The organism is Streptomyces sp. NPDC054975 (genome assembly GCF_053609105.1).
Map to the genome: position 1 here is coordinate 1 of NZ_JBSGWV010000048.1, position 48,577 is coordinate 48,577.

Annotated in this window: 42 protein-coding genes and 1 riboswitch; of the genes, 15 read left to right on the forward strand and 27 right to left on the reverse strand. The window is 73.4% G+C overall.

All coding sequences use genetic code 11. The annotated features are described in order from the left end of the window. Positions 1 to 102: 102 nt before the first annotated feature. Positions 103 to 1,941, reverse strand: coding sequence for an endonuclease/exonuclease/phosphatase family protein (locus ACWF79_RS28735; protein ID WP_453731072.1), 1,839 nt, complete (start codon positions 1,939 to 1,941; stop codon positions 103 to 105). A 279-nt stretch (positions 1,942 to 2,220) separates the two neighbouring features. Here ACWF79_RS28735 and ACWF79_RS28740 point away from each other — a divergent pair, with 279 nt between their 5' ends. Next, the gene (locus ACWF79_RS28740) at positions 2,221 to 3,684 is read left to right on the forward strand and encodes a hypothetical protein (RefSeq protein WP_453731073.1); all 1,464 of its coding nucleotides are present in this window, start codon (positions 2,221 to 2,223) and stop codon (positions 3,682 to 3,684) included. A gap of 72 nt (positions 3,685 to 3,756) precedes the next feature. Here ACWF79_RS28740 and ACWF79_RS28745 read toward each other — a convergent pair whose 3' ends face one another. Next, the gene (locus ACWF79_RS28745) at positions 3,757 to 4,524 is read right to left on the reverse strand and encodes an SDR family NAD(P)-dependent oxidoreductase (protein ID WP_453731074.1); all 768 of its coding nucleotides are present in this window, start codon (positions 4,522 to 4,524) and stop codon (positions 3,757 to 3,759) included. 88 nt (positions 4,525 to 4,612) lie between these two features. Between ACWF79_RS28745 and ACWF79_RS28750 the strand changes: the two genes are divergently transcribed. Together ACWF79_RS28750 and ACWF79_RS28755 are read left to right on the forward strand one after the other, a co-directional pair. Further along, positions 4,613 to 6,040 carry an alkaline phosphatase PhoX gene (locus ACWF79_RS28750; protein WP_453731075.1) on the forward strand — a complete coding sequence of 476 codons (1,428 nt, stop codon included), beginning with the start codon at positions 4,613 to 4,615 and terminating at the stop codon, positions 6,038 to 6,040. A 343-nt stretch (positions 6,041 to 6,383) separates the two neighbouring features. Then, entirely contained in the window at positions 6,384 to 7,961 is a 1,578-nt protein-coding gene (locus ACWF79_RS28755) for a TROVE domain-containing protein (RefSeq protein ID WP_453731076.1), read from the forward strand. Positions 7,962 to 8,009: 48 nt separating this feature from the next. On the opposite strand, the gene ACWF79_RS28760 is transcribed toward ACWF79_RS28755, so the two are convergent. Further along, positions 8,010 to 9,239, reverse strand: a complete 1,230-nt coding sequence (locus tag ACWF79_RS28760; RefSeq protein ID WP_453731077.1) for a TerD family protein — start codon at positions 9,237 to 9,239, stop codon at positions 8,010 to 8,012. A 36-nt stretch (positions 9,240 to 9,275) separates the two neighbouring features. Further along, positions 9,276 to 9,515, reverse strand: a complete 240-nt coding sequence (locus ACWF79_RS28765) for a hypothetical protein (RefSeq protein ID WP_453731078.1) — start codon at positions 9,513 to 9,515, stop codon at positions 9,276 to 9,278. Positions 9,516 to 9,615: 100 nt separating this feature from the next. On the opposite strand from ACWF79_RS28765, the gene ACWF79_RS28770 reads away from it, so the two are divergent. Continuing rightward, positions 9,616 to 10,557: an AraC family transcriptional regulator gene (locus tag ACWF79_RS28770; RefSeq protein WP_453731079.1), complete on the forward strand. Its 942-nt coding sequence runs from the start codon at positions 9,616 to 9,618 to the stop codon at positions 10,555 to 10,557. A 163-nt stretch (positions 10,558 to 10,720) separates the two neighbouring features. Here the strand turns inward: ACWF79_RS28770 and ACWF79_RS28775 are convergent, their stop codons facing one another. Further along, positions 10,721 to 11,530 (reverse strand): NAD-dependent epimerase/dehydratase family protein, encoded by an 810-nt coding sequence (locus tag ACWF79_RS28775; protein ID WP_453731080.1) that lies wholly within the window; start codon positions 11,528 to 11,530, stop codon positions 10,721 to 10,723. 222 nt (positions 11,531 to 11,752) lie between these two features. Here ACWF79_RS28775 and ACWF79_RS28780 point away from each other — a divergent pair, with 222 nt between their 5' ends. After that, positions 11,753 to 12,682 carry a 5-dehydro-4-deoxyglucarate dehydratase gene (locus tag ACWF79_RS28780; protein ID WP_453731081.1) on the forward strand — a complete coding sequence of 310 codons (930 nt, stop codon included), beginning with the start codon at positions 11,753 to 11,755 and terminating at the stop codon, positions 12,680 to 12,682. Next, positions 12,679 to 13,809, forward strand: a complete 1,131-nt coding sequence (locus tag ACWF79_RS28785) for a hypothetical protein (RefSeq protein WP_453731082.1) — start codon at positions 12,679 to 12,681, stop codon at positions 13,807 to 13,809. Before ACWF79_RS28780 ends, ACWF79_RS28785 begins: the two co-directional genes overlap by 4 nt. An 89-nt stretch (positions 13,810 to 13,898) precedes the next feature. Here the strand turns inward: ACWF79_RS28785 and ACWF79_RS28790 are convergent, their stop codons facing one another. The 7 genes from ACWF79_RS28790 to ACWF79_RS28820 form a co-directional block, all read right to left on the reverse strand. Then, complete coding sequence (locus tag ACWF79_RS28790) at positions 13,899 to 15,092, reverse strand: MFS transporter (protein ID WP_453731083.1); 1,194 nt, start codon at positions 15,090 to 15,092, stop codon at positions 13,899 to 13,901. Positions 15,093 to 15,171: 79 nt separating this feature from the next. Continuing rightward, on the reverse strand, positions 15,172 to 15,570 hold the full coding sequence (locus tag ACWF79_RS28795) for a hypothetical protein (RefSeq protein ID WP_453731110.1): 399 nt from the start codon (positions 15,568 to 15,570) through the stop codon (positions 15,172 to 15,174). 93 nt (positions 15,571 to 15,663) lie between these two features. Further along, positions 15,664 to 17,112 carry a peptidoglycan D,D-transpeptidase FtsI family protein gene (locus ACWF79_RS28800; protein ID WP_453731084.1) on the reverse strand — a complete coding sequence of 483 codons (1,449 nt, stop codon included), beginning with the start codon at positions 17,110 to 17,112 and terminating at the stop codon, positions 15,664 to 15,666. 129 nt (positions 17,113 to 17,241) lie between these two features. Continuing rightward, complete coding sequence (locus tag ACWF79_RS28805; RefSeq protein WP_453731111.1) at positions 17,242 to 17,889, reverse strand: response regulator; 648 nt, start codon at positions 17,887 to 17,889, stop codon at positions 17,242 to 17,244. Next, positions 17,889 to 19,082 (reverse strand): sensor histidine kinase, encoded by a 1,194-nt coding sequence (locus ACWF79_RS28810; RefSeq protein WP_453731085.1) that lies wholly within the window; start codon positions 19,080 to 19,082, stop codon positions 17,889 to 17,891. The genes ACWF79_RS28805 and ACWF79_RS28810 overlap by 1 nt, the downstream gene beginning before the upstream one ends. Before the next feature lie 47 nt (positions 19,083 to 19,129). After that, the gene (locus ACWF79_RS28815) at positions 19,130 to 20,122 is read right to left on the reverse strand and encodes a hypothetical protein (protein ID WP_453731086.1); all 993 of its coding nucleotides are present in this window, start codon (positions 20,120 to 20,122) and stop codon (positions 19,130 to 19,132) included. Between the two features lie 108 nt (positions 20,123 to 20,230). Continuing rightward, positions 20,231 to 21,001, reverse strand: a complete 771-nt coding sequence (locus ACWF79_RS28820) for an IclR family transcriptional regulator (RefSeq protein WP_453731087.1) — start codon at positions 20,999 to 21,001, stop codon at positions 20,231 to 20,233. Positions 21,002 to 21,113: 112 nt separating this feature from the next. Between ACWF79_RS28820 and ACWF79_RS28825 the strand changes: the two genes are divergently transcribed. Further along, positions 21,114 to 22,613, forward strand: coding sequence for an aldehyde dehydrogenase (NADP(+)) (locus tag ACWF79_RS28825; protein ID WP_453731088.1), 1,500 nt, complete (start codon positions 21,114 to 21,116; stop codon positions 22,611 to 22,613). Between the two features lie 13 nt (positions 22,614 to 22,626). On the opposite strand, the gene ACWF79_RS28830 is transcribed toward ACWF79_RS28825, so the two are convergent. Further along, a complete protein-coding gene (locus ACWF79_RS28830; RefSeq protein ID WP_453731089.1) occupies positions 22,627 to 23,622 on the reverse strand; it encodes a zinc-dependent alcohol dehydrogenase family protein in 996 nt (331 codons plus the stop codon). A gap of 108 nt (positions 23,623 to 23,730) precedes the next feature. Between ACWF79_RS28830 and ACWF79_RS28835 the strand changes: the two genes are divergently transcribed. The 4 genes from ACWF79_RS28835 to ACWF79_RS28850 all read left to right on the forward strand — a co-directional run bounded on the left by ACWF79_RS28835 (position 23,731) and on the right by ACWF79_RS28850 (position 27,168). Further along, positions 23,731 to 24,654 carry an AraC family transcriptional regulator gene (locus ACWF79_RS28835; protein WP_453731090.1) on the forward strand — a complete coding sequence of 308 codons (924 nt, stop codon included), beginning with the start codon at positions 23,731 to 23,733 and terminating at the stop codon, positions 24,652 to 24,654. 64 nt (positions 24,655 to 24,718) lie between these two features. Continuing rightward, complete coding sequence (locus ACWF79_RS28840) at positions 24,719 to 25,204, forward strand: N-acetyltransferase family protein (protein WP_453731091.1); 486 nt, start codon at positions 24,719 to 24,721, stop codon at positions 25,202 to 25,204. 64 nt (positions 25,205 to 25,268) lie between these two features. Beyond that, entirely contained in the window at positions 25,269 to 25,979 is a 711-nt protein-coding gene (locus ACWF79_RS28845) for a DsbA family oxidoreductase (RefSeq protein ID WP_453731092.1), read from the forward strand. Between the two features lie 142 nt (positions 25,980 to 26,121). Further along, positions 26,122 to 27,168: an aminotransferase class V-fold PLP-dependent enzyme gene (locus ACWF79_RS28850; protein WP_453731112.1), complete on the forward strand. Its 1,047-nt coding sequence runs from the start codon at positions 26,122 to 26,124 to the stop codon at positions 27,166 to 27,168. A gap of 96 nt (positions 27,169 to 27,264) precedes the next feature. Here the strand turns inward: ACWF79_RS28850 and thpD are convergent, their stop codons facing one another. From thpD to ACWF79_RS28875, 5 genes are all read right to left on the reverse strand, one after another. Further along, a complete protein-coding gene (gene thpD, locus ACWF79_RS28855) occupies positions 27,265 to 28,131 on the reverse strand; it encodes an ectoine hydroxylase (protein ID WP_453731093.1) in 867 nt (288 codons plus the stop codon). A 2-nt stretch (positions 28,132 to 28,133) separates the two neighbouring features. Continuing rightward, positions 28,134 to 28,532: an ectoine synthase gene (locus ACWF79_RS28860; RefSeq protein ID WP_453731094.1), complete on the reverse strand. Its 399-nt coding sequence runs from the start codon at positions 28,530 to 28,532 to the stop codon at positions 28,134 to 28,136. A 47-nt stretch (positions 28,533 to 28,579) separates the two neighbouring features. Further along, positions 28,580 to 29,848 (reverse strand): diaminobutyrate--2-oxoglutarate transaminase, encoded by a 1,269-nt coding sequence (ectB, locus tag ACWF79_RS28865; protein WP_453731095.1) that lies wholly within the window; start codon positions 29,846 to 29,848, stop codon positions 28,580 to 28,582. Then, positions 29,845 to 30,363, reverse strand: coding sequence for a diaminobutyrate acetyltransferase (gene ectA / locus ACWF79_RS28870; RefSeq protein ID WP_453731096.1), 519 nt, complete (start codon positions 30,361 to 30,363; stop codon positions 29,845 to 29,847). The genes ectB and ectA overlap by 4 nt, the downstream gene beginning before the upstream one ends. A 437-nt stretch (positions 30,364 to 30,800) precedes the next feature. Then, positions 30,801 to 31,901 (reverse strand): pyridoxal-phosphate-dependent aminotransferase family protein, encoded by a 1,101-nt coding sequence (locus ACWF79_RS28875; RefSeq protein WP_453731113.1) that lies wholly within the window; start codon positions 31,899 to 31,901, stop codon positions 30,801 to 30,803. Positions 31,902 to 32,009: 108 nt separating this feature from the next. Here ACWF79_RS28875 and ACWF79_RS28880 point away from each other — a divergent pair, with 108 nt between their 5' ends. After that, positions 32,010 to 33,095 (forward strand): amidohydrolase family protein, encoded by a 1,086-nt coding sequence (locus ACWF79_RS28880; RefSeq protein WP_453731097.1) that lies wholly within the window; start codon positions 32,010 to 32,012, stop codon positions 33,093 to 33,095. Positions 33,096 to 33,150: 55 nt separating this feature from the next. Here ACWF79_RS28880 and ACWF79_RS28885 read toward each other — a convergent pair whose 3' ends face one another. Both ACWF79_RS28885 and ACWF79_RS28890 read right to left on the reverse strand, forming a co-directional pair. After that, positions 33,151 to 33,735: a GNAT family N-acetyltransferase gene (locus tag ACWF79_RS28885; protein ID WP_453731098.1), complete on the reverse strand. Its 585-nt coding sequence runs from the start codon at positions 33,733 to 33,735 to the stop codon at positions 33,151 to 33,153. Continuing rightward, positions 33,722 to 36,121: a penicillin acylase family protein gene (locus tag ACWF79_RS28890; protein ID WP_453731099.1), complete on the reverse strand. Its 2,400-nt coding sequence runs from the start codon at positions 36,119 to 36,121 to the stop codon at positions 33,722 to 33,724. Before ACWF79_RS28890 ends, ACWF79_RS28885 begins: the two co-directional genes overlap by 14 nt. A 59-nt stretch (positions 36,122 to 36,180) precedes the next feature. On the opposite strand from ACWF79_RS28890, the gene ACWF79_RS28895 reads away from it, so the two are divergent. Beyond that, a complete protein-coding gene (locus ACWF79_RS28895; protein WP_453731100.1) occupies positions 36,181 to 36,918 on the forward strand; it encodes a siderophore-interacting protein in 738 nt (245 codons plus the stop codon). Positions 36,919 to 37,232: 314 nt separating this feature from the next. Beyond that, complete coding sequence (locus ACWF79_RS28900) at positions 37,233 to 38,204, forward strand: SCO1860 family LAETG-anchored protein (protein WP_453731101.1); 972 nt, start codon at positions 37,233 to 37,235, stop codon at positions 38,202 to 38,204. 96 nt (positions 38,205 to 38,300) lie between these two features. Here ACWF79_RS28900 and cobC read toward each other — a convergent pair whose 3' ends face one another. Then, entirely contained in the window at positions 38,301 to 39,848 is a 1,548-nt protein-coding gene (gene cobC / locus ACWF79_RS28905; protein WP_453731102.1) for an Rv2231c family pyridoxal phosphate-dependent protein CobC, read from the reverse strand. A gap of 26 nt (positions 39,849 to 39,874) precedes the next feature. Further along, positions 39,875 to 40,807, reverse strand: a complete 933-nt coding sequence (locus ACWF79_RS28910; protein WP_453731103.1) for a bifunctional cobalt-precorrin-7 (C(5))-methyltransferase/cobalt-precorrin-6B (C(15))-methyltransferase — start codon at positions 40,805 to 40,807, stop codon at positions 39,875 to 39,877. A gap of 6 nt (positions 40,808 to 40,813) precedes the next feature. Here ACWF79_RS28910 and ACWF79_RS28915 point away from each other — a divergent pair, with 6 nt between their 5' ends. Beyond that, on the forward strand, positions 40,814 to 41,542 hold the full coding sequence (locus tag ACWF79_RS28915; protein WP_453731104.1) for a ZIP family metal transporter: 729 nt from the start codon (positions 40,814 to 40,816) through the stop codon (positions 41,540 to 41,542). A 2-nt stretch (positions 41,543 to 41,544) separates the two neighbouring features. Here ACWF79_RS28915 and ACWF79_RS28920 read toward each other — a convergent pair whose 3' ends face one another. The 5 genes from ACWF79_RS28920 to ACWF79_RS28940 all read right to left on the reverse strand — a co-directional run bounded on the left by ACWF79_RS28920 (position 41,545) and on the right by ACWF79_RS28940 (position 48,295). Further along, positions 41,545 to 42,978 carry a cobyrinate a,c-diamide synthase gene (locus ACWF79_RS28920; protein ID WP_453731105.1) on the reverse strand — a complete coding sequence of 478 codons (1,434 nt, stop codon included), beginning with the start codon at positions 42,976 to 42,978 and terminating at the stop codon, positions 41,545 to 41,547. Next, entirely contained in the window at positions 42,972 to 43,580 is a 609-nt protein-coding gene (gene cobO / locus ACWF79_RS28925) for a cob(I)yrinic acid a,c-diamide adenosyltransferase (RefSeq protein WP_453731106.1), read from the reverse strand. Before cobO ends, ACWF79_RS28920 begins: the two co-directional genes overlap by 7 nt. Then, positions 43,580 to 45,604: a putative cobaltochelatase gene (locus tag ACWF79_RS28930; protein WP_453731107.1), complete on the reverse strand. Its 2,025-nt coding sequence runs from the start codon at positions 45,602 to 45,604 to the stop codon at positions 43,580 to 43,582. The genes cobO and ACWF79_RS28930 overlap by 1 nt, the downstream gene beginning before the upstream one ends. A gap of 184 nt (positions 45,605 to 45,788) precedes the next feature. Further along, positions 45,789 to 47,330 (reverse strand): cobyric acid synthase, encoded by a 1,542-nt coding sequence (locus ACWF79_RS28935; RefSeq protein ID WP_453731108.1) that lies wholly within the window; start codon positions 47,328 to 47,330, stop codon positions 45,789 to 45,791. Continuing rightward, positions 47,327 to 48,295: a cobalamin biosynthesis protein gene (locus ACWF79_RS28940; RefSeq protein WP_453731109.1), complete on the reverse strand. Its 969-nt coding sequence runs from the start codon at positions 48,293 to 48,295 to the stop codon at positions 47,327 to 47,329. Before ACWF79_RS28940 ends, ACWF79_RS28935 begins: the two co-directional genes overlap by 4 nt. A 35-nt stretch (positions 48,296 to 48,330) precedes the next feature. After that, positions 48,331 to 48,471: riboswitch (cobalamin riboswitch) on the reverse strand. Positions 48,472 to 48,577: the final 106 nt, after the last annotated feature.

Here is a 48,577-nt window from a genome sequence, read left to right on the forward strand (position 1 = left end):
CGGCTGGGGGCTATGTTCGAGCGCTCCGGGGGGGCCGCGGGGGGCTGGGTTACGCGCCACCCGCCCGCGCGCCCCCTCCGCGGGGGCGTGTAGCGCACGCCCTTACGGGCGGAAGCGCAGCACCTGCGGGTCGTGGTCGCTGTTCTGGTCCGCGAACTCCGCGTTGATGTGGACGCTGTCGTACTCGAAGTGGCCGACACCCGGGCTGGTCAGGATCTGGTCGAGAACCTGGCTGTTGCCCTGGAAGACGTACGAGTACCGCTCGGAGCGCGGCAGCGACTTCACCGCCGGGTAGAGCGCCCCGCCCTCCGTCAGCGCGTTCGTCGTCCCGGAGAACTCGAAGTCGTTGATGTCACCGACGACGAGGACGTCGGCGTCCTTCCGGATCGCGAGGACGTCCTTGACGAAGGCGTTCACGGACTGCGCCTGGAGCAGGCGCTTCGCCTCGGAGGAGCGGACCGGCGGCTGGTGGTGCGAGGTCAGCGACTCGTCGCCGCCCTTGGAGCCGAAGTGGTTGGCGATCACGAAGACCGTGCGGCCACGGAAGGTGAACTCGCCCGCCAGCGGCTTGCGGCTGTTCTCCCAGGCCGTGTCGGCCGGGTCGATCCGGCCGGGGGAGAGCGTCAGCTCCGGACGCCCGCTCTCGCCGCGCACCACGTCCGTCGCGGCCGCCGCGTTGCCGCCCGTGCGGTCGGTGAACGCGACCCGCTCGGGGTTGAAGAGGAAGACCTGGCGGATGTTGCCGCCGGGCTCGCCGCCGTCCTTGTTGTTCTCGGGGTCGATCGAGCGCCACTCGTACGCCGGGCCGCCCGCCGCCGCGATGGCGTCGGTGAACTTCTTCAGCGTCTGGTCGGCGGCGACCGTGCCGTCGTTCTTCGCGCCGTTGTTGTCCTGGATCTCCTCCAGGGCGAGGATGTCGGGGGAGGCCAGGTTGTCGACGACGGCCGCCGCCAGCGCGTCGAACTTCTCCTGCGGGTCCGACGGGTCGAGGTTCTCGACGTTGTACGTCGCGACCGCGAGCTCGTTCTTGTGCTGCTTGTCCGTGGTCTCGCGCTCCAGACCGCGGTCCACGACCGTGCCCAGGGTGCGGGCCGTCAGCGTGTAGCCGCCGAACTGGTTGAAGTCCAGCGGGCCCTCGGTGGTGCCGGAGAGCACGTCACCGACGTTCGCCTTGGGGAAGGGCTTCTCGGCGATCGGGGTCAGCGACTGGATCTGGAGCCGGCCGGTGTTCTGCGAGGTGTACGAGCCGTAGACCGTGCCGCCGCGCACGTTGCGGTTCTCCCAGGGCTTCACCGTCACCCAGAGCTCGGAGTACGGGTCGGTCGCGCCCACCACGCGGGAGGTGCCGACGCGGACGTTGGTGCCCTCCAGGGACTCGTAGTAGTCCAGGGCGTACGTGTCCGGGCGCAGCGTGAGCCCGTTGATGGAGCCGGCGGCGGCCGGGTCGCCCTCGGGGGCGTAGGCGCTCGGGACCGACGAGGCGGAGATCGTCACGGGGGCCGGGAGCGGGTTCCCGGAGGAGACCACGGTGACGGTCGGCTTGGAGATCTGCGTCATCGACTGGTTGCCCGAGTTCAGACCGCCCGGGACGTACTCGCCGACCAGGCCGTTCACGCTGACGGCGTCGCCGACGGCGACCTTCGGCACGGAGCTGGTGAAGACGAACAGGCCCTCGCTGGTGGCCGGGTTGTCGTCGGCCTGCGGGTCCTGGATCCAGAAGCCGCGCGATCCGTAGGTCCGTACGCCGGTCACGATGCCCGTGACGCCGGTCACCTGGGTGCCGACGAGGGGCGAGACGCGGGTGGTGCCCTGGATGTCGTGGATACGGACGGCGGCGGTGTCCTCGGCCACGGCGCTGCCGGAGGCGGCGAGCAGGCCGGCGGCGAGCGCGGCGGACACGACGGCGGCCACGGCCGCGGATCTCGGTATGGAGGAAGGCATCAGGGTACTCCGGAGGCGCTTGGATGTTCGGTCGGTACATCTACGCGCGTCAATCTCTTGGCTCGACGGGGCACTTGTCAAGGGTCGACGGGTGTACGAAGGCTGACAGCTCCGTGAACCGGAGGGAGGGGTGGGAATTGCGTCTACGCTGAGGCGCGTTCAGCCCGTACGTTCAGCTCGTACGTTCCGACCGTACGTCCAGCCCGTCCGGCCCGTCCCGGCCCTTGCGCCGACCGCGCGGCCGCCCAGGCTCACACGCCCTTCGAGGAGAAATCGCAGATGGCACCGGACCGCCCCACCCTGCCCCCCGTTCAGTTGCACTCGGACGCGGAGCTGGCGCGGGAAGCCCTGGCCACGCCCCTCCTGTCCCGCGCGGCGAGGCTCGCCCGCTGGGCCGGACCCGAGACCCGGGTCGGTGCGGGCGGCGAACTCGTCGAGGAGCAACTGCCGGCAGCGGCCGAGGTGTTGGGCCTCGCGGAGGACGAGGACGGCGAGGCGTACGCGAGCGAGGCGTGGCGCCTCGCGGTCGACACCGGGCTCGTGGACGTCGAGGACGGCGACGACGACACCCCGGGCGTGGCGACCGCGGGCGACAACCTCGCGCTCCTCACGGGCGGGGCGCCGCGCGACGTCCTCGCGATCTGGCTCGACGGCCTGGACGTCGTCTTCGCCGACGCCACCGCGCCCCTTCTGGACGACATCGCGGACGTCATCGGCGAGGACGGCGAGATCGACTTCGAGCGGCTCGACTGGAACCCGGAGGAGGAGGCCGAGTTCCTGGAGGGTGTGCTCGGCAACCTCTACCTGCTGACCGTCGGCGAGAGCGGGCCGGGCGACGGTCCGGTGCCGCTGCCGGCGCTTGCCGCGTCGATGATCGTCCCGGACGACATGGGCGAGCCGACGGACGACGTGCTGGAGCAGGTCTCGGAGGCGATGATGCGCCTCGACGACCAGTTCCGGCTGCTGGAGCCCCTCGGGCTCGTCGAGTACCAGCCCGTCGACGAGGCGCTGATGGTCGAGGAGGGCGAGGAGGAGCCGGCCTCCCAGCCCGAAGGGACCGACGAGCTCGACGAGGAGGACGTGAGCCGGTACGGCATGGTCCGGCTGACGCCGCTGGGGCTGTACGGCGTGCGGGCCCGGATGATGGAGGCGGGCGTGGACGCGCCGGCCGTCGGCGAACTGGCGGACAAGGGCGCGGACGTGCTCCTGGACGGGCTCGCGTCCTACCCCGAGAGGGCGGCGCGCGCCGAGACCGTGGGCTGGCTGGAGGGCCGTGACGCGGTGGGCGCGGCACGCGAGCTGCTCGGCGCGGCGCGGGGCGCGGACGCCGGCTCCCCGCTGCGGCGGCTCCACTGCCAGCAGGCGCTCTCGCTGGTGGGCCCGGAGGCGGAGCCTGCGGTACGGGAGGTGCTCGACGACCCGGAGCTGGGCGGGCTCGCCCGGGTCTGGCTGGCGGAGCGCGGGGCGGCGGACGTGCCGGCGCCGTCCGAGGCGATGATCTTCTGGCTGGCGATCGACACGATCGCGGCGCAGCTGGACGCGCGGGGGGAGCTGGACGAGCTCCGGGAGCTGATCGAGGGCCTGACGGGCCGGCACAGCGGCTTCTTCGAAGCGGCGTGGCGCGTCGAGCACCCGGCGACGGCGGACGTCCTGGAGGCGATGGGCCGCCTCCACCCGGACAAGACCGCGGCGAAGGAGGCCCGTAAGGCGGCCTTCAAGGCGAGGTCGCGCGGGGGCGCGTGACGTGTGGCCGGGGCCGGGGCCGGGGCGCACGCGCGTGGGCCCCGCCCCCCGGCCTGGGCCGTCCTGGAGGCGTTACGTCCGGAGGTGGGAGGCGCCGTTGAGGTCCAGGATGGTGCCCGAGGACCATTCGGCCTGCGGGGAAGCCAGCCAGAGGACCGCGTGGGCGATCTCGTGCGGGGTGGCCACCCGGCCGAAGGGGCTCTGGGCGCGGATGGCCTCGCCCTCCGCGCCCGTGAGGCGGGGGCTGACGCGTTCGGTGCTGAAGAAGCCGGGGGCCACCGAGGCCACGGCGATGCCGTGCGGGGCCAGGGAGACCGCCAGGGACTGGCCGAGCGCGTGGACGGCGGCCTTCGTCGCACCGTAGGCCGGGTGGTCGGGCTCTCCCCGGAACGCGCCCCGGGAGCCGATGTTGACGATCCGGCCGCCACCGCCCTGGTCGATCATGCGGCGGGCCGCCAGATGACTGAGGTTCGCCGTGGCGAGGAGGTTCACCGCCACGTGCCGCTGCCAGACCGCCACCCACTCCTCGTACGGCGTCTCCGGCAGAGGGTGCCGTTCGTTGACCGCCGCGTTGTTCACCAGGACGTCGATCCCGCCCAGCGCCTCCGCCGCCGCGTCCGCCACCGCCGCCGCGCCCTGCGGGTCCGCCAGGTCGCCGCCGACGAGCGCGTGGCCCGTGCCCGGGAGGGAGGACAGTGTCGCGCGGGCCTCTTCCGCGCGCGAGCCGTAGTGCACCGCCACCCGGTCGCCGTTCCCGGCGAAGGCCTGGGCCACCGCTCGGCCCAGTCCCCGGGAGGCGCCGCTCACCAGGACACGCCGACCGGTGTCGGGCAGGTTCATGGAAGGCCGCCTCTCTGTTCAACTGTCGTTTATACGCGGGCGGGAGCGTGTGCCCGACACCGGGTGACGACAGGGAGACGACCACGCCATGCCTCTCAACCGCCGAGAGTTCGCCAAGCAGTCCACCGCCGCCGGAGCGGGCCTCGTCCTGACCGGTACCGTCGCGGCCCTCGCGACCGCCCCCGAGGCGCTCGCCACGCCCGACGACCGGATCGAGGAGCAGGCGTCGCACGGCGACCGGCACCGGCTCGGCTACGGCCCCCTCGTCGAGGACCCCAAGGGCGTGCTCGCGCTGCCCGCCGGGTTCTCGTACCGCGTCCTCACCCACAGCGGCGTCACCACGCTGGAGTCTGGTGAGTTCACCCCGCAGAAGCACGACGGCACCGCCACGTTCGCCGGCCCCCGTGGCACGACGCTGCTGGTCAACAACCACGAGCTCAAGGGCCCCCGCTCCAAGTGGGCGCACCCGGTCCCGCTCACCGAGGGCCTCGTCTACGACCCCGCCGCGGCCGGCGGCTGCACGGTCGTCGAGGTGCACCGCGACGGCACCGTCGCCGAGTGGGTCGGCATCGCCGGCACCTCCACCAACTGCGCCGGTGGCCGCACCTCCTGGGGCACCTGGCTCACCTGCGAGGAGAACTCCGACCGGGCCGGCGAGAACGGCATGACCAAGGACCACGGCTACGTCTTCGAGGTCGACCCGCGCGACCGCCGCGCCAACCGCGACCCCAAGCCCATCAAGGCCTTCGGCCGCTACGACCACGAGGCGGTCGTCATCGACCCCAAGCGCGGTCACGCCTACCTCACCGAGGACGCCGACGAGCCCAACGGCCTCTTCTTCCGCTGGGTGCCGCCGCAGGGCTTCGAGCACGGCCGGGGCAAGCTCCGTACCCTCGCCGACGACGCCGGTGTCCTCCAGGCGCCCCGCTGCATCGACTCGGGCGGCCGCTTCGTCGACGACCTCTCCCGCGCCACCCGGATCGGCACGGTCTACGGGGTGGACTGGCTGGACGTCCCCGACCGCGACGGCCGCGAGGTCGAGGTCCGCCGGCAGTTCGGCCCCGACGAGGTCACCCGCGCCCGCAAGCTGGAGGGCATGTGGTGGGCCGACGGCGGTGCCTACATCGTCTCCTCGTACGCCCGTGACGAGAGCCCCGGCGCCGCGCACGACGGCCAGGTCTGGTTCTACGACCCCAAGCGCCGCACGCTGACCCTCCAGGTCCTGCTCGGCGTCAACGCCGACCCGGACAAGGACGGCGCCTACGACGGCCCGGACAACATCACCGTCTCCCCCTACGGCGGTCTCGTCATCGCCGAGGACGGCGAGGGCGTGCAGCACCTCTTCGGCGCCACCGAGCGGGGCCGTACGTACCCCATCGCCCGCAACGACCTGAACGACAGCGAGTTCACCGGCGTCGTCTTCTCGCCCGACGGCGACACCCTCTACGCCAACATCCAGGACCCGGGCATCATGGTCGCCATCACCGGCCCCTGGCGCCGCCAGCCGCGTCGCTGAACCCTCCCGGAAAAACCCTTGGCGGGTGGGCGTGCCACCCGCCTAAGGTCATCCCCATGCACCTCCCGGTGCGCCGGCAGCGGCTCCTTCTTCCACGAAATCACGCCGCCGCCTCTTTGATCTCGGGAGGCACAGCATGGACACGAGGGTGCCCGGTGCGCAGGCGACGGATACTTCCTTGGATCAGCAGGTTGCGGGTTCGAGTCCCGTCACGCCCCTCGGGGTGTGTAGCTCAATCGGGTAGAGCAGCCGACTAGCACCGTCGCCGACTCCTGATCTCGGGCACCCTCGTCGTCCTCGCGCCCTGTGCCGTCCCCGCACGCATGAATTCGGGGGAATTCACATGGCACGCTTCAACCTGCGTACCACCCGCGCCCGCACCACCTCGCCCGTGGTCTCCACCGGTCGCGCCGGCACCCATCAGGGCGGCGCCGGTCACCTGCGCGAGCCCAGGTCCGAGCTCTTCCTGCTCGCGGTCGCCAACTTCGTCACGCAGCGGACCTTCTACGAGAGCGGCGAGGAGCGCGACGACCGTTTCGCCGCCCTCGTGCGGAAGCTCGCCGTCGAGGACCCGGAGTGGACCGCCGGACTGCTCGGCTGGCTGCGGCGCGACGCCCACATGCGCACCGCCTCCCTCGTCGGCGCCGCCGAGTACGTCAAGGCGCGCCTCGACGCGGGCGTGGAGACCGGCCCCTCCAACCGGCGCGTCGTCGACTCCGTCCTGCTCCGCGCGGACGAGCCCGGCGAACTGCTCGGCTACTGGACCTCCCTGTACGGACGGAACATCCCGAAGCCCGTCAAGCGTGGCGTCGCCGACGCCGTACGCCGGCTGTACTCCGCGAAGTCCCTGCTGAAGTACGACACCGACTCCAAGGGCTACCGCTTCGCCGACGTCCTCAACCTGGTGCACGCGAGCCCCGACCCCGCGAAGGCGTGGCAGGGCGAGCTCTTCCGGTACGCGCTCGACCGGCGCCACCACCCCGAGACCGCCCTCCCGCCGGCGTCCAGCCGTACCCTCACCGCGCACCGGGCCCTCATGGCGCTGCCGGTGGAGGAGCGGCGCGCCGTGGTCGTCGGACCCGACGGGGCGCGGCGGCTGGCCGAGGCCGGGATGACCTGGGAGGCGCTGGCGGGCTGGTTGCAGGGGCCGATGGACGCGGCGGCCTGGGAGGCCGTCATCCCGTCCATGGGCGCCATGGCGCTCGTGCGCAACCTGCGCAACTTCGACCAGGCCGGGGTCTCCGACGAGGTCGCCGCCCAGGTGGCGGCGAGAATCGCGGACCCCGAGGTCGTCGCGGCCTCGCGCCAGTTCCCGTTCCGCTATCTCGCCGCGTACCGGCACGCGCCGTCCCTGCGCTGGGCGTACCCGCTGGAGCAGGCGCTCGGCCACTCGCTGGCGAACGTGCCCGCGCTGCCCGGTCGGACGCTGGTCCTGGTCGACCGCTCGGGTTCCATGTGGTCGCCGCTCTCGGACCGCTCCGAGCTCAACCGGGCCGACGCGGCCGCCGTGTTCGGCACGGCCGTGGCGATGCGGGCGGCCGACGCGGACCTGGTGGAGTTCGGTACGCGCAGCGCCCCGGTCACGTACCAGGCGGGCGAGTCCGTGCTGAAGGTCCTCGGCCGCTTCGGCGACCTCGGCGGCACCAACACCGCCGAGGCCGTGCGCACGCACTACAAGGGGCACGACCGGGTCCTGATCGTCACCGACGAGCAGACGTCCTACAGCCGGCGCGGGGAGCCGACCGCGCAGGTGCCGGAGCACGTCCCGGTCTACACCTGGAACCTGGCGGGCTACCGGGTCGGCCACGGGCCGTCGGGGACCGGTCGGCGCCACACCTTCGCGGGGCTGACCGACGCCGCGTTCCGGATGGTTCCGCTGCTGGAAGCGGGGCGCTCGGCCGACTGGCCGTGGGTGGAGTGACGAAGGGCCCGCCGGTCCAAGACCGGCGGGCCCCTTCCGTAGCAGCGGTCAGAGCGCCTGCGCGGCGGGCTTCACCATGCCGCGGACCGTCCGCGACTTCACGAACTCGCCCATCGCCGTCATCTCCCACTCGCCGGAGAACTGCTTGATGAGCTTGGCCATCATCACGCCCGTCTGCGGCTCGGCCGTCGTCAGGTCGAAGCGGACCAGCTCCTCGCCGGTCGCCGCGTCCATCAGACGGCAGTACGCCTTGGCGACCTCGGTGAACTTCTGGCCGGAGAACGAGTTCACCGTGAAGACCAGGCCCGTGGTGTCGGCCGGGAGACGGCCGAGGTCGACGACGATGACCTCGTCGTCGCCCGCGCCCTCGCCCGTGAGGTTGTCACCGGAGTGCTTGATCGCGCCGTTCAGGATGGAGAGCTTGCCGAAGTAGCAGCTGTCCTGGTGGTTGCGCTGCGGGCCGTACGCGATGACGGAGGCGTCGAGGTCGATGTCCTTGCCGCGGTACGCGGGCTCCCAGCCGAGGCCCATCTTGACCTGGGAGAGCAGCGGACGGCCGCCCTTGACCAGGGAGACCGTCTGGTTCTTCTGGAGGCTGACCCGGCCCTTGTCCAGGTTGATCTTGCCCGTGGAGACGGGAGCGGCCGGGGCGGCCGGGGGAGCGGAGGGCGGCGGAGGCGTCGGGGCGGCGATCCGCGGGTCCACGGGAGCCGACACGGGCGGAGCGGGCGGGGCGGGCGGTGCCACCGGGGCGGCGGCGGGCGCCGCGGCCGGCTCCTCGTCCACCGAGACGCCGAAGTCGGTGGCGATGCCCGCGAGGCCGTTGGCGTACCCCTGGCCCACCGCGCGCGCCTTCCAGGCGCCGTTGCGGAGGTAGATCTCGACGACGACCAGCGCCGTCTCCGTGCCGAGCTGCGGCGGGGTGAAGGTGGCGAGGACGCTGCCGTCGTCCGCGTTGCGAATCGTCGCCGTGGGCTCGACGCCCTGGAAGGTCTGGCCCGCGGCGTCGGGGCTCGCGGTGACGACGATCTTCTCGATGCCCGGCGGCACCGCGCCGGTGTCCACGACGATCGCGTCCGGAGCCGTGCCGCCGCCGGAGCGGTAGGTCACACCGGGGCCGGTCGGCTGGTTGTAGAAGATGAAGTCGTCGTCGGAGCGCACCTTGCCGTTGGCGCTGAGCAGCAGGCCCGAGACGTCGAGCCGTACCGGAGCGGCGACGTCCACCGCCACGCGCGCGGCGGAGAGCGGGATGTTCGAGCCGGGGGTCATAGCGGTCATGCCTGGGGTAACGAGCGAGACAGCTTTGCCGTTCCCTTACCTTCCCTCCCTTCGGCCACTTCGGTTACGCGGGTGGTTCCGGGCCGCCCGCTCGTTGCCGAACTTGTACGCGCCCGTCCAGCGCGCCATGACCAGCTGCGCGTCCCCCGACCCCACCTCCGCCAGGAACTTCTCCGCACGGGCCCCGCGCAGGGTGCCCGCCGCGCGGCCCCGGTGGGTGATGACGACGGTGCCGTCGCCGCGCTGTTCGTAGCTGAATCCGGAAGGTTGTGGCATGGCGGGCATCGTGCCCTTCGGTGGGGAGGTCCGTCATGCGAATTTCCCGAAGATCGTATTCTTTCCGCTCGTGGGTGGGAGCTCTTTCAGGACACGGGACGTGGACGAGGCGCGCCAGGAGATCGACGCGCGCTACTACGCCAACTTCATGGACGTCATCGAGCGGCGGGAACGTCCCTTCGCGGCCACGTTCGACACCGTTGAGCTGGGGCCGCTGGTGATCGGCGACCTGTCCTGCGGGGCCGACGTCCGGATGCGTTTCGGGGAGCTCGGGGCCTTCCATGTCAACGCCCCGCTCGGCGGGACGATGGAGCTGCGCCAGGGCGGGGCCGCGCCCGTGGTCGCGACGGCGACCGAGGCCGTGGTGCTCGACCCCTACGGGGACACGGTCCTGGAGCGCTGGAGCGGGGACTGCCGCACGCTCTCCGTCAAGATCGACGCGGTCGCGCTGGGTGAGCGGCTCGAACGGCTCATCGGCCGCCCGCCGCGCGGCCGGCTCGCCTTCGCGCCCTACCTGGACCTCACCGGCGGCCCCGGTCTCGACTGGGCGCGCCTCGCGCTCCAGGTGGCGCGGGAGGCGCTCGCGGGGGACGGGCTGGCCCAGCACGCACTGGTCGCCGCTCCCCTCCAGGAGGCCCTGCTCAACGGGCTGTTGCTGGCCGCCGACCACCCCTGGCGGGACGAGCTGGCCCATCCGGGCGGCCGGCTCCGGCCCGTGCCCGTCAAACGTGCGATGGACGCCGTACGGGCCCGTCCCGAGCACCCGTTCACCACGACCGAACTCGCCGAACTCGCCGGGGTGGGGGTGCGCCGGCTCCAGGAGTCGTTCCGGGAGTGCGTGGGTATGTCGCCGATGGCGTACGTCCGTGACGTCCGGCTGGAACGGGTCCACGAGGAGCTGCGGGGCGCGGGGCCGGGGGAGCTGAGCGTGAGCGAGGTGGCCTGGCGCTGGGGCTTCACCCATCACGGGAGGTTCGCCGCGCAGTACCGGGCCCGGTTCGGACAGCCGCCGTCCCGGACGCTGCGTTCGGCGACGCGCTGACCGGCGGACCTGCCGCGTTTCGCGGACGGTCGCCGCGCTGAGCGGATCGCGGACGCCCGCGCCGCCGCCGTAACGTTCCCTCCGTCGCCTGTGCCAGCGCATGGAGTGACCCGGGCCCGGCCGGCGCCCCCGCATAAGTCCGGCCGGGCCCTGAGTTCCCGCTTCAGTGCGGCCAGCGCGGCGGCTCCGTGCAGAAGTGGCCGCCGAGGTGCGCGTCCGCCGGGTCGTCCTCCTTCGGCAGCCCCTGTTCGGCGATGATCCGTTCCGCGTAGCGCTCCGAGTCGTCCCGCGGCTCGTAACCGAGCGCCCGCGCCGAGGAAAGGTCCCACCACAGCCGGGTGTTGGCCGAGGAGCCGTACACCACGGTGTGCCCCACGCCCTCGGCCGTCAGCGTCGCGTGCAGCAGGCGGGCGCAGTCGGCCGGGCTCAGCCACATCGACAGCATGCGCACCGACGTCGGCTCGGGGAAGCAGGAGCCGATCCGGACGGAGACGGTCTCCAGGCCGTGCTTGTCCCAGTAGAACTGCGCCAGGTCCTCGCCGAAGCACTTGGACAGGCCGTAGAAGGTGTCCGGGCGGTGCGGGGTGTCCACGGGGATCACCGGGTCGTCGCCCCGCGGCCGTGGGGTGAAGCCGACGGCGTGGTTGCTGGAGGCGAGGACGATCCGGCCCACCCCCTCCTCGCGGGCGGCCTCGTATACGTGGTGCAGGCCGGTGATGTTGGCGGCCACGATCTTCTCGAAGTCGGCCTCCAGGGAGATCCCGGCGAGATGGACGATCGCGTCGACGCCCCGGACGGCCTCGCGCAGCGCCTCGCGGTCGGCGAGGTCGGCGACGATCGCGTCCGGCGCGCCCTCGACGGGCGCGATGTCGAGCAGCCGGAGCTCGTATCCGTACGCGGGCAGCAGCTCGCGCATCAGCGTGCCGACGCCGCCGGCGGCGCCGGTGAGCAGGACGGTACGGGGTGTGGGCATCGGGAGTCTCCGTCCGTGGATCGCATTCACAACCGTGGACACGGTAGGGAGGGTGATCGTCGAGCGTCAAGGGTGCGCACGGACCGTCAAGACCGCATGAGGGAGATGGGTTTGCGCCTTGACCGGCGCTTCGCGGCTGCTCTAGCGTGAAGGCGTTCAAGAATATGGACAACAATCATAACTGTGCACGACGGTGCACGACGGACTTCTCTGGGAGCGCCCGTGACCACAGCCCCGCTCGCCGAACGGCTCGACGGCCTGCTGTTCTTTCCCGTCACCGCCTTCGCCCCGGACGGCACCGTCGACCTCGACCTCTTCCGTGTCCATGTGCGCGGGGGCATCGAGGCAGGCGCCGCCGCGGTCTTCGCCTGTTGCGGAACGGGCGAGTTCCACGCCCTGACCCCCGAGGAGTTCCGCGACTGCGTCGCCGCCGCCGTCGAGGAGTCCGCAGGCCGCGTCCCCGTCGTCGCCGGCGCCGGCTACGGCACGGCGCTCGCGATCCAGTACGCGCGGCTCGCCGAGGAGGCCGGCGCGGACGGGCTCCTCGCCATGCCCCCGTACCTCGTCGTCCCCGACCAGGCGGGGCTCCTGCGGCACTACACCGAACTCGCCGCCGCCACCTCGCTCGACGTCGTCGTCTACCAGCGCGACAACGCCGTCCTCAACCCCGCGACCGCCGTCGCCCTCGCCCGCGTCGACGGCGTCGTCGGCCTCAAGGACGGCCTCGGCGACCTCGACCTGATGCAGCGGATCGTCAGCGCCGTCCGTGCCGAGGGACTCGACCTGCTCTACTTCAACGGCCTGCCGACCGCCGAACTCACCGGACTCGCCTACCGGGGCATCGGCGTCACGCTCTACTCCTCCGCCGTCTTCTGCTTCGCCCCCGACATCGCCCTCGCCTACCACCGCGCCCTCACGACCGGCGACGACACGACCGTGGAGAAGCTCATCGACGGCTTCTACCGGCCCCTCGTCGAACTGCGCGCCAAGGGGCGCGGCTACGCGGTCTCGCTGGTCAAGGCGGCGGTACGGATGGGCGGCCTGGACGTCGGCGAGGTCCGCCCGCCGCTCAGCGAGCCGGCCCCCGAGCACCTGAAGGAGCTCGCCACGATCATCGAGCGCGGCCGCGCACTGCTGGGAGGCGACGCGTGAGGGCCGGAGCGTTCGTCTACCCCTGGGACGTCGCCGGCGACCCGGCGGCGCCCCGCCTCCTCGCGGACCTCGGCCTCACGAGCGTCACCCTCGCCTCCGCGTACCACTCCACCCGCGCCCTGACACCCCGCCACCCCCGGCACCGGATCGTCACCGCCGAGCACGCGGCCGTCCTCTACCCGCCGGACCCGGCCCGCTGGTCGGGCCGCGCGCTGCGGCCGTACGAGGCCGGGGAGTGGGCGCCCGGCGACGCGTACGGCGAGGCGGGGCGGGCGCTCGCGGTCGCGGGCCTGGAGGTCCACTCCTGGGTCGTCCTCGCCCACAACTCCCGTCTGGGCGCCGAGCGTCCCGAGACCTCGGTCGTCAACGCCTACGGCGACCGCTACCCCTGGGCGCCGTGCATCGCGCAGCCCGATGTCCGCGCCTACCTCGTGGACCTCGCGGCCGAGGCGGCGGTACGGCCCGGGGCGGCCGGCACGGAGCTGGAGTCCTGCGGCTGGTACGGCCTCGCCCACCTCCACGCCCATGACAAGACCGCCGGGGTCCCGCTCGGGGACCGCGAGCAGTACCTGATGTCCCTCTGCTTCTGCGCCTCCTGCCGGCAGGGGTACGAGGACGGGGGCGTCGACCCCGACGCGCTGGCGGCGGCGGTGCGCGCGGCGCTGGAGCCGGTGTGGGCGGGCGGGCCCGCGGGCGGGCTCGGCGCCTTCGATGAGCCCGTGCTCGCGTGGCGCACGCGGACCGCCCGCGCGCTCCAGGAGTCCGCCGTGGCCGCCGTCCGCGCGGCCGCCCCGCCCGGTTTCCGGGTCCTGCTCCACGCCGACCCCGTGCCGTACCGCTGCGGCGCCAACGTCGGGACCGACCCGGAGCACGTGCTCGCGGTCGCGGACGGCGTCGTCACCCCGGCGGCCTCCGTGGGCCCCTTCGGCCGCGCGGCCCGTCCGGAGACCGTCGTCGCGGCCAACTTCGGTGTGGTGACCGGGATGGGTGGTTCCCCCGGCACGCTCGCCGAGGACGCCAAGCGGGCGGCGGCGGACGGCGCGACCCAACTCCGCCTGTACCACGCGGGTTTGGCCTCCGACGCCGACCTGGCCGCCGTCGCGGAGGCCCTGCGGACGCTGGGCTGAGGCGACGGACGCCCGGGCGGGGCCGTGCGGGGCCGGCCCGGGGCGGGGGGCGGGCCCGGGCGCGGCCGGGCTCGACGGGGCGGGCGTCTTCAGGCGTCCGCCCCGACCCGCGTCCCGGCCCCGGCGGAGTCCCTGCGGGTCGCCAGGACGACCGCCCCGGCCAGTCCCGCCGCCGTCAGCAGCGGGAGCAGGACCCGGACGTCGACGAGGGCGACCAGGGCCGAGCCCGCCGCCAGGGCGAGGGCGTTCGGCACGAAGAGGAGGGTGTGCGCCGTCGCGGCCGCGCGGCCGACGGCGTCCGCCGGGGACTCCCGCTGCACCGCCGTCGTCGCGGCGACCAGGACGAGCGGCAGGCCCACCCCGATCAGAGCGCTCGCCCCCAGCGCCACGCCGTCGTGCGGGACGGCGCGGGCGCCCGCCGCCAGGGCGAAGAGGGCGAGGCCGGTGGCGGCCACCGTCCGTCCCGTCACCCGGCGCAACAGGGGCCCCGCCGCCAGGCCCGCGACGACCGAGCCGGCGCCCTGGACCGCGTACAGCACACCCGTGTACGCGGGGGAGTGGCCGAGGCCCCGGTCCACGACGGCGTAGATCGCCGCCCCGTTGACCCCGGCGAGCAGCATCGTGAAGGAGCCCGTCAGCACGAGCCGGCGCAGCACGGGGGACGACCGGATGGTCCGTAGGCCCTCCCCGGTGTCGCGCAGCCAGTGCGCCGAGGCCGGGCGGGCCGGCTTCTCCTCCCGTATCCGCATCAGCGCGAACAGCGCCGCCGCGAGGGCGAACGTCGCCGCGTCGAGCAGCGCGACCGGCCCTCCGCCGTACCGGGCGAAGAGAGCGGCCGCGAGCAGCGGGGCGACCAGCTTCACGCCCTCGTTGACGCTCGTCCGCAGCCCGTTGAAGTCCCCGAGCAGCCTTCTGTCGAGCGCGCCCGCCGCCAGCGCGACCTCCGCCGCCTCGTGGACGGTGCCCTGGACCCCGTACAGCACGAGCACCGCGAACAGCAGCCACACCCGGTCCGCCGTGTCGACCCACAGCAGCGCCGGCAGCAGCGCCGCCATCGCCACGTTCGACCACACCATCAGCGGGCGCCGCCGCATCCGGTCGGCGACCGTGCCGAGGAGCGGACCGACGAGCACGGGCGCCCACAGGGCGAACACGGTCAGTGCCGCCAGACTGTCCGAGCCGGTCAGGGACTTGACCCAGATCCCCGACGCGAGCCACATCGCCGTCGAGCCGAAGCCCGACACCAGTACCCCCGTCAGATACAGCCCCGCTGTTCCCTTCATGGCGGCAGCCTGGCCCCTGAGGTGGTCCGACCGGATCGGGCAGATGCCCCAGAGAGGCTGCGCGGCACCGCCTGGCTGGTTACCGCGCGCCGTCCGGCGTGGCACGGGCCACGCGGTTCTCGTACCGGAGGGCGGCGCCCGTCGCCAGCGCGCCCAGGCCCTCCCAGAGCCCGACCCCGAGGAAGCCGGCCGGAGCGCGGCCCGAGACCACCGCGAGGGTGAAGACCGCGCAGGTCAGCAGCCGGAACGGGACCGTCCAACGGAAGAACGGCTTCCAGTCCGCGAACGCGGCCAGGATGTAGTACACGCCCATGTTGAGCGCCGCCATCGAGGAGGCGGTGAGGAAGACGAGGGTGTGGTCACCCTCCGCGCGGCTCGCTTCGGACAGGGGCTCGAAGCCCATGCCGGTGAGCATGGTGTCGGGAGACACCAGACCCACCACCCCCATACCCGCGGCGAGCAGCCCGAAGACCGCCATGGTCCAGCCGGAAGGGGAACGGGGCAGGCGCACGGCGGTCCTCCGCTTTCTCGCAAGTATGTTCCCCGCGAGGCTACTTCAGGCCCCGAGGTGCTACTTCAGCGCCGCCTTCATGATCTTCTGGGCCACCGGGGCCGCGAGACCGTTGCCGCTGACCTCCGAGCGCGCCGCGCCCGAGTCCTCGATCAGCACGGCCACCGCGACCTCCTTGCCGGTGTCCGCGTCCTTCGCGTACGAGGTGAACCAGGCGTACGGCGTCTTGCTGTTGTTCTCGCCGTGCTGCGCCGTGCCGGTCTTGCCGCCCACCTCGGCGCCGGAGATCGCCGCGTTCGTGCCCGTGCCCTTGTCGACGACGGTCACCATCGCGCCGCGCAGCTGCTCCGCCGTCGAGGAGGATACGATCCGCTTCGTCTCTCCGTCCTCGAAGGATTCGAGCGCGTCGCCGTCGGAGTCCACGACCTGCGAGACCATGTGCGGCGAGGCCATGAGTCCATCGTTGGCAATCGCCGCGGACACCATGGCGATCTGGAGCGGGGTCGCCGTCACATCGAACTGACCGATACCGGTCAGGGCCGTCTGCGCCTTGTCCATGTCCGACGGATACACACTCGGATAGGCGCGTACGGGGACGTCCTGCTCCTTGTCGTTGAAGCCGAACTTCTCCGCCATCGCCTTCACCTTGTCCTGGCCGAGGTCGACCGCGATCTTGGCGAAGACGTTGTTGCAGGAGTACTGCAGCGCGGTGCGGATCGTGGCGTTCTCGCAGGGCGCGGAGGGGTTCTCGTTCTCCAGGTAGCGGGTCGAGCCGGGCAGCTTGTACGGGTTCGGGCTCCTGGTCGCCGTGTCGACGGAGCCGTAGAGGCCGTTCTCCAGCGCCGCCGCCGCGACGACCAGCTTGAACGTCGAGCCGGGCGGCAGCGGCTGCCGCAGCGCGCGGTTGACCAGCGGCTTGTCCTTGTCCTCGGTCAGCTGCTTCCAGGCGGAGCCGTCGGTCAGTCCGGCGATCGTGGACGGGTCGTACGAAGGGGTGGACACCATTCCGAGGATCCGGCCGGTCTTCGGGTCGATCGCGACGGCCGCGCCCTTCTTCGAGCCGAGCGCCTGGTACGCGGCCTTCTGTACGGCCGGGTCGATCGTCGTGACCACGTCACCGGGCTCCTGCTGCTTGCCGGTGAGGGCGTCGAGCGGGTTCTTCAGACGGGTGTCGGTGCCGTCCAGGACGTCGGAGTAGATGCCCTCCAGCTGGTTGGCGCCGTACGCCTGTGAGCTGTAGCCGGTGACGGCCGCGTACAGCGCGCCGTCGGTGTAGTCGCGTTTGTACGCGAGATCGCCACCCTCCGTCCTCTTCGAGCCCGTGACCGGCGAACCGGCCACGATGATGTTCCCGAGCGGCTGCGCGTACTGCGCCATCACGTTCCGCCGGTTCTTCTTGTCGTCCGCGAGGGCCTTGCCTTCGTACGCCTGCACCCAGGTCGCCCGGCCCAGCAGGGCGAGCACCAGGAGCAGCGAGAAGACCGAGGCGCGCCTGATCGTCTTGTTCATCCCATCTGCGGGACGAGTGGAAGGGGGCGTTCCGTTCCGGGTGCGTCCCTTTTCTCAGGAAACGTTCATGCGCCGGTGGTGCGGGGGTGACCGACTCCACCCGGGCGCGTACCGCGTGGCATGCGCGGCTCAGCGCGTCCCGACGAAGCCCGACTCGTACGCCAGGATCACCGCCTGCGTACGGTCCCGGGCGCCCGTCTTCGCCAGGACCGCCGCCACGTGGGTCTTCACCGTCGCCGGGCCGACGCCCATCCGTCCGGCGATCTCCGCGTTGGTCAGGCCCGTCGCGACCAGGCGCAGCACCTCCGCCTCCCGCTCCGTCAGCCGGGCCACCCACGGCGGCGCCGCGGGGGGCCTGCGGCGGGCGTGCTCGGCGGCCAGGCCCCGGACCGCCGCCGGGTAGAGCAGCGAGTCGCTGCGGGCGACCAGCCGGACCGCGTCGACCAGCTCCTGCGCGCCCACCCGCTTGAGCAGGAAGCCGGCGGCCCCCACCCGGAGCGCGTCGTAGACGTACGCGTCGTTCTCGAAGGTCGTCACCACCACGATCCGCGGCGGCTCCGCCATCCCCGCGAGGATCTGCTCGGTCGCCCGGATCCCGTCGATCTCCGGCATCCGTACGTCCATGAGGACCACGTCAGGCCGCGCCTCGCGGACCACCGACACCGCCTCGGCCCCGGTCGACGCCTCGCCGACGACCTCCACGTCCGGCTCGGCGTCCAGGATGACCCGCAGGGCGGTCCGCACCATCCGCTCGTCGTCCGCGAGCACCACCCGGATCACCGGGCGCTCCCCAGCGGCAGCCGCACCGTGAGCCGCCAGACTTCGCCCACCGGGCCCGCCGAGGACGTGCCACCGAGCAGGCGCGCGCGTTCGCCGACGCCGCGCAGACCCCGGCCGCCGCCGGGGCGGGTCACCGGGGCGTGGCCGGGCAGGGGGTTCTCCATCGTGATCTCCAACTCGTCGTCGTCCAGGGCGATCCGCGCGGTCACGCGCTCCCCGCCCGCGTACCGGGCCGCGTTCGTCAGGCCCTCCTGCACGATCCGGTACGCCTCCCTCGACACCGCGTCCGGCACCCGGTCGAGCGCCCCGGTCACCTTGAGCTCCACGTGCCGCCCGGCGCCCCGCACCAGCGCGTCCAACGCGTCGAGCCGGGGCGCGGGCAGCTCCCCGTCGTCCTCGCCGTCGCGCAACAGGCCCAGGACCGAGTCGAGTTCGCCGACCGTGCGCCGGGTGGTCTCCTCGATCGCGGCCAGTGCCTCCCGTACGAACTCCACGTCGCTGTCCAGGACCCGGCGCGCCGCGCCCGCCTGGAGGGTCACCGCGCTCAGCGCGTGGCCGACGGAGTCGTGCAGCTCGCGGGCGAGCCGGTTGCGCACGGCCAGCTCGGCGGCGCGCCGCTCGGCCGCCGCGAGGCGGTCCGCCGGGCTCGGCCCGAGCAGCCGGGGCGCCTGCCGGGCGAGGAAGGCGCCTGACCCCGCCGCGACGGCGGCGAGCGCGAGCAGCATCAGCAGCCCGGCCGGGACCCCCGCCCACAGCACCCACGGCCGGTCCAGGCCCCAGAACGAGGTCAGCTCCGACCTCTGGAGCGACGGGGAGAACGGCAGCGCCATGACCGTCACGGCGAACGGCGGAAGGGCCAGCGTCGCCCCGCTGATCAGTGCGCCGATCCCCAGGTGGAGCGTGAACCAGCCCGCCGTACGTACCTTCGCGCTCCGCCCCTGGGCCGGCCCGTCCGCGAGTCGGCCGTTGTCCGTGATTCCGCACAGCGCCCGCGCCGCCGCCACCGACATGGGCCGGGTCAGCGGGAAGAGGGAGGTGATCGCGGCGAGCGGCAGGCCGACGGCGTACGCCCCGAACTGGGTGGAGAGCCCGCCCGCGAACAGCGGCTCCCCGTCGAGGCCCCAGGCCATGACGACGCTGCCGACCAGCCAGTAGGGCATGAACAGCGCGCCGCCCAGGATCAGATGCACCCAGCGGAGCCTGGCCCGTCGTCCCAGGAGCGAGGCGAGCGGCCGTCTCACGCGCCGGCGCTCCGGCGGCGCAGGAAGACGGCCAGACAGCCGGCCAGCAGGAACCCGATGATCATTTCCCCAGCGTAGGTCAGCCGCATCAGGGCCGTGGCCGCCTTGGCGGGATCGGTCTCCGGCATGAACGTCACCAGCAGCAGATAGGCGCCCCAGCAGCCCGTCCCGGCGGAGCCGAGCCAGCCGAGACCCAGCACCGTCCGCACCCGGAGCGACGGGCCCCGGCGGAGGACCAGGGCCAGGACGGAGACCACGGCGACCGCGAGGAAGAGCACACGCATGGCTTCCAGCACGGCGAGATCGGCGTCCCACGCTCCGGTGCGCGCCTCCGGCAGTCCGGCTGCGGAGCCCGCGGCCCAGAGCGTGTGCGTGGTGGCCGGGCCCAGCGCGAGCAGAGCGCCCGCCACGGCCGCGAGGCGCACACCGGCCCCCGGGAGGTGGGCGGGCAGGTCGCCGAGGGTGCCGCGCCAGACCTGGCCCCAGCGGTCGCGGGCGTACAGGACGAACAGGGTGCCGAGCGCGAGTCCTTGGACGATGAAGCCGCCGTAGACGACGGTGAAGACCCAGGGGTCCAGGAAGGGTTCGCGACTGCCGGCCGGTTCGGGGGCGGTGACGAGCGAGACGACGGTCTGTGCCGGGAAGCCGACCATGATCGGGGCGATCAGGCCCGTCGCTCCCCACATCGGCAGGGCGAGCAGCCAGGACGGCACGCGCCGGCCCCACGCCTGGGTGAGCAGCAGGGCGAGGACCACGACGGCGGCGTCCATGAGCACCGTGACGCCGTTGACGGCGATCATCAGGCCCCGGTCGTCGAGCAGCGGACTGCCGGCCGGGATGCCGATCTCGCTCCCCGCCATCCAGGCGATCTTGATCGTGACGTACGGGACGCAGGCCAGGACGGCGAGAACGCGCAGGACCCGGCGGGCGGCGCTCGGCGTGCCGTCGGACGTGCCCCTTGCGGCGGGAAGGGAAGCGGTCGATGTCATGCCGTCACGCTCCCGCGCACCCGCCTCCCGGCACGTCCTGCCCGGCGGTGAACCGCCTCCCCCGCACGGCGGAGAGAGCGGTCCACCCGCAGGTACGCGCGGCCGGGCTCAGAGGCGGCGGGTCGCCAGTGTCAGGCGGTCGCGCGCGTCGAAGAGGGCGTCCTTGATCATCTGCTCGTGCGCGGGGGTGAGCCGGGCCACCGGCACCGAGCAGCTGATCGCGTCCCGGGCCGGGGTCCGGTAGGGGATCGCGATGCCGAAGCAGCGCAGCCCGAGGGTGTTCTCCTCGCGGTCCACCGCGAAGCCCTGCTCGCGGACGAGGTGCAGCTCCTCGATGAGCTTCTCGCGGTCGGTGATCGTGTGCTCGGTCAGCGCCGGCAGCGTCTCCGGGAGCATCTTGCGGACCTGCTCGTCGCTGTGGGTGGCGAGCAGCGCCTTGCCCAGGGAGGTCGAGTGGGCGGGCAGCCGGCGACCCACGCGGGTGAACGGCCGCAGGTAGTGCTGGGACTGACGGGTCGCCAGGTAGACGACGTTGGTGCCGTCGAGCCGGGCGAGGTGGATGGTCTCGGTGGTGTCGTCGGACAGCCGGTCGAGGGTGGGCCGGGCGGCGGCCACCACCTCGTCGCCGTCGATGTACGAGGTGCCGACCAGCAGGGCCCGGACACCGATGCCGTACCGCGTGCCCGTCGCGTCCGTCTCCACCCAGCCCAGCTCGACCAGGGTGCGCAGCAGCATGTACAGGCTGGACTTGGGGTAGCCGACCGCCTCCTGGACGGCGGCCAGCGAGTGCATGCCGGGGCGCCCCGCAAAATATTCGAGCAACTCCACGGTCCGCACCGCGGACTTGACCTGGGCCCCGCCCGTGTCGGCAGTCGACATCGCCCTCACCCCTCGTCCTGGTGCCTCTTGTGGAGTCGGCACACCCGTCAATAGAGTCCCATTCATCTATCGGAACTCTGTTCAGAATAGCGAACAGGGCGCGAAGAGGGGCATGGCGGTGGCTGCTGAACCAGTGTGGAGTGTGGACCCCCGGACGGGGAAGCCGCGGGAACAGGTTGCGGTGGAGGCCACAGCCGAGGACGTCGACCGGGCGGTCACCGCAGCCGCGGCCACCCGTGAGGCGCTCGCCGACCGTACGGTACGGGCGGCCCTGCTCCGTACCGCCGCCGACCTCCTCGACGAGGCCCGGCCGGACGTCGTCGAGACCGCCGACGCCGAGACGGCCCTCGGCCCCGTCCGGCTCACCGGTGAACTGGCCCGCACCACCAGCCAGTTGCGTGCCTTCGCGGACGTGGTCGACGAGGGCGCCTTCCTCGACGTACGGATCGCCCTGCCCGACCCCACGACCACCCCGCCCACGCCCGACCTGCGCCGCTGGAAGATCCCGCTCGGCGTCGTCGCCGTCTACTCCGCCAGCAACTTCCCGCTCGCCTTCTCCGTCCCCGGCGGCGACACCGCAAGCGCCCTCGCGGCCGGCTGCCCCGTCGTCGTCAAGGCCCACCCCGACCACCCGGCCACCTCCGAGCTCTGCGCCGCCCTGCTCCGGCGGGCCGCCGTCAAGGTCGGGCTGCCCGAGGACGTCGTCGCCCTCGTCCACGGCTTCGACGCCGGGGTGGAGCTGGTCCGCCACCCGCTGATCGCGGCGGCCGGCTTCACCGGTTCGGTCCGGGGCGGCCGGGCGCTCTTCGACGCGGCCGCCGCCCGCCCCGTGCCGATCCCCTTCCACGGCGAGCTCGGCTCCCTCAACCCGGTCGTGATCACCGGAGCGGCCGCCGAGGCGCGGGCCGCCGAGATCGGGACCGGGCTCGCGGCCTCCATGACCCTGGGCCAGGGCCAGTTCTGCACCAAGCCCGGCTTCGTCCTGGCGCCCACGGGCGAGGCCGGCGACCGCTTCGTGGCCGCCCTGGAGGACGGCGTGCGGGGCACGGACCCCGGCGTACTGCTCGACGCGCGCATGCGCGGCGCCTTCGTCGCCGGGGCCGCCGAGCGCGCCGGACTGCCCGGTGTCGCCGCGCCCGTCCTGCCCGGTGCCGCCGACGAGCACACCGTCACCGCGGGCTTCCTGGCCGTCGAAGCCGCCACCCTGCTGGAGGGCGGGCACGGGGAGCTCCTGGAGGAGTGCTTCGGCCCCCTCACCGTCGTCGCCCGCTACGACTCACCGGACCAGATCCCGCCCGTCCTCGCCCTGCTCCCCGGCAACCTCACCGCCACCCTCCAGATGGCCGACGAGGACCCGGAGGCCGCGGCCCTGCTCGCCCAGCTCACCCCGCTGGCCGGCCGCGTGCTCGTCAACGACTGGCCGACGGGCGTGGCCGTCTCGGGCGCCCAGCACCACGGCGGCCCGTACCCGGCGACCACCTCCACCTCCACCTCGGTCGGCGCGACCGCGATCGAGCGCTGGCTGCGCCCGGTCACCTACCAGTCGACGCCGCAGCACCTGCTGCCGCCGGAGCTCCGCGACGGCAACCCGCTCGGGCTGCCGCGCCGCTGAGGCCCGGTACCTCTCACACGCGTACGACGATCTTGCCCGTGTGCGTGTCGGACTCCATCAGCCGATGGGCGTCGGTGATCCGCTCCAGACCCTCGAAGGTCTCGGCGATCACCGGCGCCAGCGAGCCGTCGCGCAGACCGGTGCCGAGGAAACCGGCCATCCGGCGCCGTCCCTCCTGGGTGCGCACCACCGCGCCGTTGGCGTAACCCCGCACGGTGAGCGGCCAGTTCATGGGCATCGTGGCCGGCCGGTGGTCGAGCCAGCCGTACAGCACCGCCGTACCGTCCGGTTCCAAGGCGTTGCCCAGCTCGGCGAAGCCCGGTCCGCCGATCGCGTCGAAGACGACCCGCGCACCCCGCCCCTCGGTGAACCGCCGCACCTCCTTCACGACGTCCTCGCTCTCCGTCGTGATCACCCGCGCCGCGCCCAGGTCCAGCAGCCCCTGCCGCTTTCCCGCGCCGCGTGTCGTGACGATCGGCACCGCTCCGAGCCTCAGCGCCACCTGGATCGCGGCCGTCCCGACGCCGCTGGACGCCCCCGTGATCACCACCGCGTCGCCGGGTCGCAGCCCGCCCGCCTCCACCATGCCGCCGTACGCGGTCGTGTACGTCAGCCACGAGGCGGCGGCGGTCACCGCGTCCACGCCCTCGGGCCTGGGCACCACGTACTCCTCGGGCAGCACCACGCGCTCCGCGTGCACGCCGTGGACCCCGAAGTCGAAATTGGCGGCCGCCATCACCGGATCGCCGACGGCGTACGCGGTCACGCCCGCGCCGACCGCCTCCACCACGCCCGCCGCCTCGTAACCGAGCCGGGAGCCGGGGAGCGTCGGCCGGTAGTAGTAGGTGCCCGCGCGGAAGAGGGCCTCGGCGCGGTTGAGGCCGATCGCCTCGACCCGGACGAGCACCTCGGCCGGGCCGGGCGCGGGAAGCGGCACGTCCTCCACCGCCAGGACGTCGGGTCCGCCGATCTCGTGGAACAGCACGGCGCGTGTCATCTGATTCGTCATGGCGTCGACGCTAGGCAGGGGCGGCGAGACGGACCATGTCCCAGGGCCTCCCCGTCATGTCCGTCCGTCTCGGGGCCTCTCGCGCCGTCTCGCGGTACGGTGCGGGCCATGGACGTACTCAGCGATGCCGTGGCGGCCATGCGCACCGGGCGCCCGCACTCCTCCCGTAACGTCAACTCCGGTGCGTGGGGCGTCCGTTTCCCGCCAAGCGAGGGTGCCGGATTCCACGCGGTGGTCCAGGGAACGGCCTGGCTGATCCCGCCGGGCGGCGGCGGGCGGACCGAACCGGTCGAGCTCCGCCCCGGAGACGCGGTCCTGCTCCCGCACGGCACCGGTCACGGACTCGCCGCCGGCCCCGACACCCCGCTCGTCGACGCCGTGCAGGCCTCCGACGGCTCCTGGCCCACCCCGCCCGACCGCGTGCCCGCCGGAGCGGACGAGACCCTGCTGGTGTGCGGCGCGTACCAGGTGAGCAGGGTCCGGGCGCATCCCCTCTTCACCGAGCTGCCGTCGTACGTGCACATCCCCGCCCGGGTCGGCGCCCATCCCCGGCTGCGCGCCGCCATCGACCTGCTCGGCGCCGAACTCGCCGATCCGCAGCCGGGATCCGACGCGCTCGTGCCCGCCCTGCTCGACACGCTGCTGGTGCTGATGCTGCGTACCTGGTGGCTGACCGAGCGCCCGGACCGGGCCACCGGGTGGTCCGCCGCCCTGAGCGATCCCGCCGTCGCCGCGGCCCTGCGCGCGATCCACGCGGACCCGGCCCGGCCGTGGACGGTGGAGGAGCTCGGCGCCGAGGGCGGCCTCTCGCGCGCCGCCTTCGCCCGCCGCTTCGCCACGCTCGTGGGGCGGCCACCGCTGGCGTACCTGACGTGGTGGCGCATGACGACGGCCGGGCGGATGCTCCGCGCGGACGACACCCCGCTCCGCACGGTGGCCCAACGGTCGGGATACGCCTCGGAGTTCGCCTTCGCCAAGGCGTTCAAGCGGGAGTACGGGACGGCGCCGGGACGGTACCGCAAGGGGGCGTAGGGCGGCGCGGGCGGACGAAGGGGCGCGGGCAACCGATTCCCGCGCTCCGCGCGTCCCCGCTGTCATGATCCGACACGCGACCCCCGACGACCTCGACGCCATCGCCGCCCTGCACCTGGAGGCCCGCTCCACCTACTACCGCGCCCACCTCCCCGCCACCGAGTACGCCGGCCCCGAGGAGCTCGCCCGCTCCCGGGAGGGGTGGAGCAGGGCCGTGGAGCGGGGCGACGTGCTCGTGGCGGAACGGGACGGCGTACCGGCCGGCGTCGCCGCGTACAGCAGGAGCGACACCGGCGACGGTACGGTCACGCTCACCCAGCTCCATGTCCGCCCCGACCACTGGCGGCGCGGCGTCGGCACCGAGCTGCACACCGCCTGCCTGGACGCCTGGCGCGCCGAGGGCCTCACCGAGGCCCGCCTCCTGGTGTTCGAGCCGAACGAACGGGCCCGCGCCTTCTACGCCGCCCGCGCCTGGACCCCCGACCCCGACGCCCCGCGCTCCGGCACCCACCTCGTGCTCCGCCTCACACTGGCGCCCGGACCGGAATGAATCCGGCGAGGGCGCGCGTTCCCGCCCTCGGAACACCCCCCCGACCCCGGAGAGAAGAAAGAACATGCGCGTCGAGATCTGGAGCGACATCGCCTGCCCGTGGTGCTACATCGGCAAGGCCCGCTTCGAGAAGGGGCTCGCGGCCTTCGCCCACCGCGACGAGATCGAGGTCGTGCACCGCTCCTTCGAGCTCGACCCGAACCGGGCCAAGGGCGACACCGGGCCGGTCCTCGACATGCTGGCGAAGAAGTACGGCCGGACCCTGGAGGAGGCCCGCGCCATGGAGGCGCACGTCGCCTCCAACGCGCACTCCGAGGGTCTGGGGTACCGCACCGAGGGCCGCGACCACGGCAACACCTTCGACATCCACCGCCTGCTCCACCTCGCCAAGGAGCGCGGTCGGCAGAACGAGCTGCTCGACCTCGCCTACCGCGCCAACTTCGCCGAGGAGCGGTCCGTCTTCGACGCCGAGACGCTCGTCCGGCTCGGGGTCGAGGCCGGCCTGGAGGAGGCCGAGGTCCGGGCCGTGCTCGCCGACGAGACCGCGTACGCGGCGGCGGTACGGGCCGACGAGCGCGAGGCGGCCGAACTGGGCGCGAACGGCGTGCCGTTCTTCGTCCTGGACCGCCGCTTCGGCATCTCCGGCGGCCAGCCCGCCGAGGTCTTCACGCAGGCTTTGGAGCAGGCCTGGCAGGGCCGGACGGTCCTCCAGCCGGTCGGCGCCGACACGGCGGCGGCTCCGGCCTGTGACGTCGACGGGAACTGCGAGGTCTGAGGGCCGATCGGCCCGGGGCCTGGAGCTGGGTCAGGGCTCGGACCTGGGGTTATAAGCGTGAGTTGGGGACTCCCCTTGATCATTCGTCATTGACTTGGGGTCAGGGGGAGCCCAGGCTGGTGCCATGGATGCCACGGATGTCATGGAACCCCTCGGCGGAGCCGAGTTCGCGCCCCAGCAGACGTATCTGAACACCTCCGTGTGCGCGCTGCTGCCGCGCCGCACGATCAAGGCCGTCACGCGGCTCTGCGAGGAGACGGCGGCGGGCCGCCCCGACGGCGCCGGCAGCTTCGACGTCGTCGACGAGGCCCGCGCCACCTTCGCGCGGCTCACAGCCGTCCACCCGGACCGGGTCGCCGTCGGCAGTTCCGTCTCCGTCCACGTCGGGATGATCGCGCAGTCGATGCCCGCGGGCGCCGAGATCCTCTTCCCCGAGGGCGATTTCGCCTCGCTGATCACGCCGTTCACCGTGCGCGGCGACCTCAAGACGCGCTTCGTGCCGCTGGAGCGGCTCGCGGAGTCCGTCGGCCCCGACACCGCGCTCGTCGCCTTCTCCGCCGTCCAGTCGGCGGACGGCCGTACGGCCGACTTCGCGGCGGTACGGGCCGCGGCGGCCGCGCACGGAGCCCGCACGCTCCTCGACGCCACCCAGTCGGCGGGCTGGCTGCCGCTGCGCGCGGGGGAGTGGGACTTCACGGTGTCCGGCGGCTACAAGTTCCTGCTCTGCCCGCGCGGCGCGTCCTTCCTCACCGTCACCGAGGAGGCGCAGGAGGAGCTGGTCGCCATCCACGCCGGCTGGGTCACGGGCGAGGAGGTGTGGGCGAACAGCTACGGGCCGGTGCGCGAACTGGCCCGCGCCGCACGGCGGTTCGACGAGCCGCCGGCGTTCCTCTCGTACCACGGGGCGGCCCGTTCGCTCGCGCTGCTCGAAGAGATCGGCATCGAGCGGATCGAGGCCCACAACAAGGCTCTCGCCGCCCGCTTCCGGGCCGGCCTCGCGGAGCTGGGCCACGCCCCCGTGCCGGACGTCTCCGGCGTGGTGGGCATCCCGGGGCTCGGCCACCGGCAGCCCGAACTGGCGGCCGCCGGCGTCCTGACGTCCGCCCGCGCGGGCAACCTGCGGGTGTCCGTCCACCTCTACAACGGCCCGGCCGACGTCGACCGCGCCCTGGAGGTCCTGGCGGGTTGACCGGCGGCGGGGCCCCCAAGGAAGGGGCCCCGCTCGGTCACCGCACCCGCGACGGCGTCACCACACCCGCGACAGCGCTACCGCACCGCGACAGCGCTACCGCACCGGCGTGAAGTCCCGCGCCCCGATGAATTCCGGCCTCCGTACCGGCGCCGCGAACGGCTCCACCGCCGCGTTCTCGACGCTGTTGAAGACGATGAAGACGTTGCTGCGCGGGTACGGCGTGATGTTGTCGCCCGAGCCGTGCATCGCGTTGCAGTCGAACCAGGTCGCCGAACCCGCCCGGCCCGTGAAGAGCTTGATGCCGTGCGCGTCCGCGAGCGAGGTCAGCGCCTCGTCCGACGGGGTGCCCGCGTCCTGCATCTGGAGGGACCGCTTGTAGTTGTCCTTCGGCGTCGCGCCCGCGCAGCCCAGGAACGTCCGGTGCGAGCCCGGCATGATCATCAGGCCGCCGTTGGTGTCGTGGTTCTCGGTCAGCGCGATCGACACCGACACCGTGCGCATGCGCGGCAGGCCGTCCTCCGCGTGCCAGGTCTCGAAGTCCGAGTGCCAGTAGAACCCGGAGGCGCCGAAGCCCGGCTTCACGTTGATCCGCGACTGGTGGACGTACACGTCCGAACCGAGGATCTCGCGGGCCCGGCCCACCACCCGCTCGTCGCGGACCAGGCGGGCGAAGACCTCGCTGATCCGGTGCACCTCGAAGACGGACCGTACGGTGGACGACTTCGACTCGACGATCGCGCGCGGGTCGGCGCGTACGGCCGGATCGGCGACCAGCCGGTCCAGCTCGCGCCGGTAGCCGGCGACCTCGTCGTCGGTCAGCAGCTCCGGCTCGACCAGGAAGCCGTCCCGGTCGTACGACTCAAGGCCCGGGGCGTCGCCCCACACCACCGGGTCCCGGCGGGGCGTGAGCACCTCGGAGGCGCCGCGGGTCGGGTACAGGTCGGTCAGGACGTCGGTCATGATCAGCCCTCCTCCGTGAGCAGGGGGTACACCCCGTTCTCGTCATGGTCCTCCCGCCCGGTGACCGGGGGGTTGAAGACGCAGACGCAGCGGAAATCGGTCTTGGGGCGCATGGTGTGCCGCTCGTGGCCGTCGAGCAGGTACATCGTGCCCGGCTCGATCCAGTGCGTCTCGCCGGTCTCGTCGTTCGTCAGCTCGGCCTCGCCCTCGACGCACAGGACGGCCTCGACGTGGTTGGCGTACCACATGGACGTCTCGGTGCCCGCGTAGAGCACGGTCTCGTGGAGCGAGAAGCCGACCCGCTCCTTGGCGAGGATGATCCGCTTGCTCTCCCAGGTGCCGGAGGCAGCCCGCACATGGCGGTCGGTGTTCTCGATGTCCTTGAACGATCGGACGATCACGGTGGTGCAACTCCTCTTCTACCGGTGGTACCGGTGGTACCGGTGTTTCAGGCGGTCTCGCGGACCGCGCGGGACAGCGTGCGCAGTCCCTCGTCCAGCTCCTCCGGCGTGATGGTCAGCGGCGGGAGGAGCTTGACGACCTGGCTCTCCGGGCCCGAGGTCTCCAGCAGGAGCCCCAGCTCGAAGGCGCGGGCGCAGACCTTCGAGGCCCGGGTCCGGTCGGCGAACTCCAGGCCCCAGACCAGGCCACGGCCCCGGAAGTGGGCGCCGTCGGCGGAGTTCTCCTCGCAGACGGCGAGCAGCGCCTGCTCGACCTGCTCGCCGCGTGCCAGGGTCTGCTTCTCCATCTGGCCGTCGGCCCAGTACGCGTCGAGCGCGGCGGCTGCGGTGACGAAGGCCGGGTTGTTGCCCCGGAAGGTGCCGTTGTGCTCGCCGGGCTCCCAGACGTCCAGCTCCGGCCGGAACAGGCAGAGCGACATCGGCAGCCCGTACCCGCTGATCGACTTCGACAGCGTGACGATGTCCGGGGTGATGCCGGCCTCCTCGAAGGAGAAGAAGGCGCCGGTACGGCCGCAGCCCATCTGGATGTCGTCGACGATCAGCAGCATGTCCTGGCGCCGGCACAGGTCGGCGAGCGCGCGCAGCCACTCGGCCCGCGCCACGTTGATGCCGCCCTCGCCCTGCACCGTCTCGACGATCACCGCGGCCGGCTTGTTCAGACCGGAACCCTGGTCGTCGAGCAGCCGCTCGAACCAGAGGAAGTCCGGTACCTGACCGTCGAGATAGTGGTCGAACGGCATCGGGGTGCCGTGCACCAGCGGAATCCCGGCCCCGGCCCGCTTGAAGGCGTTGCCGGTGACGGCCAGCGAACCGAGCGACATGCCGTGGAAGGCGTTGGTGAAGGAGACGACCGACTCGCGGCCCTTCACCTTCCGCGCCAGTTTCAGCGCGGACTCCACGGCGTTGGTGCCGGTCGGCCCCGGGAACATCACCTTGTACGGCAGGGAGCGCGGCTTCAGCACGACCTCCTGGAAGGTCTCCAGGAAGGTCCGCTTGGCGGTGGTCGCCATGTCGAGACCGTGGGTGATCCCGTCGCGTTCCAGATAGTCGATCAACGCCCGTTTCAGTACGGGGTTGTTGTGGCCGTAGTTGAGCGAGCCCGCGCCCGCGAAGAAGTCGAGGTACTCGTGCCCGTCCTCGTCGGTGAGGCGCGCGCCCTGCGCGCGGTCGAAGACGGTGGGCCAGCCGCGGCAGTAGCTGCGCACCTCCGACTCCAGGGTCTCGAAGACGCTCAGTTCGGGAGGGGTGAGGGTCACAGCGAAGCTCCGGGGGTGTGGAAGGGGCCTATGCGGTACAGGACTTCGGGCTGATGGGCGCCGTCGGCGGTGTCGGGGAACAGGCCCCCGTCGAAGAGGACTTCGCGCTCCAGGTGGAGTCCGTGCCGGGCGGCGTAGGCGGTGAAGAGCCGGTCCGAGGGCGTGTTGTCGGGCGTGATCGTCGTCTCGACGGCCTCCGGGGTGACCCGGGCGGTCAGCGCGTCGAGCAGTACACCGGCCAGGCCTCGCCCTCGGTGGGTCTCGTCGACGGCGATCTGCCAGACGACGAGGGTGCCCGGCCGGTCCGGGCGCAGGTACCCGGTGACGAAGGCGACCGGCTCGCCGTCGGCGGCGCGCGCGACCAGCGAGGTGGCGGCGAAGTCGCGGCACCACAGCAGGTAGCTGTACGAGGAGTTCAGGTCCAGCACCCGCGAATCGCGTGCGATGCGCCAGATTGCGGCTCCGTCCTCCACGCGTGGGCTTTCCAGTGTCATGGCTGCTTGTGCTGCGGTCATGGCGAGGGAATTTACCGATTGAATTCGCGAATTGCATGGGGCTGAGGGGTGGGCGGAGAGAGCCGGATGTGTTATTCGCGCGGGCGCGAAACGATGCCTGTTTGCCCGGATATATCCGCCCAAAATGGGCGTGGTGTGGAGTCCGTCACAGGGCGTGGAATGAGCCGGAAATGCTGACGAAACCTTGGCGTTTAGGGTCCGGGAAACGGGGCAGAAGAAACGCGGAAGGTGAAGGGGAATTCGCTTGAATAAGGCGCGCTGAGAATATGGGCGAAAAACGCACCGAAAGCAGGTGCGGAGATTGCGCTCGGAGAATGTGGGGCGACGGGCCGGGTGGGCCGGTCGCCGATCGCGCGGATGGCCGGGACGAGGACGTCACGTCGCACGTCCTCGCCCCGGCCCTCCGCGGAGGATTCGTCCAGGCCTAGGGGGTGTCCCTAGACCCACGCCTCCGTCACCGCACGCCGGGCGGCCTCCAGGTCGACCGGGCGGCCCGTCTCCGCGAGGGCGGCGCCCAGGGCCGCCAGGGAGGACTGGACCGCGCCCGGGGTCGCGTCCACGCCGTAGTGGTTGACCCGGATCATCTCCTTCGACAGCGCCCCGCCGCCCGCGATCAGCGGCAGCGACGGGTCCGCCGCCAGCGCCCGGGCGACCAGCTCCGAGGCGTTCACGCCCTCCGGGGCGCGCAGCGTCGTCGCGACCGGGGCCGCGTCCTTCGCCGCGTGGACGTACGGCTCCAGACCGCCGCCGAGGGCCAGCGTCCCCGCGCGCGTGGCGCCGGCGGCGGACGCGTGACGGGCCATCAGCGCGTCGAGACCCTCGGACTCGATCCGCTCCACACAGGCCTCCAGGGCCAGCATCTCCAGCTGCGCCGGCGCGTGCAGCAGCGCCTTGCGGCCGCCGTCGATCCAGCGCTCCTTCCAGTCCAGGAGGGAGAGGTACGAACGGCGCGGCGCCCGCGGGTTGGCGGCGAACCGCTCCCACGCCCGCTCGCTCACCGACACCGCCGAGACGCCGGCGGGACCGCCCATCGCCTTCTGCGCGCCGATGATGCACATGTCCACGCCCCACGCGTCCGGCAGCACCGGCTCCGCGCCGATCGACGCCACCGCGTCCAGGTAGAACAGCGCCCCGTGCGCCCGCACGACCTCGCCGATCTCGGCCACCGGGTTGGTGTTGCCCGTCGCCGCCTCCGCGTGCACCAGGGAGACGAAGTCGATCGCCGGGTGCTCGGCGAGCGCCCGCTCCACCTGGTCGGCCGTCACCGCGGCGTGGAAGGGCACCTCCAGGTCCACGACCGTCGCGCCGCAGTCCCGCAGCCAGTTGCCGAAGGTCTGACCGTACGGACCGGTGACGATGTTCAGCGCCGTCGAGCCCGGCCGGGCCCCGCTGCGGATGCAGCCCTCCAGCGGCAGCAGCGCCTCGCCCTGGGTGATCACCACGTCCTGCTCGGTGGAGAGCAGGGCGGCGACCCGCCGCTCGATGGACGCGAAGTGCGCGGCGGTCAGCGGGGCGAGGTCCAGCAGCGGGTGTGTCACGGTCACGGTGGTGCCTTCTTCGAAAAGGGGGTCGAGCGTCGGTTTCAGCGTACCGAGCCGGTCCCCGCCCCCTTCGGACCTCCGCCGCCCTCCTCGTACAGTGCAGTCATGAGCGATCGCGTGGTGCTGCATGTGAAGGGGCGGGTGCTCGTCGGCCCGGAGGACGTACGGGACGAGCTCTGGGCGGTCGACGGGCGCGTCACGTACACCCGTCCGTCCGGTGAGGCGCTGACGGTCGAGGGCTGGGCCCTGCCGGGCCTCGTCGACGCGCACTGCCACGTCGGCCTGGACCAGCACGGCCCGGTCGACGACGCCACCAGTGAGAAGCAGGCGCTGACCGACCGCGACGCGGGCACGCTGCTGATCCGTGACGCGGGCTCGCCGTCCGACACCCGGTGGATCGACGAGCGCGACGACCTGCCGAAGATCATCCGGGCCGGTCGGCACATCGCCCGCACCCGCCGCTACATCCGCAACTACGCCCACGAGATCGAGCCCGAGGACCTGGTGGCGTACGTAGGACGGGAGGCCCGGCGCGGCGACGGCTGGGTCAAGCTCGTCGGCGACTGGATCGACCGCGAGGTGGGCGACCTGTCGGCGTGCTGGCCGCGCGCCGAGGTCGAGGCGGCCATCGCCGAGGCGCACCGGCTCGGGGCCCGGGTCACCGCGCACTGCTTCGCGGAGGACTCGCTGCGGGACCTGGTGGAGGCGGGCATCGACTGCATCGAGCACGCCACCGGGCTCACCGAGGAGACGATCCCGCTCTTCGCCGAGCGGGGCGTCGCGATCGTGCCGACCCTCGTCAACATCGCCACCTTCCCGCGTCTCGCGGACGGCGGCGAGGAGAGGTTCCCGCGCTGGTCGGCGCATATGCGGCGGCTGTACGAGCGCCGGTACGACACGGTCCGCTCGGCGTACGACGCGGGCGTCCCGGTCTTCGTCGGTACGGACGCGGGCGGCTCCCTGGCCCACGGCCTGGTCGCGGCCGAGGTGGAGGAGCTGGTCAAGGCGGGCATCCCGCCGATCGAGGCCCTCTCGGCGACCACGTGGGGCGCCCGCGCCTGGCTGGGCCGCCCCTCCCTGGAGGAAGGCGCGCCGGCGGACCTCGTCGTCTACGCCGAGGACCCCCGCGCGGACGTCCGCGCGCTCGCGGCGCCGCGCAGGGTCGTCGTGAACGGCCGTGTGATCGGCTGAACCGGGGCGCCCGCAAGAGGGGAGCGCCCCGGTCCGTCTTCGCCGTACGCCCGGTTCAGCGGGTCAGGAACGCCAGGCGGGCCCGCTTCTGCGGGATGAAGACCTCGGGGAGGTCCACCTCCGGCAGGACCACCTCGGGGCCCAGCTCGAAGCCGGCCCGTGCCAGCCGGGCGATCGCCTTCTCGTTGGCGGCGTCCGGCTCGGCGACGAGGCGGGTACGGCCGGTCAGCGCGAACGCGGTCAGCGCGACGAACAGCCGGGCGGTGAAGCCGGGTTCGGCGGTGGGGGCCGGCGCGATCAGGATGTGCACCCCGATGTCGCCGGGCTCCACGTCGTAGCACTCACCGACACGGTCGGCCGAGGGCTCGTACGTCTGGAAGAGCGCCACCGGCTCGCCGTCCCGCCGTACCAGGAAGCCGTGGTGCGTGGTGAGCGAGTCCAGGTGCGCGTAGATCTCCCGTACCTGGTCGACGGTCGTACCGCCCATGCCCCAGAACCGGGACCGGTCCTCGTTGACCCAGCGGTGGATCAGGGCGGCGTCGCGGTCGGGGTCGACGGGGTCGATCCGGACGGTGCCGAAGCCCTCGACGGTCTGGACGTGGACCGGCGTGACCGGCCTGACCGGCTCAGCGGTCTTCATGCGGGTGCTCCTTGGTGAGGTGGTGCCAGGCGGTGGTCACGGGGGCGAGTCCGCCCCGCAGCCACAGGGGGAGTTGGTCGCGGTGGTGGGGGTCGTCGGCGACCCCGGAGGCGCCGAACGGCACGATCCACAGGCTCCGGTCGCGGTCGGCGAGGTCCCAGACGTAGCGGGCGGCGGAGGCGCGGGCGCTGCGGTCGGTGAACCCCGGCACGCTGGACGAGGACATCACGCAGTCGTGGTCGCCGGAGAGGCCGGGCCATCGGGCGTCGTCGTCCTCGTCGGGGAGCGCCTGCCAGGGCGCGAGCCGGTGGGTGACACCCCAGGCGGGCGGCTCCTCGCCGGCGGCGACCTCCTCCAGGGCCTCGCGGACGATCTCGGCGACATCGGCGGCCGGTACGGGACCGAAGGCCAGCAGCGTCTCCAGGGCGAACGCCACGCGCGGCCCGAGGGCCAGCCAGGGCAGGAACACCGAGGGGTACGCGACGGGCTCCCGGAGCGCCGCGAACGCCGCATGCCCGGTGAGCCGCCGGACGACGGCACCGCGCACGGCGGCATACAGCCCGGCGTCGCTGCTCTCCGCGTCCATCCGCCGGTCCCACGCCAGAAGACGGGTCCGGACGGCGAGAGCGCCGGGCGAGAGGCCGGGACGGGCGGCGGTGTCCGGGATGTCGGCGTCGGGGTCGGCGTGGTCCGGGCCGCCGATGCCGGGACCCGGCTCGGGCGGGGCTCCGGCGGGGGCGCCGGGGGAGAGGCCGGGGAGGCGGGGAGGGCCGGCGGCGTCCGCGCCCGCCTCGCCGCCGTCCGCGTCCGTGGCTGCCGCGCGGATCGCCGCGAGGAGGCGGGCCGCCGAGGGGTTGTCGGTGTCGGTGTGGACGTCGGCCATCGCCTCCGGCGTCCAGGACGTCGAGGCGGCGAGCAGCGCGTCGATCCGGGCCGCCCGGTGCGGGGGAGCGAACTCGATGCCGAGCGGCGCCGCCAGGCCGCGTGCGTTGGCCATGACGGCGTGGCCCTCGACGTCCGCGCGGGGCGTCGGCTTCGCGGCCCCCTCCTGCCAGGCGTGGGCCGCGTCCCAGGCGGGCACCACCCGCACGGAGTTGGCGTGGTCGCGCACGGGGACGTACCCGGCGACCCGGTGCAGGAGTCCGCCGTCCACGTCGGCGGCCAGGACGACGTTGACCGGCTCGACCCAGCCGTCAACGGCCCGGTCCACGTCCGCGACGGTGCGGGCGGCCAGCAGCTCGGGCAGCACCCCGAACCCCAGCTCCCCGGTCACACGCGGCGGATACCGCAGGCTGATCGCCTCCCAGGCGGCCCCCTCACCGCCGCCGCCGTCCGCGCCTGCGGCACCGTCCGAGGCAGCCGCAGCCGCACCAGCGCCCGCAGCCGCACCCGAGGCACCCGCGCCCGCAGCCGCACCCGCGCCCGCCGAAGCCGCACCGGCAGGCGCCGGCCCCCCGTCCGAGCCGATGATCACCGGCCCCCGCTCCGTCTCGATCACCTCGATCCCGACCGGGTCGCCACCCGCCACCTCCACCGTCTCCCGGTGGACGGACGCCGGGCGCCAGCCGTCCGGGCCCAGGGCCTCTATGCCGCCGTCGGCGGTCCGCCGGAGCCGCTCCCGGTACAGGTCCTGGTAGTCGGACATCGCGTTGGTGATCGCCCAGGCGACCCCGCCGGTGTGGCCGAAGTGCGCGAGGCCCGGGATGCCCGGGACCGCCAGGCCCAGCACGTCGTACTCCGGGCACGCGAGGCGGATCTGCTGATACACGCCGGGCGCCTCGATGAAGCGGTGCGGGTCGCCCGCGATGATCGCCGAACCGCTCGCCGTCCGGGCGCCGGAGACGAGCCAGCCGTTGGAGCCGGACGTCCACGGCAGGTCCGTGGCGAACAGCTCCGTCCACTCCTCGCCGAGCCGGCGTGCGACCTCCTCCCGCCACAGCTTGGCGGGGAAGCCCGCGAACAGGATGTGCGTGGTGAGCCAGACCGCCAGCGGCGTCCACGGCTCCCAGCGCCCGGGCGTGAGCCCCACCCGCGCGAACTGGCCTGCACGCACCGCCCCTTCCGGCAGGCCCGCGTTGACGCCGTCCACGTACGCCCGTACCCAGCGCGCCGTCCGCTCGTCCAGCCGGTCGTAGCAGCGGCGTGCGGTGTCGGCCAGCCTGGCCTGCCGCGCGAAGGTGTCCCAGGCGGTCTCCCCGGCCCCGAGGAACGCGGCCGTCGTGCCCTGCGCCCGGTGCCGCTCCACCTCCAGCTGCCAGGCCCGGTCCACCGCCGTCACCCGCCCCTGCGCGAAGGCGAGTTCGTCCGGATTGTTGCCCCGCAGATGCGGAATGCCCCAATCGTCCCGGTAGACCTCGATACCCACTCCGACCCCGATCTTGTTCACTCTGCTTAGGTTAGGCTGACCTAAATTAATCTACAGGTAACGCAGGGGAGGCGATCGCGGTGGGGCATGGCTGGGAAGGTGTGGTCCTCAAGCTGTTCCGAGGCCGGGACTTCACGTTCACGGTGACCGGGGCCGAGCAGGTCACCGAGCACTTCCGCCGGGTGCATCTGACCGACGGCGGGCTCCTCGCCGCCGCCGGCGTCCACCCGACGATGTGGGTACGGCTCTGGTTCGAGAACGCCGGCAAGCCGCACCAGCGCGCCTACACCCTCGTCGACCCCGACCGTGACGCGGGCACCTTCAGCCTGGAGTTCGCCCTCCACGAGGGGGTCGCCAGCGACTGGGCCCGCACCTGCGCCCCCGGCGACACCATCGAGGCCACGCTCCAGGGCACCGGCTTCACCGCCCCCGAACCCCGGCCCGGCCGCATGTTCGTGATCGGCGACCCGGCCTCGCTGCCCGCCATCAACTCCCTCCTCGACTCCGCCCCCGACGTCCCGGCCACGCTCTGGTTCGAGACCTCCCACGAAGCGGACGAGGAGCTGCCGCTGCGCCTCGACGCGGCCCGCCACGAGCTGCGCAGGGTCCCGCGCCAGGGCGGCGGCGCCGCGCTCGTCGAGCGGGTGCGCGCCGAGCTTCCGGAGCTGCTCAAGGGCGACGGCGGCCCCGACGGCCACCCGTACGTCTGGATCGCCTGCGACACGGCGACCACCCGCACCCTCGCCGCGTATGTCCGCAAGGAGCTCGCGCTCCCCAAGGAGCGGGTCCACTCCCTGGGCTACTGGCGCGCCTCCTGACCGCCCGAGGTGTGCGGCCGCCGCCGAGGCGTCGGGTTGACCGTCCGTTACCGGAGGTCGGCGCGGGTCGTTGAAACCCTTCCGGCGCGCACCCGCGCGATACGAAACGCGCGGGGCGCGCGGGAACGCGTGTGCCGAAAGAATCGAATATGGGCCCGGAAACCCCCCTTTGGAGTGAACTCACGCCAGGTGTCTGCCGGTTCACCCTCCGTGCGTAAAGATTCCGGTGTCTCAAGTCGCCGAGACCGCGTCGATCCCGTGTCCCCGTGGTGAGCGGCCGGCGGCGCCATGTCTCTTGTGGGGGTACCACCATCTTGAACAGCAACACCTTCCGCATGCCCGTACGCCGCACCGCCGCCGCCGCGACCGTCGCCGCGCTGGCCGTCGGGCCCGCGGTCCTCCTGGCCCCCGCGGCGCACGCCACCGGCGGCGAAGGGCGCGCGACCGCCGTCGTCCTGCGGACCGGGCTCGACGTCTCGCTCCTCGACAAGTCGGTCGACGTGCCGCTGCGCGCCTCCCTCAACGAGGTCAAGGCGCCGGAGAGCGAGAACCGGACCGCGCTGACGGTCAAGGTGGAAGGCGCCGAGAACGGCAAGCCGATCGACGTGCTGCGCGCCGACGTCGCCACCTCGAAGGCCACGGTCGACAAGACCAAGGCCGAGGGATACGTCCATCTGGCCAAGGCGAAGGTCCACGTTCCCGGCGTGCCCCTGCTCTCCCTGATCGAGGTCGAGAAGGTCACCTCCAAGGCGCTCTGCGAGACCGGCAAGCAGCCTGTCGCCGAGTCCAACGTGCTCGGGCACGTGACCGTCCTCGGCAAGAGGACCACCCTGTCGACGGCCGGGCAGACCAAGGTCAGCGTGCCGGGCGTCGGCGACGTGACCCTCGACCTGTCCCGTACGTCCACCACCTCCCGCACGGCCGCCGCCACCGCCCTCGAACTGAAGGTGGAGGTCAACCCGCTGAAGCTCGGTGTGGCCGAGGTCAACGGCGTGGTCACCCTCGCCGAGGCCACCTGCGAGACGCCCAAGGGCACGAAGCCCACGGAGAAGCCGACCGAGAAGCCCACGGAGCAGCCGAGCGAGCAGCCCTCGCAGGAGCCCTCCGCCAAGCCCAACGACGCCGGCGGGGTCGAGACACAGAACGAGGGCGCCAGGCCCACCGACCAGAACCTCGCCGCGACGGGCGGCAGTTCGACGACCCCGTACCTGGCCGGCGGCGCCGTCGTCCTGCTCGGCGGCGGCGCGGGGGCGCTCGTCCTGGCCCGTAGCCGCGCCCGGGGCTGACCGACGCGGGGGGCCGACCCGAGGGGCGAAGGGGAGCGCGGGGAGGGGCGGCGCCGAGAACGACGCCGTCCCTCCCCGTACGGGTACGGGAGGGGCTCAGCCCTCGATCAACAGCGCCTGGTCCAGGGCCTGCAGGAAGCGGTTCGTGGTGACCCGGTCCCGCACCGCGAGCCGCAGCCAGTTCCGGTCAAGGCCCGGGAACGTGTCCCCGCGCCGCGCCGCGAAGCCCAGCGCCCGCAGCCGCTCCCGTACCGCGTCCGCGCGATCGATCCGGACCAGCACGAAGGGACCCTCCGCCGCCGCCACCGCGCGCACCTCGTCGAACTCCGCGAGCCCCGCCAGCAGATGGGCCCGCTCCACCCCGATCCGGTGCGCCGCGAGCTCCGCCTCGGCGAGCGCCGCCCGCGACATGCAGGCCTCCGCCGCCACGAGCGCGGGAGTGGACACCGGCCAGAGCGGCTGCGCCCGCTCAAGGAGGGTGATCGTCTCGGGGTGCGCGAGGACGTAGCCGATCCGCAGCCCCGCGAGGCCCCAGGTCTTCGTGAGGCTCCGCAGCACCACCAGACCCGGTACGTCCGTCCGGCCGGCCAGCGACTCCCGTTCGCCCGGCACGGCGTCCATGAACGCCTCGTCCACCACCAGCGTCCGCCCCGGCCGGGCCAGGTCCGCGATCGCCGCCGCGGGATGCAGTACGGACGTCGGGTTCGTCGGGTTCCCGATCACCACCAGGTCCGCGTCCTCCGGCACGGCCGCCGGATCCAGCCGGAAGCCGTCCTCCTCACGCAGCAGCACGCGGCCCACCTCGTGCCCCGCGTCCCGCAGGGCCGCCTCGGGCTCGGTGAACTGCGGATGCACCACCACCGGCCGCCGCGCCGGCAGCGCCCGCGCGAGCAGCACGAACGCCTCCGCCGCACCGGCCGTGAGCAGCACCCGGCCGGGCGGCAGGTCGTGGCGCTCGGCGACCGCCGCCCGCGCGACCCGGCCGTCCGGATACTGCGCCAGGCCCGTCAGGGAATCGGCGATCCGCGCCCGCAGCCACTCCGGTGGCGTGTGCGTCCGGACGTTGACCGCGAGGTCGATCAGCTTCTCGTCCCGTACCTCCGCGTCACCGTGGTGCCGCAGATCGTGGACGTCAGAGTGCGCGTGGGTATCCATGGCCGCCGTCGGGTGGTGAGTGGGGGGTGTACGGGGCTCCGTCTGACCAGCGATGTACCCCTGTCCCTGGGGCAACAACCGTGCGGTGGCGGCATCTTCGTTCGGACGAAACCGGAGAGAACGGGCAATCGCGCACGTCGCGCGCGCCGATTTCCGCTTCGGTACGAGCAGCACGGCACCGGGCCCGGCGGCGAGCAGCGCCGCCGCCTCCGCCACCGACGCCGTTCCCGTCGCCGCGAGCGGAGCCCGCGAGGGGTTCGGTGCGGGGACGGCGGCCAGCTCCTCGGGCCCGTAGGCGCGGAGCGGTACGCCGAAGCGCTGGGCCGCGCCCACGATCCCCGGCTCCGCCGCCCGCGCCTCCAGCGTGGCGAACGCGACGACGTCCGAGCCCGTCAGACCGGCCTCCCGCAGCGCCGCCGCCACCAGGGCGAGGACCTCGTCCACGGACACACCGGACCGGGCGCCGACCCCCACCGTCGCACCGTTCACCGTGGCCCCGCTCCCTGTCGCCCCGCTCACCGTGTGCCCCAGACCAGGAACACGGGCGGCCCGGCCGGTGCGAAGGAGGAGCCCGTCAGCCGATCGGTCCGCAGCACCACACCCTCGGCCGCGAAGCCACAGGACTCCAGAGCCGAGTGGACCTGCGCCATCGACGTCCGATCCGGAGCCGCCACCACCACCGCGCGCCGTGCCCGCCGACCCGCCGTCCGCACGAGCGACTCCAGCTCGTCGCCCACACCACAACCGCCCCCGACGAACACCCCGTCCGGATCGGCGAGATGGGTCAGCACCGTCGGCGCCGCCCCGTGCACCGCCCGCACCTCCACGCCCTGCGCGGCCGTGTTCACCCGCACTCGCTCGGCACCTGACTCCGTCCGCTCCACGGCGACCGCCGCCGCGCCCAGCCGGGCGCACTCGATCGCCACCGCGCCGCCGCCCGAACCGACGTCCCAGACCAGGTCCCCGGCCCGCGGCCCCAGCCGCGCCAGCGTCAACGCCCGTGCCTCGTAAGGCAGTACGAAACCGTCGTCCGCCCCGAACTCCCCGTCCGGCAGCGCCCAGCGGCCCGGCCCGGTGAGCGGACCGGTGACCGCCGGAGCCGGCCCGTCCTGCCGGGACTCGTCCAGACACAGGACCAGGCTCACGCACTCCCAGCTCCGGCACATCGCCTCCGCCGGATCCACCCGCTCGAACCGCTCACGGAAGGGATCGCCCAACGCCGAGAACACCACCAGCGTCCGCGACGCCACCCGGTGCACCAGTGCCGCGCCCAGCTCCGCCGGTCCGACGCCCGGCGCGGGCAGCACGGCCACCTTCGGGTGCGCCCGGCAGACGTTCACCGCGCGGTCGGGCACCGAGCCCTCCACCACGACGGCGTCGTCCCAGGCCAGACCCAGGCGCGCGAACGCGAGTCCGATGTGCGCGGACCGCGCGCGATCCGATAGCAAAGGCGCATGGCCGTTTTCGTCGCGCTCGGCGCGTTCCTCATGACGCTCTTCGGCGGCTGGACGGCGCAGCGCGTCACCGACCGGCGCCACCTGGTCCTCGGCCTCGCCGGCGGACTGATGCTCGGCGTGGTCGGACTCGACCTCCTGCCGGAGGCCCTGGAGGCCGCCGGCGAGAAGGTCTTCGGCGTGCCGCAGGCCCTGCTCCTCTTCGTGGGCGGCTTCCTCTTCGCCCACGTCGTGGAACGGCTGCTGGCCGCCCGTCAGGCGGCCCACGGGGTCGGCGCCGACGAGCGGGTGCCGCAGGTCGGCCTCACCGCGGCGGCCGCGATGGTCGCCCACAGCCTCATGGACGGCATCGCACTCGGCGCGGCCTTCCAGGTCGGCGGAGGCATGGGCGCGACCGTCGCGATCGCCGTCATCACCCATGACTTCGCCGACGGATTCAACACGTACACGATCACCAGCCTGTACGGGAACGCCCGGCGCAAGGCGATCATCATGCTGGTCGCGGACGCGCTCGCGCCGATCGTCGGCGCCGCGTCCACTCTGCTGTTCACCCTTCCGGAGGAACTTCTCGGCAGCTACCTCGGCTTCTTCGGCGGCGCACTGCTCTACCTCGCCGCCGCCGAGATCCTCCCCGAGGCACACCACCGGCACCCGGCCCTCTCCACCCTGCTGTGCACGGTGGCGGGCGTGGCCTTCATCTGGGTCGTGGTGGGTGTCTCGGGCGTCTGATCTCACGTGGCGGGCCCGTTCGCACAGTGCTCCACGAACCGCGCGGCCGCCTCCGGCGCACCCGCCCAGTGGGTGTGCACATAACTCGCGTGCACCCCCTGCTGTACGAACCCCTCCACGCTCCCCCGAGCTCTTCGAGCAGGGGGGACCCCCACCGGCTGCCGCAGCCCCCAGGCCGCCTGCGCGCCCGCGCCCGGCTCGATCACCGTCCGGTGGAACTCGTGCCCCCGCATCCGCGCCCCGGCCGCCGCGAGCGAACTGTCGCTCACCGCCACGGCGTCCCGGTACCCGAGCGTGAGCCGCTCCGACATCCGCGCCTCCGCGTCGAGCACCCCGCACATCGGCTTCCCGTCGAGCGAACGAGCCAGATACAGCAGCCCGGCACACTCGGCCGCGACCGGCGCCCCGGAGCCCGCCAGCTCGGCGACGGCCTTCCGCAACGGCTCGTTGGCGGACAACTCGGCCCCGTACATCTCGGGGAAACCGCCACCTATGACGAGCCCGGAGGTCCCGGGCGGCAACTCCTCGTCCCGGAGCGGATCGAACGTGACGACCTCGGCCCCGGCAGCACGGAGCAACTCGGCATGCTCGGCGTACGAGAAGGTGAAGGCAGCCCCTCCGGCGACGGCTACCACCGGCCTTGCTGTGGGCATTCGTCCCGCTGGGGCGGGACGGGTGGGCACGGCCGACCCACCGGCCCGCACCCCGACGGCGCCCACGGGGTCCCAGGCCTCTCCAGGCATCGGCGGCGCCGACCGCGCAAGAGCCAACAGCGCATCCAGGTCGCACCCCTGGCGCACCTGCTCCCCCTGCGCCGCCACGGCGGCCACGGCGTCGGCCTGCCGCTCGGCGACCGGCACCAGCCCGAGGTGCCGAGAAGGCGTGGCCACCGAGGGCGCCCTGCGCAGCACGCCCAGCACGGGCACTCCCGACCCCCCAAGCGCCTCCCGCAGCAGATGCTCGTGCCGGTCCGAGGCGACCTTGTTCAGGATCACCCCGCCGATCCGTACCTCCGGATCCCACGAGGCGAACCCGTGCACCAGCGCCGCCACGGACCGCGACTGCGACGAGGCGTCCACGACCAGCACGACCGGCGCCTTGAGCACCTTCGCCACCTGCGCCGTCGACGCCAGCTCGCCCTGGTCGGCGGCGCCGTCGTACAACCCCATGACGCCCTCGACCACCGCCAGGTCGCAGCCGCGCGCCCCGTGCTCGAAGAGCGGCGCGATCAGCCCCGTACCGCACATGTAGGCGTCGAGGTTGCGGCCCGGGCGGCCCGTCGCCAGGGCGTGGTATCCCGGGTCGATGTAGTCCGGGCCGACCTTGTGCGGGGAGACCGCGAGGCCACGGCCGGCGAACGCGGCCATCAGACCGGTCGCGACCGTGGTCTTGCCCGCGCCCGAGGACGGCGCGGCGATGACGAGACGTGCTACCACTCGATGCCCCGCTGGCCCTTCTGACCCGCGTCCATCGGGTGCTTCACCTTCGACATGTCCGTGACGAGATCCGCGAAGTCCATGAGCTCCTGCGGGGCGTTGCGGCCGGTGATGACCACATGCTGCTGCCCCGGCCGGTCGCGGAGCACCTCGACGACCTCCTTGGTGTCGATCCAGCCCCAGTGCAGCAGGTACGCGAACTCGTCGAGGACGTAGAACTTGTACCTCTCCTCCGCCAGATCCCGCTTGACCTGCTCCCAGCCCTCGCGCGCCTTGTCCTCGTGGGACTGCTCGCCCTCGGCGACCTCGCGCTGGATCCAGGACCAGCCCTCGCCCATCTTGTTCCAGGTCACGGTGCCGCCCTTGCCGGTCTCGCCGAGCGCCTTGAGGGCGTTCTCCTCGCCGACCTTCCACTTGGCGGACTTGACGAACTGGAACACCCCGATCGGCCAGCCCTGGTTCCAGGCCCGCAGGGCCATGCCGAACGCGGCGGTCGACTTTCCCTTGCCGACGCCCGTGTGGACCATCACCAGCGCCCGGTTGCGGCGCTGACGGGTCGTGAGACCGTCGTCGGGAACGACGGTCGGCTGTCCCTGCGGCATTAAGCGGCCCTCCTGGCAGAGTGGTTGGCTTGTACGTTCCTGACGAGACCGGCGATCGCGTCGGCGCGCAGCTCGTCCAAGGTCACGACGGTTCCGCCCAGTTCACGGGCGAGGTCCCCGGCGAGCCCGAGCCGTACGGGACCGGTCTCGCAGTCCACGACGACGGCCGCCGTGCCCTCGGAGGCGTGCAGTCGCGCGGCGCGCGCGGCCAGCGCCACCGGGTCGGCGCCCCCGCCGGTCGCCCGGCCGTCGGTCACGACCACGAGCAGCGGCCGGCGCGAGGGATCCCGCAGCCGCTCGACGCGCAGCACGTCATGGGCCTTCAGCAGCCCCGCCGACAGGGGCGTACGGCCACCCGTCGGGAGCTGTTCGAGCCGGGCCGCGGCGGCGTCCACGGACGAGGTCGGCGGCAGCGCCACCTCCGCGTCCCGGCCCCGGAAGGTGACCAGGCCGACCTTGTCACGCCGCTGGTACGCGTCGAGCAGCAGCGACAGCACCGCGCCCTTCACGGCGCTCATCCGCTGCCGCGCCGCCATCGAGCCGGAGGCGTCCACGGCGAACAGCACCAGGTTCCCCTCCCGGCCCTCGCGCGTCGCCTGCCGCAGATCGTCCCGGCGGACCACGAGCCCGGGGCCGGACCGGCCGCGCGCCTTCTGGTGCGGGGCGGCGGCGTGCACGGTCGCGGCCAGGTGCAGCTTGGTCAGCGCGCCCCGGGGCCGTACGGCGCCGGTCGTCCTGCCGTGCTCGGTACGGGCCCGGGAACGGCGCCCCGCGGCGCCCTCGCCGAGTCCGGGCACGCTGAGCATCTTCGTACGGAACGGCTCGGCGGCCTTGACGGCGGCCCGCTCACCGGCGCCTCCCGGACCCTGCGGGGCGGGCGCGGGCGCCTCGTCCGGCGCCGTCGTGTTCTCGGGCGCCGGGCCGTCGCCCTGCGGCGGCACACCGCCCCCGCCGCCGCCCGGACCGCCGGGGCCCTCCGGGCCGGGATCCGGGTCGTCGTCGCCGTCCTCCTCGCCCTGGAACTGCTCCAGGGTCTCGTCGAGCTTGTCCTCGTCGAGCCCCGGCGCGTCGAAGGGGTTCCTCCGCCGCCGGTGGGGGAGGGCGAGCAGCGCCGCCTGCCGTACGTCGTCGGAGGTCACCTCGGACCGCCCGGCCCACGCCGCGAGCGCGGTCGCCGTCCGGGCCATCACGATGTCCGCGCGCATGCCGTCCACCTCGAACGCCGCGCAGGTCGCGGCGATCTGGAGCAGCGCCGCGTCCCCGAGCACGACGCGCGGCAGCAGCTCGCGCGCCGCGACGATCCGCTCCCGCAGCTCGGTCTCCTCGCCGGCCCAGCGCGCGGCGAACGCGGCCGGGTCGTCGTCGAAGGCGAGCCGCCGCCGGACGACCTCCACGCGCTGCTCGGGCTCGCGGGAGGCCGCGACCTCGACCGTCAGTCCGAACCGGTCCAGCAACTGCGGCCGCAGCTCGCCCTCTTCGGGGTTCATCGTGCCGACGAGCAGGAAGCGGGCCGCGTGCCGTACGGAGACGCCTTCGCGTTCGACGTACGAGGAGCCCATGGCGGCGGCGTCGAGGAGCAGGTCGATCAGGTGGTCGTGGAGGAGGTTGACCTCGTCGACGTACAGGATCCCGCGGTGCGCGTCGGCGAGCAGCCCGGGCTCGAAGGCCTTCACGCCCTCGGAGAGGGCCCGTTCGATGTCGAGCGCGCCGACGAGCCGGTCCTCGGAGGCGCCGACGGGCAGCTCCACCATCCGCGCGGGGCGCGCGGCGGCCGGGGCGGTCTCGTGCGGCCCGTCCGGGCACCCCGGGTCGGGCGCGCCCGGGTCGCAGCTGAACCGGCACCCGGCGACCACCGGCACCTCGGGCAGCAGGTCCGCGAGGGCTCGCACGGCCGTCGACTTGGCGGTCCCCTTCTCCCCGCGCACGAGGACCCCACCCACCGCGGGACTGACGGCGTTCAGCAACAACGACAGCCGCAGATCGTCCATACCGACGACGGCGGTGAACGGATACCGGGTGCTCATCGGGTGGTCACTCCTTCGGTTCGCTGACGTTCGTTCACGTGCGCGACGGCCCGCAGCCGCCGACGGCGGGTGCCGCCCCACAAGGGCCACCCGCACCTCTGTTCTCCTTGCCGCACGGGTGGTGCGGACGGGAACCCAAGCCCGGCCGAAGGCCGGGCGCACCCTCCGCCGGCCCTCACGGCCCTCACGGCGCACCCGGCGGCACGAACGGCAGCCCAGCAGGGGCGCCTTCCTCGATCAGCCGCAGCAACGCATCCGTGTCCGCGTGCTCCTCGACCAAGTCACCGAGCCGGTCCAACTGCTCCTCGCGCAGCGCGCCGAACGACGTGTCCGGAGCCGGTACGAACCGCCGGCCGGCCGCCGCCGCGACCTCCCGCAGGAACGCCCGGCGGAATCCGTCGCTCTCCAGCGAGCCGTGCCAGTGCGTCCCCCAGACCGCGCCGACCCGGCACCCGTCCAGGAACGGCTCCCCGCCGAGCACCTCGGCGACGCCATGGTGGATCTCGTACCCCTCCACGCGCTCGCCGAGCGCCTCGCCGACCGGGCGGGCCAGCGTCTTCTCGGCCGCGAACCGGACCCGTACGGGCAGCAGCCCGAGGCCGTCGACCGTGCCGGCCTTCGACTCGACCTCGTCCTCGATCCGCTCCCCGAGCGCCTGGAAACCGCCGCAGATGCCGAGCACCGGCCGGCCCTCCGCCGCACGCCGTGCCAGGGCGTCCGCGAGCCCGCGTTCGCGCAGCCACGCCAGGGCCTTCACCGTGCCCCGGGTGCCCGGCACGACCACCAGGTCCGCGTCGACCAGCTCCTCGGCGCGGTCCACGAACCGTACGACCACGCCCGGTTCGGCCGCCAGCGCGTCCACGTCCGTGAAGTTCGACATCAGCGGCACCGCGCAGACGGCGATCCGCAGCACGTCCTCGCCGACCGGCGGAGCGACGACCGACTCGCGGACGGCGCCCCGCAGGGAGACCCGCAGCCCGTCCTCCTCGTCGATCCCGAGCCCGTGCGCGTACGGCAGCACGCCGTACGTCCGCCGCCCGGTCAGCCCGAACAGCATGTCGAGGCCCGGCTCCAGGAGGCTCACGTCGCCCCGGAACTTGTTCACGAGATACCCGGCGACCAGCTCCTGGTCCTCGGGCGCGAGCAGCGCCGTCGTGCCGAAGAACTGGGCGAACACGCCGCCCCGGTCGATGTCGCCGACCACGAGGACCGGCAGCCGCGCGGCCCGCGCGACGCCCATGTTCACGATGTCCGTGCGCCGTAGGTTGATCTCGGCCGGACTGCCCGCCCCCTCGCAGATCACGGCGTCATACGTGCCCCGCAGCTCCTCCAGGCACGCCATCACCGGCTCGAAGAGCTCCTTCTGCCGCCCTCCGTGGTAGCCCCGCGCGCTCAGCTCGCCGACGGGCTTTCCCATGAGGACCACCTGGCTGGAGCGGTCGCTGCCCGGCTTCAGCAGGACCGGGTTCATGAGGGCGGTCGGCTCGACCCGCGCCGCCTGCGCCTGCATGGCCTGCGCGCGCCCGATCTCCGCGCCCTCGCGGGTCACGAAGGAGTTCAGGGACATGTTCTGCCCCTTGAACGGGGCGACCTTCACCCCCTGGCGGACCAGCCACCGGCAGATGCCGGCCGTGACGACACTCTTGCCCGCGTCGGACGTCGTCCCGGCAACCAGCAAACCCCCGCCGCGCACGCGCCCGCCGCCGACCGTCACCCCGCCCGTCATGCCTGCCTCCGCTTCAGTGCGCTCGCCGCGATCCGCCCGCCCACGCAGGCGGCCAGCGTCAGCGCCGTCACCCGGCGCGACAGCCGGACCGCCCGTTCGATGTCCGCGACCTCCACGGCCCGTCCCTCCCCGTTGAGTACGGGCCGGTGCTCGACCCGGCCGCCGTACGAGAGTGTCCCGCCGAGCCGTACGCCGAGGGCCCCGGCGAACGCGGCCTCCACCGGGCCCGCGTTGGGGCTGGGGTGCTTCGCCGCGTCCGTGCGCCAGGCCCGCAGGGCGCCCGCCGTGTCACCGCCGCCGAGGGCGGCGAGCACGGCGGTCAGCCGGGCGCCCGGCCAGCCGGCCACGTCGTCCAGGCGGGCCGAGGCCCAGCCGAAGCGCCGGTACTTCGCCGACTTGTGGCCCACCATCGCGTCCAGGGTGTTCACCGCCCGGAAGCCGACCAGGCCAGGAACGCCCGCGACCGCGCCCCAGAACAGGGCCCCCACCACCGCGTCGGAGGTGTTCTCGGCGACGGACTCCACGACCGCGCGGGCCATCGCCGGACCGTCCAGGGCCTGCGGATCGCGCCCCACCAGATGCGGCATCCGCTCCCGGGCCACCTCCAGGTCGCCGGCCGCCAGGGCCCCGCCGATGGCACGGGCCTCCCGGCCCAGGGTCGTCCCGCCCACGACGGCCCAGACGGCGGCGGCGGTCAGCGCGGCGGAGGCCCGGGGGTGGTCACGTACCGTACGGGCGGCCAGTGCGGCGGCGCCCGCGGCGCCCGTCACGCAGACGGCCGTGTGCAGCGCGCCCCACCCTCGGTGGTCGCGCCACAGCAGCTTCTCGACGGCCCCGGCGGCCCGCCCGAACGCGGCGACCGGATGGCCGCGGCGGGGGTCGCCGACGATCAGATCGGCGGCCAGACCGGCGGCGGCGCCGTATGCGAATACACGTGTGGCTGCACTGCGGCTGCGGCCGGGCATGGCGCTGTGTCCTCACTCAGGGTCCGCGCCCTGGCTCGACGTGACCGGCGGCGAGAGTTCCTGGCTCCCGGGGATCGACTCCCCGGTCACAGTGGCGGGACCGCGCCGGATTCGCACCGGGCTTCCTCTGCTTGCCGCCGTAATGGCCCCGGAAGTCCACCACGTGTGCGAAGACCCGTCAACTCACGCTTGACCTGCGGCGGGACAGTGTGCGAAGCACCACACGGCGCCCCCATGGCTCCCGGAACGACGGCCGGGCGGGCCGCACCCGAAGGTGCGACC

What these genes read in the sequence shown, in the direction of transcription:
- ectA (WP_453731096.1), bottom strand. Translation starts at nt 30,363, where the DNA reads ATGACCGCAGCACAAGCAGCCATGACACTGGAAAGCCCACGCGTGGAG.
- ACWF79_RS28745 (WP_453731074.1), bottom strand. Translation starts at nt 4,524, where the DNA reads ATGAACCTGCCCGACACCGGTCGGCGTGTCCTGGTGAGCGGCGCCTCC.
- ACWF79_RS28845 (WP_453731092.1), top strand. Translation starts at nt 25,269, where the DNA reads ATGCGCGTCGAGATCTGGAGCGACATCGCCTGCCCGTGGTGCTACATC.
- ACWF79_RS28775 (WP_453731080.1), bottom strand. Translation starts at nt 11,530, where the DNA reads ATGCCCACACCCCGTACCGTCCTGCTCACCGGCGCCGCCGGCGGCGTC.
- ACWF79_RS28760 (WP_453731077.1), bottom strand. Translation starts at nt 9,239, where the DNA reads ATGACCGCTATGACCCCCGGCTCGAACATCCCGCTCTCCGCCGCGCGC.
- ACWF79_RS28885 (WP_453731098.1), bottom strand. Translation starts at nt 33,735, where the DNA reads ATGAAGACCGCTGAGCCGGTCAGGCCGGTCACGCCGGTCCACGTCCAG.
- ACWF79_RS28825 (WP_453731088.1), top strand. Translation starts at nt 21,114, where the DNA reads ATGGCGGTGGCTGCTGAACCAGTGTGGAGTGTGGACCCCCGGACGGGG.
- ACWF79_RS28765 (WP_453731078.1), bottom strand. Translation starts at nt 9,515, where the DNA reads ATGCCACAACCTTCCGGATTCAGCTACGAACAGCGCGGCGACGGCACC.
- ACWF79_RS28880 (WP_453731097.1), top strand. Translation starts at nt 32,010, where the DNA reads ATGAGCGATCGCGTGGTGCTGCATGTGAAGGGGCGGGTGCTCGTCGGC.
- ACWF79_RS28820 (WP_453731087.1), bottom strand. Translation starts at nt 21,001, where the DNA reads ATGTCGACTGCCGACACGGGCGGGGCCCAGGTCAAGTCCGCGGTGCGG.
- ACWF79_RS28795 (WP_453731110.1), bottom strand. Translation starts at nt 15,570, where the DNA reads ATGGCGGTCTTCGGGCTGCTCGCCGCGGGTATGGGGGTGGTGGGTCTG.
- ACWF79_RS28850 (WP_453731112.1), top strand. Translation starts at nt 26,122, where the DNA reads ATGGAACCCCTCGGCGGAGCCGAGTTCGCGCCCCAGCAGACGTATCTG.
- ACWF79_RS28800 (WP_453731084.1), bottom strand. Translation starts at nt 17,112, where the DNA reads ATGAACAAGACGATCAGGCGCGCCTCGGTCTTCTCGCTGCTCCTGGTG.
- ACWF79_RS28940 (WP_453731109.1), bottom strand. Translation starts at nt 48,295, where the DNA reads ATGCCCGGCCGCAGCCGCAGTGCAGCCACACGTGTATTCGCATACGGC.
- thpD (WP_453731093.1), bottom strand. Translation starts at nt 28,131, where the DNA reads ATGACCGACGTCCTGACCGACCTGTACCCGACCCGCGGCGCCTCCGAG.
- ACWF79_RS28815 (WP_453731086.1), bottom strand. Translation starts at nt 20,122, where the DNA reads ATGACATCGACCGCTTCCCTTCCCGCCGCAAGGGGCACGTCCGACGGC.
- ACWF79_RS28835 (WP_453731090.1), top strand. Translation starts at nt 23,731, where the DNA reads ATGGACGTACTCAGCGATGCCGTGGCGGCCATGCGCACCGGGCGCCCG.
- ACWF79_RS28790 (WP_453731083.1), bottom strand. Translation starts at nt 15,092, where the DNA reads ATGAAGGGAACAGCGGGGCTGTATCTGACGGGGGTACTGGTGTCGGGC.
- ACWF79_RS28740 (WP_453731073.1), top strand. Translation starts at nt 2,221, where the DNA reads ATGGCACCGGACCGCCCCACCCTGCCCCCCGTTCAGTTGCACTCGGAC.
- ACWF79_RS28830 (WP_453731089.1), bottom strand. Translation starts at nt 23,622, where the DNA reads ATGACGAATCAGATGACACGCGCCGTGCTGTTCCACGAGATCGGCGGA.
- ACWF79_RS28755 (WP_453731076.1), top strand. Translation starts at nt 6,384, where the DNA reads ATGGCACGCTTCAACCTGCGTACCACCCGCGCCCGCACCACCTCGCCC.
- cobO (WP_453731106.1), bottom strand. Translation starts at nt 43,580, where the DNA reads ATGCCGCAGGGACAGCCGACCGTCGTTCCCGACGACGGTCTCACGACC.
- ACWF79_RS28915 (WP_453731104.1), top strand. Translation starts at nt 40,814, where the DNA reads ATGGCCGTTTTCGTCGCGCTCGGCGCGTTCCTCATGACGCTCTTCGGC.
- ACWF79_RS28750 (WP_453731075.1), top strand. Translation starts at nt 4,613, where the DNA reads ATGCCTCTCAACCGCCGAGAGTTCGCCAAGCAGTCCACCGCCGCCGGA.
- ACWF79_RS28930 (WP_453731107.1), bottom strand. Translation starts at nt 45,604, where the DNA reads ATGAGCACCCGGTATCCGTTCACCGCCGTCGTCGGTATGGACGATCTG.
- ACWF79_RS28935 (WP_453731108.1), bottom strand. Translation starts at nt 47,330, where the DNA reads ATGACGGGCGGGGTGACGGTCGGCGGCGGGCGCGTGCGCGGCGGGGGT.
- ACWF79_RS28735 (WP_453731072.1), bottom strand. Translation starts at nt 1,941, where the DNA reads ATGCCTTCCTCCATACCGAGATCCGCGGCCGTGGCCGCCGTCGTGTCC.
- ACWF79_RS28840 (WP_453731091.1), top strand. Translation starts at nt 24,719, where the DNA reads ATGATCCGACACGCGACCCCCGACGACCTCGACGCCATCGCCGCCCTG.